Below are 56,705 nucleotides of genomic sequence, written 5' to 3'. Positions count from 1 at the left end.
TCCTCTTGAGTTGCAACTTAACAAGGACGTGAAACGGCAGGCCGATCCGACAAGCTGGCCGAGATTTTCTCGATCGGCAAGATCGGGCCGGATCAGAACCGGTCCGGGATCGTTATGCGGTCTCGATCATCGGGAGAATGGCATGACCGCAGGAGATGCAACGGACACCAGGAAGCAGGCCCGCACATCGCGTCTCGGCTTTCCGGTCAAGGTCATGGCGCGCGATGACCTGAAGAGCAATGACAGCCGCCGCTCAGCCAACAATCCACATCTGAAGGTGTCGCTCGAATATGTCGACCAGATCCTCGATCATCTCGACCGGCACGACATCCGCATGTACCGCATGTCCTCCGATATCGCCCCCTACGTCACGCATCCGGACATGCCGCAGTTCCACGGAATGATCGGCGAGAGCGTCAGCGAGCTTCGCGCACTGGGCGAAAAGTCGAAGCGTCTCGACATCCGCCTGTCGTTCCACCCTTCACAATTCGTGGTGTTGAACAGCCCCGATCCCGAGCTTGTCAGGAAGAGCATCTGGGACCTCTCAACCCAGGCGGAGATGCTGGATCTGATGGAACTCGGGCCGGAGGCCGTACTCGTCATTCATGTCGGCGGCACCTATGGCGATATTCCCGCCAGCCGCGCCCGCTGGGTTGAGACCTGGAAGATGCTTCCCGAGCATGTGCGCCGCCGGCTGGTGCTCGAACACGATGATCTGCGGTTCTCGGCCGCCGACGTCCTTTGGATCCACGAGCATACCGGCGTGCGGCTGATCTTCGACTACCAGCATTTCTGGTGCCTCAACCCGGAGCGGGCGGACCTGCGCGAGACGCTGGCCGCCATTCTCGCCACCTGGCCGGAGGGACAGCAGCCGAAGATCCACTTCTCTTCGCCGCGCACGGAACTGCGCGAACAGGTGCGGGTGGACCCAAAGACGCGCAAGAAGACGACGAAATACGTCGCACCGGTCTTCACCGGCCATGCCGATTTCTGCAACCCGTTTGAGTTTGCCACCTTCATGCGCACCGCGGAAGGCCTGGATTTCGACGTGATGCTGGAGGCGAAGTCGAAGGACCTGGCGCTGTTGCGGCTGCGGCCAGATTTGTTGCGCTATGCGCCAGACGTTGCGCTGCGCTTTGGTCTGGAAGCCACCGAAGCAGAAGAGCTCGAAGAGGAAGCCGATGCGGTACTGGTGGAGGAGAAGGTCGCCGGCGGCGCCTGACCCGGATCAGTCCGGGAAGCCCCGCGCCCGCCACTGACTGCGTGGCACAGCAGCGCCAACGTCGAATGCGAACGAAACGACTCTCATCGCATCCTCGTCCACCTCGCACCGGAACCTGATGTTATACCACTTGGCGCTGGCGCGAAACGCCGCCTGCCTGACCTCGAGTACCGTGCCGGAAGGCAGCTTGTAGGCGGGCAGGATGTCCGGCCGGTAGGCTGCCGGCGCATGACGCAACTGCTCGCGCAGCTCCGTGGCGCAAAGCTGCCCGGCGCGAATCTCGCGCGGGATCTCGCCCATGGCCGTCATTGCCACGTCGCTTTCGGTGACGCTGCGGGAAAACAGCTTGGTCGCCTTCGTCAGGTTGCTGGGCGAGTCCTTGGCGGGGGCCTCGGTCGGTTTTGGTGTCGGCGCAGGCACGACCTGCGGGACAAGCGCTGTCATCTCGTCGGCAGGTGCGGCACCGGTCTCCGGTCCTTCGACATGCGAACTCGCCGCCGCATCGACCTCCGGCACGTTGACATCATCGGGCACGGCACTTGCGGGTGGCGCATCTTCTGCGGCTTCCGTCTCCCCGGTCGGTCCGGCTGTTTCCTCCGTCTCTGTTGGAGCGGTTTCCGGCTCTCTGCCTGCCGGCTCTTCCGGCGCGTCGCCGTCTTCGCTCACGCGCGGGCCTTCATCCTTCTCGCCAAATTGCTGGACAGGCCGCAGGACCGGCATGGGTTGCCCTGCCCGCTCCTCGCCCTTCGGCGGTTCGGGTGCGGGTGGAGGTGGCGGCGAAGGTTCAGGCGGCGGAGGCGGTTCTTCCTGTTTCGCTTCCTCTTGCGGCGGCGGTGGCGGTGGGGGCGGAGGCGGTGGCTCATCCTGTTTGGCCTCTTCCTCCTGCTCCGGCGGAGGTGGGTCTTCGGCCTCCTCGGCCTCTTCTTCCGGCTCTTCAGGTGAGGGAACCAGTTCCACCGTCACGCTCTCTTCCTTGGGCGGCTCCGGAAACTCCAGGGGGAAGTGGAAAAAGAAGGCGAAGGCCAGGACGACATGCAGCAACACGGAGGCAGCGATGCCGCCTCCGAGCGCTCTGGTCCGTTTCGGACGATGATCCTGCCTGGTTTCCCGGGCGTCCTCGGCTTCGATGCCTTCCATGGCTGCGATGTAAGATGGAATGCAGGCCGGATCGAGTCCCGGTGGATCAAAACCTGCGCCGGCAACATCTTTGTGGCTTGAGAAGAAACCGACCGCGTGGTATGTTTCCCCATGTCCCAGGCCCATAGACGCGAAAAACAGCCCGAGCAGGTGCGGCGTTCCATCCTTGACCAAGCGGCACGGTCTGCCGCAGAGGCTGGCCTGTCGGCTATCACCTTGCAATCAGTCGCAGCTTCGGCCGCCGTGACCAAGGGCGGGCTGCTACATCATTTTTCCAGCAAGCAAGCGCTGGTCGAGGCGGTGTTCGCCGATCTCCTGGCAAAGCTCGATGACGAGATCGACCGGTTGATTGAGAACGACACCGCCACCCCTGGTCGCTTCACGCGCGCTTATATCGACGCCTTCTTCCAGGTGACGCGCGAAGGTGCCGGAAGCCCCTGGGCAGCGCTGTCGGTCTCCTGCATGAACGACCCGAAGCTGCGCGCACTCTGGTCGGACTGGATGCGCGACCGGCTCGAACGCCATGCAGACACGGACAATCACCCGGTGCTGCAGATTGCGCGCTACGCCGCCGACGGCATCTGGCTTGCCAATCTCATGGAAAACAATGGTGTCGAGCCGCAAGATCTCGAGCGCCTCAGGATAGACCTCAGGAAGATGACGGAAATCGAGGCGTACAGATGAACACGGCTCTGGTGACATATGTTTCGCTTGGCACTGCGATCGCGCTCGAAGTGATCGGGACGACCTTCCTGCAGCAAAGCCAGCAGTTCACGCGTTTGGTGCCGACCATGCTGATGGCGCTGTGTTACGGCGCGGCCTTCTATCTCTTGTCGATCGCGCTCCGCGTCATGCCGATGGGCATCGTCTACGCCATCTGGAGCGGGCTTGGCATCGTGCTGATCTCGGGCGTTGGTCTCGTGGTGTTCCGGCAGAAGCTCGACCTTGCCGCCATGATTGGCCTTGGCCTGATCATCGCCGGCGTCGTGGTGGTCAACGTGTTCTCGAAAACCGTCGGGCATTGAAGAAGCCCAACGACCAAAAGAAAAAAGCCCGGCTCGCATTGCGAACCGGGCCTATTGACAGAGTTGTCGACCGAAGCTTAGCTGTCCAGGAAGCTGCGCAGCTTGCGGCTGCGGCTCGGGTGTTTCAGCTTGCGAAGCGCCTTCGCCTCGATCTGGCGGATACGTTCGCGCGTCACCGAGAACTGCTGGCCGACTTCTTCCAGCGTATGGTCGGTGTTCATGCCAATTCCGAAGCGCATGCGAAGAACGCGTTCTTCGCGCGGCGTCAGCGACGCCAGTACGCGGGTCGTCGTTTCGCGCAGGTTCGCCTGGATAGCCGCATCGATCGGCAGAAGCGCGTTCTTGTCTTCGATGAAGTCGCCGAGGTGGCTGTCTTCCTCGTCACCTACCGGGGTTTCGAGAGAAATCGGCTCCTTGGCGATCTTCAGGACCTTGCGGACCTTTTCGAGCGGCATGGCGAGCTTTTCAGCGAGTTCTTCCGGCGTCGGCTCGCGCCCGATCTCGTGCAGCATCTGGCGCGACGTACGAACGATCTTGTTGATCGTTTCGATCATGTGCACGGGAATGCGGATCGTGCGGGCCTGGTCGGCGATCGAACGCGTGATTGCCTGCCGGATCCACCACGTCGCATAGGTCGAGAACTTGTAACCGCGACGGTATTCGAACTTGTCGACCGCCTTCATCAGGCCGATATTGCCTTCCTGGATAAGGTCGAGGAACTGCAGGCCGCGGTTCGTGTACTTCTTGGCGATGGAAATCACGAGGCGAAGGTTCGCCTCTACCATTTCCTTCTTGGCGATGCGCGCTTCGCGTTCGCCCTTCTGGACCATCGACACGATGCGACGGAATTCGGCGATCGAGATGCCGGTTTCGGTCGCGAGATTCTGGATCTCCTGGCGGATATCGCGGATCGTCGTGTTCTCGGCGCGCGCAAACTCCTTCCAGCCACGGGCGGAAAGGTTGGCGATCGACTTCATCCAGTTCGGATCAAGTTCGGCGCCCTGGTACTGTTCGAGGAAGGACTCGCGCTTGACGCCGTAGGATTCGGCGAGGCGCAGCAGGCGTCCCTCGTTCTGCATCAGGCGCTTGGAAATGTCGTAGAGCTGCTCGACAAGAGAGTCGACGCGGTTCTGGTTGAGCGACAGGGACTTGACCGCCGTCACCAGTTCGTCCTTGAGCTCCTTGTAGCGGCGCTCTTGAGCAGACGACAGCGTGCCCGTTGCGGAAAGGCGCTGCTCAACCTGCTGATCCTGAAGCTTGCGCAGCTTCTTGTAGGTGTCAGCGATGAGGTCGAGGGTTTCCATGACCTGCGGACGCAGTTCCGCTTCCATGGCGGCGAGCGAAAGGCTCGACTCGTCGTCGTCCTCTTCTTCTTCCTCAAGCGGAAGGCCTTCGCCACCAACGGCCGTGATGTCGTCGTCATTGGCAGCAGAGAAGCGCGCCTTGCGGCTCTTTTCCTTCTCTTCGGCCGCCTTGCGGTCAGCCTCGATCTTTTCCGGGCTCTGGAACTGCGGCGCAGCTTTTGCCTCAGGACCCGAATAGGTCGTTTCGAGGTCGATGATTTCACGAAGCAGCGTCGTGCCTTCGTTCAGCTCGTCGCGCCAGATGATGAGTGCCTGGAAGGTCAGCGGGCTCTCGCAGAGGCCACCGATCATCGTCTCGCGGCCGGCCTCGATGCGCTTGGCAATCGCAATTTCGCCTTCACGCGACAGAAGCTCGACGGAACCCATTTCGCGCAGATACATGCGCACCGGGTCGTCGGTACGGTCGGTCGGCTCTTTCTTCTTGGCGGTCGCGAGCGCAGTGCCGGTCGTGGTGGCAATTTCGCCGCCTTCGCTCTCGCTCTCCTCGCCATCACCGTCGCTGTCGTCTTCACGCGCGGACGCGTCGTCGGCATCCTCGTCTTCCACGACATTGATGCCCATGTCGGACAGCATGGACATGGTGTCTTCAATCTGCTCGGAGGTGACTTCCTCCGACGGCAGGACCGAATTCAACTCGTCCATGGTCACGTAGCCGCGCTTCTTGGCGGCCTTGATCATCTTTTTGACCGCGTCGTCAGAGAGGTCGAGAAGCGGACCGTCGTGCGAGCCTTCGCGTTCGTTCTCTGCTTCTTCGTTTTCTTTGACTTTTGTTGCCATTTATTTCGTCGCTTTCCCTGAACGCCACTTCCGCCGCGCTGTCGCAATCGGCTGAAGACTATCGCCGCCGCCTTCGCCGCGAATCACTTGTCCAACACGTAACGGATTGACCTTTAATTCCCGATTACCATTCGGCGGCCGCATCAACGCAAGGCCGTCCCGTGAGAGGATCATCGGTCATGTTCGGTGCTATTGACCCACTCCGCCTATTCTGCCTTGAGATGGTGATTCCCATAAATTAACGTTCCGTCAAGCTTTTCCCGACCTCAGTCCCCGGAAAAGTCGAAAACTGCCTGCAGCAGCTTCAACAGGGTACGCTCACCAAATTTAACCGCTATGTAGGCACGGCACCCGGAAAGACAAGCCTTTTGACCCAGATATCGCCACCCGGTGACAATTTCTTCCGTATAAAGTGAGTGCTAATTAGGGCGAAATGGCCGCCTCTTCGCCTGGCCCACAAAAACCATGCTCGAATCAGCCATGGCTGACCGCCGCACCCTTGATCCGGCCCGACAAAACCCCGAAGCCATCGATGATCGCTTCCTGGTTCTCCATCCGCACGATCTCAAGCTGGACCTCTGACAGGGCGCGCAAAAGCAGCTCGATCTCCTCGGAGTTATCAGCTTCGGTCGCCTCCGCAATGGCGCGCTCCAACTCCATCTTCTGGATGCGCAGCGCCTTGGTGCGCTTGTGGAGCGACAGCGCCTGTCGGTAGCCTTCGCGTGCGTCTTCCATTGCCGCCCCTTCCGTCGCGGTCCAGAGACGAGCGTTGCGCACCTGCTGGTCAAGCGACTTTAAAAGCACCTCGAACCCGTCGGCGGTGAGCCGCTGCATCAGGTATTCGCGCGAAAGATTAGTGCCCGCTGTGGCTGCCGCCGGCAGCATGGAGGACCAGAAGCGCTGCAGGTCGCGGTTCTCGAAGTCGATCGCGGCGATTTCGTCGTATTCCTCGAGCAGCAATTCCGGATGATTGACGATCGTCAGCGCAAGAACGCTTTCGCGCAGCGCCGGCAGGTCGCGATAGCCGCTGACGAGCCCCGACCGCGTCAGCCGGTCTGATACGGTAACCGGGCCCGCTGCCACGCCGCGCTGGTTCTGGAAGCCGCCACCCTGCCCCGGCCGACCGCCGCCGCGCTGGAAAGGCGGGCGATTGCCACTGCCGCGCCGGGTCATCGGCGAAAAGAAGCTGTTCAGCCGGTCGCGGATTTCCTGCTGGTAATGCCGGCGCACGCTTTCGTCGCCGATCACGGAGACGATGTGCTTCAGCCGCGCTTCGAGCTCGGCCCGCTGTTCCGGCGTTGTATATTGTCCGGCGGCAGCCTCCCGCTGCCAGATCATGTCGACCAGAGGCTTGGCTTCGGACAAAACCTTATCGAAGGGTGCGCGCCCTTCCTGCTTGACGAGGTCGTCCGGGTCCTTGCCCTCCGGCAGGAGCGCGAACTGCACCGATTTACCGGGTTTCAGGAACGGAAGTGCAAGGTCAGCCGCCCGGCTTGCGGCGCGAAGGCCGGCACCGTCGCCATCAAAACACAGCACAGGCTGCGGCGACATCTTCCAGAGCAAGTCGAGCTGGTTTTCCGTCAGCGCCGTGCCGAGCGGCGCCACCGCATTCTCGATCCCCGCCTGATGCAGCGCGATCACGTCCATATAACCTTCGACGGCAATGACCGTACCCGGTTCGCTGCGGTTCGCCTGCGACGCGCGACGGGCGCGGGCAAAATTGTAAAGCACCTGCCCCTTGTGGAAGAGCTCGGTGTCGGGCGAGTTCATGTATTTCGCAAGCGCGTCCTGCGCCATTGCACGGCCGCCAAACCCGATCACCTTTTCCCGCGACGACAGGATCGGAAACATGATGCGATCGCGGAAATAGTCATAGGAGACGGCGATGCCCTCGCCGTGGCGCACCAGCCCGCAGGCCTCGATCTGCTCCTTCGGGACGCCCTTGCTGGCCAGGAACTCCTTCAGCGCATTCCGGCTCTCCGGAGCATAACCCAGCCGGAAAGTCTCGATGGTCCGGGCGCTGAGGCCGCGATCGCGCAGATAAGCGCGCGCCTTCACGCCGGTGGCGCTCTGCAACTGGTCCTGGAAGAACCGGGTCGCCAGTTCCATGACATCGATAAGGGAGGTGCGCTCCTTTTCCCGCTTTTCCGCCTGTGGATCCATTTGCGGCATCGGAACGCCGGCCATGTCGGCGACGGTCTGGACAGCTTCGGGAAAACTCTGTCCTTCAAGCTCGGTGAGGAAACGGAAATGATCCCCGGAAACGCCGCAGCCAAAGCAGTGGTAGCGGCCCTTGCGATCTTCGCAATGGAAGCTCGGGCTCTTTTCGGCATGGAACGGGCAGCAGGCCCAGTAGTCTCCACGCGAGACATTGGTCTTCTTGCGATCCCAGGTTACGCGCCGGCCAACCACGGCCGATATCGCCACTCGGTCGCGAATTTCGTCCAGGAAACTGTTGGAGAAGCGCATGTCAACCTCTTGGCCAATTCCCATATAAGCACGCCGGCCAGGGAAAGCCACTGCGGGACGAAAACATGCCCGCTATTCACACCTCGCTGCCGCATGCAGCGAAAACAAAAAGGCTGGAAGCCGAAACGGCTACCAGCCTCCTGCTTTTATCGGCTTTCAAGAAATCTTACTTCAGCAGTTCCTTGACCACGCCGGACGCCTTGGCGAAATCCATCTGCCCCGGATACTTTTCCTTCAGGATGGCCATCACCTTGCCCATGTCGCGAAGGCCCTGCGCGCCGGACTCGGCAACGGCAGCCTTGATAAGCTCAGCCGCCTGCTCGTCCGAGATCTGCTCGGGCATGAAGGTCTTGATGACGGTGACTTCCTCGCGCTCCTGCGCGGCAAGCTCGCCACGGCCGGCATCCTCATAGATCTTCGCCGATTCCTCGCGCTGCTTTACCATCTTCTGCAGGATCTGCAGGATGTCGTCGTCGCTGACCGGATCCTTGCCGGCGCCGCGATTGGCGATATCACGATCCTTGATGGCCGTTTGCACCAGCCGGACCGTGGAAAGCCGCCGGGTATCCTTGGCCTTCATTGCTTCCTTGAGCGCCTCGGAAAGCTTGTCGCGCATCATATTATGTACTCCTTGGGAAGGCCCGCCGCCGGGCGGCAATTATGGCTTTTCCTTGTCTTGGTGGCGCTGTCATAGACGAGGCCCGGTGCAGTATCAATTGGCTGGCTGCCGCTCTTGCGCCAGACGACCGAAATACCCAATGTTTATTGAGTTCGTGAGATTGACCGTGCTGCCTGCTTTGTCTATTTTCCCGCACCTGCACGAGATATAGATGTATGGGCTTTCGCCGGCACTGCCTGCGCGCCCGTTTCTGCGACCATAGATGGCCTTCGCACCCTGCCTCTTCAAGAGACGGGACGGCAAGGCAGAAGGATAGAGATGACCGCCACTGCCCCCTGGACAACGAAAAAACCAACCGCTGTGCTCGTCCTGGCAGACGGCACGGTGATCGAAGGAACCGGGATCGGGGCGACGGGCAAGGTACCGGCCGAGGTGGTCTTCAACACGGCGCTCACCGGTTACCAGGAAATCCTGACCGACCCGTCCTATATCGGCCAGATCGTCACCTTCACCTTCCCCCATATCGGCAACGTCGGAACCAACGAAGAAGATATCGAATACCTGACGCCGGCTGCACGCCGCGGCGCGGTCGGCACGATCTTCAAGGCCGACATCACCGATCCTTCCAATTATCGCGCTGCCAAGGATCTCGACGGCTGGCTGAAGTCGCGCGGGATCATCGGCCTGTCCGGCATCGACACCCGTGCGCTGACCGCCTGGATCCGCAGCAACGGCGCCCCGAATGCCGTCATCGCGCATGATCCGAACGGCGTTTTCGACATCGAGGCCCTGAAGGCTGAAGCCAAGGGATGGAGCGGTCTGGAAGGTCTCGACCTCGCCAAGGAAGCCACGTCTGGCCAGTCGTCGCAGTGGACGCAGAAGCCCTGGGTCTGGAACGAGGGCTTCGATGACCTCAATCCGGAAGACGCCAAGTACCACATCGTTTGCGTCGACTACGGCGTAAAGCGCAACATCCTGCGCCTCTTCACCGGCCTCGATTGCAAGGTGACCGTCGTTCCGGCACAGACCTCGGCCGAAGACATCCTGGCGCTGAAGCCGGATGGCATCTTCCTGTCGAACGGCCCGGGGGACCCGGCGGCAACTGGCGAATATGCTGTTCCGGTGATCCAGAACCTCATCAAGACCGACATCCCGACCTTCGGCATCTGCCTCGGCCACCAGATCCTCGGCCTGGCGCTCGGCGCCAAGACGGAGAAGATGCACCAGGGTCACCACGGTGCAAACCACCCGGTGAAGGACCACACCACCGGCAAGGTGGAGATCGTCTCCATGAACCACGGCTTCGCGATCAACTCGAGCACTTTGCCGGAAGGCGTTGAAGAGACTCACATCTCGCTCTTCGACAACACCAATTGCGGCCTGAGACTGGCGGGCAAGCCGGTGTTCTCCGTCCAGCACCATCCGGAAGCTTCGCCCGGGCCGCAGGACAGCCACTATCTGTTCCGCCGCTTCATCAACATGGTGCGCGAGAAGAAGGGCGAACCGGCACTGTCCGAACGCTGAGAAATCTCAAGAGAAGCTTGAAAAGCCCGCCATTTTGGCGGGCTTTTTTTGTTTAGCGGCGAACCAGCATCCAGAACCGGCCGCAAAGCAGCGCCGCCGCAGCAGCGAGCCCCATCACGAAGCCGAACCAGACCCCCTCGCCCTTGAAGCCGAGCGGGAAGGCAAAGATCCAGGCAAACACGAAGCCGATCGGCCAATAGGCAATCAGCGCCAGGAGCATCGGCACTTTGGTATCCTTCAAGCCGCGCAGCAGACCAGCCGCCACCGCCTGCAAACCATCCACGAGTTGGAAGGCACCGGCGATGATGATCAGCGGTATGGCAAGCGCCAGCACCTCGGCTGCATCCGGCTGGCGCGTATCCAGGAAAAGGCCGCCGAAGAAGGCAGGCGCCACCGCATAAAGCACGCCGCCAACCGCGGTGAACAGGATGCTGATCGCAAGCACTGCAACACCCGCACGACGCACGCCAACCATGTCATCTCGACCGTTCGCCAAGCCGACGCGCACCGTCGCCACCTGTGCGAGCCCGAGCGGGATCATGAAGGCGATGGACGCCAGTTGCAGGGCAATGCCGTGCGCCGCAAGCTGCAGCTTGCCGATCATTCCCATGAGCAGTGACGCAGCCGAAAACAGGCTCGTCTCCGCCAGGATCGTGAAGCTGATCGGCAGGCCCAGCATGAAGATCTCCCAAAGCATCGACCAGTCCGGCCGCCAAAACCGGACGAAGATCTCGAAGCTGCGCATCCGCGGCTGGCTCTCCACATAAAGGAGCGCGATAAGAAAGCCGGTGAGGTTTGCCGAAACGGCCGCGATTGCCGCACCGTGCAGTCCAAGCGCCGGTGCGCCGAAATGGCCAAAGATCAGCGTGTAGGCGACAAGCAGGTTCATGAAGAACATGCCGATCGTCACGTAAAGCACGATGCCGCCCTTCTCGAGCCCGGTGACGAAGCTTCTGAGCGCCATCAGTCCGAGCGCCGGGAACAGGCCCCAAAGCGCAATGCGCAGGTAGCTTTGTGCGTTTGCGGCGACATCCGACTCCTGGCCGAGACGCAGCAGGATCGGTTCGGCGAACCACAACAGCGGCGCGGTGAGCACGCCGTAAGCGAGCACGATCCATAGCCCCATGCGCACTGAACGCCGCACGCCAACCGGATCATTATGGCCGATTGCCTGGGCAACCAGCGGCACCACGGCGCTGGTGAAACCGGTGCCGAAGATGAAGACCAGGAAGAACATCTGTGTTGCAAGCACGACAGACGCGAGTTCCGTGGTGCCGAGCCAGCCGACCAGGATGACGTCCGTTGTGTGGATGGCCATCTGCGCCAGTTGCGCCCCCACCAGCGGCACGCCGAGCGCAACCGTTGCGCGGGCATGCGTGGACCACGAATTGTTATGGCTCCGGTCAACGATGGCTGACTGGGTCGACATGGCACTCTCCAAAGACGAAAACGCCGCAACCCATTTGGGTAGCGGCGGCTGCCAATGCCTATAGATCAGGCACCCGAAGGCAGCAACCTTGGCGGTTCATCCAACAGAATTTGTGGACGTCACTTCACGGAACTTGATGTGAAAGTTCCGGCTGCGCGGCCACCGCCGCCTCATCCTTGCGCGAGATGCGCAAGAGGAAGACAGTGATGGCCAACGCCATGAAGATGGCCGCCATGAAATAAGGCGCACCGGCAAATTCCACTGCGGCCCCCTCGCCCGTAAACGCGCTGAAGAGCTGGGTGAAGATCGCCGGGCCGATGATGGTCGTCAGACTGGTCAGGCTGGTGATCGCGCCCTGCAACTCACCTTGCGCCGACGCTGGCACCTTGGCCGAAGCGATGCTTCGCAGCGCCGGATCTCCGACATTCTCGATCGTCGTCAGCAGAATGACAGCGTAGACGACCCAACCCTGCCAGGCAAAGGCATAGCCCAAGAGCCCGAGGCACGAGAAGCTCAAGCCGAGAACCGCAGTGCGCCATTCGCCCAGAACCGGCACCAGTTTCGGCAGCACGAAGCCCATGACGATCGCCGCGCAGATGCCAAACATTCCGAGCGACAGCCCGATCTGCCCTTCGCTCCAGTTATAGCGATAGGCGGACACGAAGGACCAGACGGACGGATAAACGGCATGCGCCAGCCAATACAGGAACATCACCAGCATGACCCAGCCGATTCCCGGGTAATGACGCATCTGCTTCAACGCCCCGAATGGGTTGGCGCGCTTCAATTCAAAGGTCCGGCGGTTCGCCTTCTCCAGCGTTTCCGGCAGCAGGAACCAGGCCGCGACGAAGTTCGCGAGCGACAACAGGCCCGCCGCCAGGAACGGCGCACGCGGCCCAAGTTCGCCGAGCAGTCCGCCGATCACCGGCCCGACCGTGAAGCCGACGCCGAAGGCGATGCCGATCAGGCCGAAGTTCTTGGCACGCGTCTCGTCGGTGCTGATGTCGGCGATATAGGCGGAACAGGTCGCAAAGCTTCCACCGGAGATACCAGCCAGCGTGCGGCCGACGAACAGCATCCAGAAACTTGTCGCGGCAGCGCAGATCAGGTTGTCGACCGCAAAGGTCAGCACCGAAGCGAGCAGGATCGGCCGGCGGCCGAAACGGTCCGAGAGGTTGCCGAGCAGCGGCGCAAACAGGAACTGCATCGCCGAATAGATCAGCAGCAGCCAGCCGCCATCGACGGCAGCGCCGCTCACATCGTCGCCGGTCAGTTCACGCAGGAATGTCGGCAGCACCGGCATGATGATAGCGATCCCGATGATATCGAGAAACAGGATCATAAAGACCAGGAACAGGCCGCGACGCACGAATTTCGGGTCAAGCATTGGGAGGTCACTCCAGCAAAAACATGTTCTGGAAGTGCGACCTAGTCGCCGACGCTACTTAGCGGCGAACGTCCACGTAAACAATACGTGAACATTTCAAAAGTTTTGATGATATTCATCAACGGCGAAAGACGCCGGGTGCTCAACACCCGGCGTCTTTAGAAGTCAGCGTTGTTCAGACAGCGCCGGAAAAGGTGTCGCATGCCCGCATGTCGCCGCTGTCGAAGCCGCGCTTGAACCAGGTCATGCGCTGCGCGGACGTGCCATGGTTGAAGCTTTCCGGCACCACGTAACCCTGGCTGCGCTTCTGCAGCGTGTCGTCACCAATCTGCTGGGCCGCATTCAGCGCCTCCTCCAGATCGCCTTCGCTCAGGACGCCCTTCTGGTCGGTGAACTTGCCCCAGACACCTGCATAGCAATCGGCCTGGAGCTCGACGCGGATCGACATCTGGTTTGCTTCAACCTCGCTCATCCGCTGGCGTGCCTGGTTGAATTTCGGCAGGACGCCGGTGAGGTTCTGCACATGGTGCCCGACTTCGTGGGCGATGACATAGGCTTGGGCAAAGTCGCCGGCAGCTTCGAAACGCTGCTCAAGCTCGCGGAAGAAGTCGGTGTCGAGGTAAAGCTTCTTGTCGACGGGGCAGTAGAACGGACCGGTCGCGGACGATGCGAAGCCGCATGCTGAGTTGACCTGACCGGAAAACAGCACCAGCGTCGGCTCCTCGTAGCGTGCGCCGCCCGCTTCGAAGATGCCCTTCCAGGTGTCTTCCGTCTCTGCGAGCACAGTACGGACGAACTGCGTCGTCTCGTCGTTGGCCGTCTGGCCCGGTGCCGACTGCTGGTAACCCGAGCCCCCCATATCGATATCACCGCCGGAAAGCAGCGTCAGCGGGTTGATGCCGGTGATCCAGCAGATGATCAGGATCATCACGATCCCGCCGATGCTGAGCCCTCCGCCGCCACGCCGGCCGCCGACCGGGATGCGAAAACCGCCTCGTCCCAGGGGACTGCCCATGGAGGCGCCACGGCGATCCTCAACGTTGTTCGACTGACGACGACCTCTCCATTCCATCTCTCGGACTCCTCTCGGGCAAAGCGCGGCCTTGCGCGGCATAACGCTGGCGGACGGAAAGTGATCCGTCCAGCGTGATTTGCGGGAGCCTGCGACTCACGCGACGCGCAAATCCTTCTTGCCCGGCAGGAACACTGTCAGCAAGCCGAGTGCCGGGAGGAAGGCACAGACATTATAGACGAAGACGATGCCGTAGTGGTCGGCAAACAGGCCAAGCGCCGCCGCGGCAATGCCGCCGATGCCAAAGGCAATGCCGAAGAAAATGCCGGCGACCATGCCGACGCGGCCCGGGACAAGCTCCTGCGCCATGACGACAATGGCCGGGAAGGACGAGGCCATGATGAAGCCGATGATCGCCGACAGCGCGATCGTCACCGGCAGGTTGGCAAACGGCATCGCCAGCGTGAACGGAAGCACGCCCAGGATGGAGAACCAGATCACCACCTTCGAGCCGAACTTGTCGCCGATCAGTCCTCCAATCACCGTGCCGAGCGCCACCGCGCCGAGGAAGATGAAGAGCATGATCTGCGACTGCTGCACGGTTACCTGGAAACGCTCGATGACAAAGAACGTGTAGTAGCTGTTGATCGACGCCATGTAGGCGTTCTTCGAGAAGGTCAGGATGGTGAGCACGACGAGCGAGATCACCACCGTTCGCCTCGACAGATTGTGCGTGTTCACGGCACGCTTGCGGCCCTTGTTGGCCGCCATGTGCCCTTTGTACCAGCGCGCGACGCGAGACAGGATGATGATACCGAGGAGCGCGCCAACGGAGAACCAGATGACGCTCTTCTGCCCATTCGGCACGATGATGAAGGCTGCAAGCAGCGGTCCGATCGACTGGCCGAAATTGCCGCCAACCTGGAATACGGATTGCGCAAAGCCGAAGCGTCCGCCGGATGCAAGGCGCGCGACGCGCGACGATTCGGGATGGAAGACCGCCGATCCAATGCCGATCAGCGACGCGGCGACAACCAGCATGGCGTAGGAATGCGCCGTCGCCAGCATGACGAGACCGATCAGCGTCGAGGTCATCCCGACCGGCAGCGAATATGGGAACGGCTTCTTGTCGGTGACGATGCCGATCACCGGCTGCAGCAGCGAGGCGGTGCACTGAAAGGCAAGCGTCAGCATGCCGATCTGCCAGAAGTCCAGCGCATAGTCGGTCTTCAGCATCGGATAGATCGACGAGATCATCGACTGCATGATGTCGTTGATCATGTGACAGAAGCTGACCGCCAGGATCACCGGAAGCACCGTCACCTCCATGGACACGGCGGGCTTGACGTCGCCGACCGGGATGGAAACGGGTTTCGAGGTTGCGTCTGCCATCTGATCTCCTCCGCGCAAGCGGTCTTCGTCTGGGATGGCCGTTGCTGCAATGCTGTGACAGCGATTACTTATTCTTCTCGCAACCTACTGTCCATGTCGGCTTTGCCACTTCCGGTACGGTTGATGATGCTTGCAGCGCGTGCGCTGTCGATTCCTGTCGATTTGCGGATTTATGGGGTTCCGCTGCGGGCAACATTTGCCTATAAGCCGCGTCTAGCCTGAAAAGAACAGACGCGCCCGCCCGACCGGTGAACCCATCACCGTGCCGGCTTTTCGCGCAGGAAAAAAGCGGAAGAAGACCATGCCCAAGCGCCAAGACATTAAATCGATCCTCATCATCGGCGCGGGTCCGATTGTCATCGGGCAGGCATGTGAATTCGACTATTCGGGAACCCAGGCCTGCAAGGCGCTGCGCGAAGAGGGGTACCGGGTCATCCTGGTCAACTCCAACCCGGCCACGATCATGACTGATCCGGGCCTCGCCGATGCGACCTATGTCGAGCCGATCACCCCGGAAGTGGTGGCCAAGATCATCGCCAAGGAGCGGCCTGACGCACTCCTGCCGACCATGGGTGGCCAGACGGCGCTCAACACCGCGCTTTCGCTCAAGCGCATGGGCGTGCTCGATCGCTACAATGTCGAGATGATCGGCGCCAAGCCTGCCGCAATCGACAAGGCCGAGGACCGCGCGCTGTTCCGCGAAGCCATGGCCAAGATCGGCCTTGAGACGCCGAAGTCGATGCTGGCCAATGCCACCGACATCAAGGATGCCGACCGCAAGACCCATGAAGCCGAGCGCGCGAAGCTGCGCGAAAGCCTCTCAGGCGCTGAGCTCGACAAGGCGCTTGATGAGCTGGAAAACCAGTGGAACCTCGGCGAAAGCGACCGCAAGCAGCGGTACATGAGCCATGCCATGGCGATCGCCGCCCAGGCGATCGATGTCGTCGGTCTGCCTGCGATCATCCGTCCGTCGTTCACGCTCGGCGGCACCGGCGGCGGCATTGCCTACAACCGCTCTGAGTTCTTCGAGATCGTCAGTTCCGGCCTTGATGCCTCCCCCACCACCGAAGTCCTGATCGAAGAATCGGTACTCGGCTGGAAGGAGTATGAGATGGAGGTGATCCGCGACAAGGCGGACAACTGCATCATCATCTGCTCGATCGAAAACATCGACCCGATGGGCGTCCATACCGGTGATTCCATCACCGTCGCACCGGCGCTGACGCTGACCGACAAAGAATACCAGATCATGCGTAACGCCTCGATTGCGGTGCTGCGCGAGATCGGCGTCGAAACCGGCGGCTCGAACGTCCAGTTCGCTGTCAACCCGAAGGACGGACGCCTCGTCGTCATCGAGATGAACCCGCGCGTGTCGCGCTCCTCGGCGCTGGCTTCCAAGGCAACCGGCTTCCCGATTGCCAAGGTCGCCGCCAAGCTTGCAGTGGGCTATACGCTCGACGAACTGGAAAACGATATCACCGGTGGCGCAACGCCCGCTTCGTTCGAACCATCGATCGACTATGTCGTCACCAAGATCCCGCGTTTCGCCTTCGAAAAATTCCCGGGCGCCGAGCCGATCCTCACCACGGCCATGAAGTCGGTCGGTGAAGTCATGGCGATTGGCCGCACCTTTGCAGAGTCGCTGCAGAAGGCACTCCGCGGCCTCGAAACCGGCCTCACCGGTCTCGACGAGATTGAGATCCCGGGCCTGGACGACGGCGACAACAGCAAGAACGCCATCCGCGCCGCGATTGGCACGCCGACCCCGAACCGCCTTCGCATGGTCGCCCAGGCACTGCGCCTCGGCATGTCCGAGGCTGAGGTCCACGAAGGCTGCAAGATTGATCCGTGGTTCATCGCCCAGTTGAAGGCGATCGTGGACATGGAAGCCCGCATCCGCGAGCACGGCCTGCCGACGGACGCCGAAAACCTGCGCATGCTGAAGGCGATGGGCTTCTCCGACGCCCGCCTCGCCTCGCTTACCGGCAAGCGTCCGAAGGAAGTGGCGGAACTGCGCAACTCGCTCAACGTCCGCCCGGTCTTCAAGCGCATCGACACCTGCGCTGCCGAATTCGCGTCGCCGACGGCCTACATGTACTCAACCTACGAGACGCCGTTTGTCGGCGCCCTTCGTTCGGAAGCCGAAGTGTCGACCGCCAAGAAGGTCGTGATCCTCGGCGGCGGCCCGAACCGCATCGGCCAGGGCATCGAGTTCGATTATTGCTGCTGCCACGCCGCCTTCGCGCTGAAGGACGCCGGCTATGAAGCGATCATGATCAACTGTAACCCAGAAACCGTGTCGACCGACTACGACACCTCCGACCGCCTGTATTTCGAGCCGCTCACGGCAGAAGACGTGATCGAGATCCTGCGCGCGGAACAGGAAAAGGGTGAAGTCGTCGGCGTGATCGTCCAGTTCGGTGGCCAGACCCCGCTGAAGCTCGCCGAAGCGCTGGAAAAGAACGGCATCCCGATCCTCGGCACCGCGCCGGACATGATCGACCTCGCCGAAGACCGCGACCGGTTCCAGAAGCTTCTCATGAAGCTCGACCTCAACCAGCCGAACAACGGCATTGCCTATTCCGTTGAACAGGCGCGCCTTGTTGCTTCCGAAATCGGCTTCCCGCTCGTCGTGCGCCCGTCTTACGTTCTCGGCGGCCGCGCAATGCAGATCATCCATTCGGAGTCGATGCTGCAGACCTACCTGCTCGACACGGTCCCGGGCCTTGTGCCGGAAGACATCAAGCAGCGTTACCCGAACGACAAGACGGGCCAGATCAACACGCTGCTCGGCAAGAACCCACTTCTGTTCGACAGCTACCTGACCAACGCGATCGAAGTAGACGTGGATGCCCTGAGCGACGGTACCGATGTCTATGTCGCGGGCATCATGGAGCATATTGAGGAAGCCGGCATCCATTCCGGTGACTCTGCCTGCTCGCTGCCGCCGCGCACGCTGTCCAAGGACACGATCGACGAACTGGAGCGCCAGGCAACCGCCATGGCCAAGGCGCTCAACGTCGGCGGCCTGATGAACGTCCAGTTCGCCATCAAGGACGGCGTAATCTACGTGCTCGAAGTCAATCCGCGCGCGTCGCGTACCGTGCCGTTCGTAGCCAAGACGATCGGCGCTCCGATCGCCAAGATCGCGGCCCGCATCATGGCCGGCGAGAAGCTCGATGCCACCTTTGCCGCCTACGGCAAGAAGCCTGATCCGCGCAACCTGAAGCACATCGCGGTCAAGGAAGCCGTCTTCCCGTTCGCCAAGTTCCCCGGCGTCGATACGCTGCTTGGCCCGGAAATGCGCTCCACCGGTGAGGTCATCGGCCTCGACACGGACTTTGCACTGGCATTCGCCAAGTCGCAGCTGGGGGCCGGAGTCGAGCTGCCGCGCAATGGCACCGTCTTCGTGTCGGTTCGCGACGAGGACAAGGTCCGCGTCCTGCCGGCAATCCGCATCCTGGTTGAAATCGGCTTCAAGGTGATGGCATCCGGCGGCACGGCACGCTTCCTCGGCGAAAATGGCATCGAAGCCACCAAGATCAACAAGGTGCTCGAAGGTCGTCCGCATATCGAGGACGCTATCCGCAACCGTCAGGTCCAGCTCGTCATCAACACGACGGACGGTAACAAGGCGATCTCGGATTCGAAATCGCTGCGCCGCGCGACCCTGATGCAGAAGGTGCCCTACTACACCACCATGGCAGGCGCCGAAGCCGCAGCCTTGGCGATCAAGGCTCTCAAGGCCGGCAACCTCGAAGTTCGCCCGCTGCAGAGCTACTTCTAAGCCGACAACCTTCAGCCGGTCAGGAAGACTTGACCGGCTTTTTCTTCGATGTTATTTAGCCATTAAGTTAAATAACCGAATGGCTAACTTATGCAGGTTGATCCACTCTCCAGCACGCTCTCTGCCCTTGCCGATCCCACACGGCGCGCCATCCTCGCGCGGCTTGCAAGCGGGGAAGCGACCGTGAACGAGCTTGCCCAGCCTTTCGACATGAGCCTGCCGGCGATCTCCAAGCATCTGAAGGTTCTTGAGAGGGCGAAGCTCATCTCGCGCGGACGCAACGCGCAATGGCGCCCTTGCCGCCTGGAGCCCGAGCCGCTGAAGGCGCTCGACAACTGGCTGGAGGAATACCGGCAGCTTTGGGACCGGCGCCTTGATCGGCTCGAAGATTACCTGGCGACCCTGCAGGCGAAGGACGAAACCAAGGAGGACGAGTGATGACCGACAAGATGGAGATCCTCAACGAACGGCTCTTCGCCGTCGACGCGCACACACTCTTCGGCGCCTTCTCCAATCCGGATCATCTGGAGCAATGGTGGGGGCCGCATGGCTTTACCAACAGGATCCATGAGTTCGATTTCCGCCCCGGCGGCACCTGGCGCATCACCATGACCGCCTCGAACGGCACGGACTTCGACAACCGGCTGACCTTCCGGGAGATCATCCCCGGCGAGCGCCTCGCCTTCCTCCATCATGAGCCGATGCATGTCTACACGATGGAGATCCGCTTCGTGCCTGAGACCGACGGTACGCGGATGCACTGGCGGATGCTGTTTGAGGCAACGGAAGAAAACCTGCAGCTCAAGAAATTCATTGCCGCCGCCAATGAACAGAATTTCGACCGCCTTGAAGACCTTCTCCAACAGCTGAACAAAGGACGCTGACATGACGACAGTAGACCACAGCGACAGGATGATCCAAGTCGACCGCCTGATTGCCGCCCCGCGCGATCTTGTCTTCAAGATGCTGACAGAGGCGAGGCACCTTGATCAATGGTGGGGTCCGGATGGCTTCATCACCGAAACGCACGAGATGGACTTCTCTGTCGGCGGCCTCTGGCGCTACACAATGCACGGGCCGGAGAAGGACTGGCCGAACTGGATCCGCTACACGGAAATCTCGCCGCCCGAGCGGATCGCTTATGACCACGGCGCCGAGATCGGCGAACCCGCCTGGTTTGAAGGCTCGATCACGCTAAAGACCGAAGGCACGGGCACCCGGATCACCATCACGCTTGTTTTCCCCACACCGGAAGCCAAGGAAGGATCGCTGAAGTACGGCGCGGTCGACGGTGGCAAGCAGACGCTGGCGCGCCTCGACGCCTATGTCACGTCATCGTTGCAGAGCGCTAAACCGGCGTCATCGAGCAGGATCATGCCGCCAGCCGGCTGATCTTCCTCATGTCTTCCCTGAAGCGGATCAGTTCCTCCGCCTTTCGTTCCTCATCAGGGATGCGCAGCAGATATGACGGGTGCACAGTGACAAACAGCACCCGTCCATCCTCCATGGAGATTGGTTCCCCGCGCACATCCTCCAGCCGCTGCCGCATGTCGGTGAGCGCAAACAGCGCCGTGGCGCCCATGGCGACGACGAGCTTCGGCTTCACAAGTTCCAGTTCCTGCGTTAGCCACCAGCGACACTGGCGCACCTCGCCCATGTTCGGCTTCTGATGGATGCGCCGCTTGCCGCGCGGCTCGTATTTGAAGTGCTTGACGGCGTTGGTGATATAAAGCGATTGCCGGTCTATTCCGACCAGAGCGAGGGTGTCGTTGAAGAGCTTGCCCGCCGGACCGACGAAGGGCTTGCCTGCCAGATCCTCCTGGTCGCCCGGCTGCTCGCCGACGAACATCACCTTGGCATCCGGCGGTCCTTCCCCGAAGACGGTTTGCGTCGCGCGGCAATAGATGTCGCAGCGCGTGCAACTGCGCGCCTCTTCCTTCAGGGCCGGAAGTGTTCCCGCGGCCGGCTTTGGCGCCACCGGTGCATTCGCCGCCGTCTCCTGCAGCCGGTGATGGAAGGGAAGTGGTTCGCTGGCCGCCTTGCGCGCCATCTCCGTCACGCTCGCCTCCGCATTGGCGATCAGGCTCGGGATCAGTTCCGCCTCGGGCAGGTTCTTCCAGTATTTCTTGGGCATCTCCTTCGTCATCATCTTCACCTTCAGCCGCGCAGGATTGAAGATGGAGGCGTAGTAGGTGCGCCAAAGCTCGTCAGTCTCGTCGCGCAGATCCGGCTTCTCCGCCGGATCGTCGCTGGTGCGCAGCGTCTCGCCATCCCACGACGCGGATCCCTTCGGCGTCATGATCAGCCAGTCCATGTCGGTTAATCGGCGCTGAAAAAACGGCGCCACCCGATCGACAATGAAGTGGTCCGGTTCGAACCAGGAAATGAAGCGCCGACGCCCTGCGACGCCCTCCGGCAGCGGCATCTCCTTGAAGCGAACGAAGGCTGTCATCTTGTGGTAGTCGCGCCCGACAGATTTCGCCATCCGCTGCGCCATCACCACATCAGCATCAGACGACATCTGCAAAAGCCGCCGGTCATGCGCCAGCCGAAACAGCATGCGATACAACAGCGCGAACCGGCTTGGGTCCGAATGGCAAATCGCGGCACCCGCGAGTTTGATGAAGGCGGGCGGCACATGGAGCGGCGGCTGGTTGGGCAAGGGGTCCGGCAGTCGGTTGTCGTCAAAGCCGAACAGGCCGTCAGCATCATCCATGCTACGCCAGTCGATCATCTCCGGCGGGATGCCGGCACTCAGGTAAGCGCGGGCGGCGTCACGCCACTCCGTCAGGTCCCCCCTGCCCCTCAGCGCATAGCGATAGATCATAGCAGTGAAAGCTGCTCCGGCTTCGGCTCGAACATGGCGCGAAGGTCCGGCCGGTCGACGAGCCGGTGTGGCGTCCAGCCTTCGGCCGTGACGAAGGGCTGTATCTTGCGCAGAGATACCCCAAGTCGCTTCAGGTCATCGAGCCGCAGACGCCGGAAGCGGCGCGCGGACAGGATGCTCTTCACGGTCTTCGTGCCAAGCCCCGGAACGCGCAGCAGCTTCTCCTTGTCGGCGCGGTTGACGTCCACCGGAAACTGTTCGCGATGCGCGAGTGCCCAGGCGAGCTTCGGGTCGAGATCGAGATCCAGCATGCCGTCCGCCCGCGTCGAAGTGATCTCGCCGATGTCGAAGCCGTAGAAGCGGTACAGCCAGTCCGCCTGGTAAAGCCGGTGCTCACGCATCAAAGGCGGCTTGATCAGCGGCAGGTTCTTCGACGAATCAGGAATGGGGCTGAAGGCCGAATAATAAACGCGTTTCAGGCCATAGCTGCCATAGAGCCGCGCGCTGGTGCCGAGGATGGTCGCATCATTGGCGCCATCGGCCCCTACGATCATCTGCGTGCTCTGGCCCGCCGGCGCGAACTTCTTGCGCCGCTTCGTCTGTAGCGTCGGCTCGGCCATCTCCTCCATCTTCAGCCGCAGGTTGCCCATCGACTGACGGATGTTGTCCGGCCGCTTTTCGGGCGCGAACTTGCCGATGCCTGCATCCGTTGGCAGCTCGATGTTGATCGACAGGCGGTCGGCATAAAGCCCCGCCTCCTCGATCAGGTGCGCGGAGGCTTCGGGAATCGTCTTCAGGTGGATGTAGCCGCGGAAGTTATGAACCGTGCGCAGTTCCCGCGCGATTCTCACCATCTCCTCCATGGTGTGGTCGGAGGAGCGGATGATGCCGGAGGAAAGGAAAAGACCTTCGATATAGTTGCGCCGATAGAATTCGAGCGTCAGCCAAATCACCTCTTCAGGCGTAAACCGGGCGCGCTCCACGTTGCTGGACGAGCGATTGATGCAATAGGCGCAGTCATAGATGCAGAAGTTGGTGAGCAGGATCTTCAGCAGCGAGATGCACCGCCCATCCGGCGCATAGGCATGGCAGATGCCCGAACCTTCCGTCGACCCAAGCCCGCCAGAGCCGAGGGAATCGCGTTTCGACGTCCCGCTCGATGCGCAGGAAGCATCATATTTGGCGGCATCGGAGAGAATTGCCAGACGTTCTTTCAGCGACTTCTTCATTAGCCCGTTCTCTAAATGTTCTCATCGTGAACGTCAAGACATTGACAAATGCAGCGGCATGGATTCTGATTGAGAAGGTTAGGGATTGGGCTCGGCAGTCGCGCAAAAATTCTGGCGATGATTGTCGAATTTCTGTTATAGTGCCCTAAATTCTGGGTTTGCGAATGGTTCCGAAGTTTTACTCCGGAACCTGTTTCTTTTTGTGTCCGCCGCAGCCGCGGGCACCGCCTGAAGGACAAGGAAATGGTTGATAAGGTACCGATGACGCAGAATGGCTTTGCACAGCTTCAGGAGGAGTTGCGCTGGCGCCAGCAGGAAGAGCGTCCCCGTATCATTGAGGCTATTGCGGAAGCGCGCGCTCATGGCGACCTTTCGGAAAATGCTGAATACCATGCCGCGAAGGAAGCTCAGAGCCACAACGAAGGCCGCATCACCGAACTGGAAGATCTGACCGCCCGTGCCGAGGTGATCGATCTGTCCAAGATGTCGGGCTCTAAGATCAAGTTCGGTGCGACGGTGAAGCTCGTCGACGAAGATACCGAAGAAGAAAAGGTTTATCAGATTGTCGGCGACCAGGAAGCTGACGTGAAGGCTGGCCGCATTTCCATCTCCTCGCCCATCGCCCGTGCGATGATCGGCAAGGAAAAGGGGGATTCCATCGAAGTCGTCGCACCGGGCGGCTCCAAGGCCTACGAGATCCTTTCCGTATCCTGGGGCTGATTCCGTGCCTTCCAGCGGGGCAAGAAACGACAATCCCGCCATTGTCGGTATCCGTGACGCCGAAATCATCGCGCCGAATTTCAAGAAGCGGCTTTCCGGCGTCACCTCGACGATCATCCAACTGATACCGATCCAGCGCGCGCTCGGCCAGAAGGTCGCGGCACTCGGTCCCGGCTTGCCGGACACCCTGCCCCATGTCCGTTTTCGTGATCTGCCGGCGCTGTGGAAGCCACCGCGCGGCAAGCGCTTCCGGATCTGGCATGCCCGCCGCAATATCGAGATGTTGCCGGCAATCCTCATGCGTGATGTCCTGCGCATGCCGTTGAAAGTCGTCTTCACCTCGGCCTCGCAGCGCAAGCATACCGGCTGGACCAAGTGGCTGATCTCCCGCATGGATGGCGTGATCGCCGTCTGCGGCAAGACTTCCGCCTATCTCGAGGTGCCCAACACCGTCATACTGCACGGCATCGACACCGAGCGCTTTTCGCCACCGGCGGACAAGGCGGAAGCCAAGCGCCAGTGCGGACTTGATCCGAAGGCCAATATCATCGGCTGCTTTGGCCGCGTGCGCCACCAGAAGGGCACCGACCTTTTCGTGGACGCGATGATCCGCCTCCTGCCGTCGCGGCCAAACTGGACGGCGGTGGTTGCCGGGCGCGCGACAAGCAAGCATGTCGCGTTTGAGGATGAACTGAAGGCACGGGTGAATGCTGCCGGTCTTGCAGAGCGCATCCGCTTTGTCGGTGAGCACACCAACATCAACGACTGGTATCGCGCGCTCGACCTCTTCATCGCCCCGCAGCGCTGGGAAGGGTTTGGGCTGACGCCGCTTGAGGCCATGTCGACCGGTGTGCCCGTTATCGCGACCAATGTCGGCGCCTTCCCGGAACTCATCGCAACCGGCGTCGAAGAAACCGGCGTCATCATTGCGCGTGACGACCTGGACGCCATGGTCATTGCCGCAGCCACCTGGATGGACGACGCGACACGCCGCGCTGTCGCCGCAAAACGCGCCCGCGTCCACGCCACGGAAAACTTTGCGATCGAAGGTGAAGCGAAGCGGATTGGCAACTTCTACGCCGGCATCCGCTAGCGCTCGAAACCTACCGCTGCGGCTTGCGCTTGAAGAGGTCGATATAAGCGTCGCCGACGGCGTCTTCCGAGAACTGCCCCACGAGCGTCGCCCGACCGCCCTCACCCAGACTCTTTGCCAGCGCCTTGTCGGCAATCAGCTGGTTGATGGCGCGGCTGAAGCCGGCAACATCATCAATATCGACCAGCAGGCCGTTCTCGCCGTCGCGCATGAACCAGGATGGACCTTCGGAGCGGGAAGAAACGACCGGCTTGCCCTGCGCCCAGGCCTCGAAGATGACATTGCCCAGCGGCTCGTGGCTGGACGGCATGATGAACATGTCGGCCGCGGCAACATAGGGCCGCGCATCCTTCTGCCAGCCGAGGAAGCGCACGCGCTCCTCAAGCTTGTGTTCCTTCACCACCGCATGCAGCGCGTCGTTCTCCTCGCCCTCGCCGGCGATCCAGAGATAGGCGTCCGGCACTGCAGCCATAGCCTCGATTAGCAGGTGGATGCGCTTGCGCTTGACGAAACGGGCCATCGTCATCACCAGCGGCACGCCATCGGGTGTATTGGCGACAGAGCGGGAAATCGGCGCAACGATGCTGGTGTCGGTGAAGTTCGAGATCACCTCGACGCCGCGATCCCAGCCAAGGTTGTTGCGCACGTGATCAGCAATACCAGGGGTATTGCAGACGAGGATGTCCGAGTTCTTAAAGTAGCCGAGATGCGTGGGGTAGTCACCAAGACGCGAGAGCTTGATGCCACCCTTGTAGTCCGGCATCAGCCGCGCCCCGCGCGTCGACCACGAGATGATGGCGTCGGCCTTGTCCTTCTTGGCAAGCTGCAGCACCTTGATCGGCAACAAGATGCGGTCGACGGACAGATTTCGGAAGTTGCTTTCGATGACACGCGAATGTTCCTCGACATCGGGCTTCCAGCGACGGTTCCAGCGCATCACCGTCGTCTGCTCCACGCCCCTGCGGTGAAGCGCGCCGACCAGGTGCACGAAGAATTTTTCCGCACCGCCGTCCTTACCGAAAATGTACTGATGTACCCGAAACGTCATGTCTGCCCCTCGTCTCTGCCATGCTGCTTGACCGTCAGCGGCCATTCGGGCAGCGCCGCCTATATCTTATGGTTGGCCAAGCTCTGCAAGAGCAAAGCGCTGAAGCGCCAAAAGATCAGGCACAGAACGCGGCAAGGCTCTTCCATCGGCGAGCCAAAGAAACTATCGCAATGACAACAGCCGCGCACTAGATGCGCAGACAAACATGGCCCTGCCGGAAGATTTCATGTCCTTGCTCAAAACCTATGTGATCAACCTGGACGGAAGCACTGACCGCCTTGCCGCGATCAACGAGCGGCTTGCCGGCTTCGGCATCGACTTCGAGCGCGTGGCGGCCGTCGATGGACGGAAGATGGACCTCTCGACGCTGCCCGAATACGATGCTGAGCGCGCCGAACGGTACATGGGCCGCAGCCTCGTTGGCGGCGAAATTGGCTGCTACCTGAGCCATCTCAAGGTTGCCGAGGCTTTCCTCCAGTCAGATGCCCCTTACGCGCTTGTTCTTGAAGACGACGCGCTGCCGCTCTGCAATCCGGTCGAGCTGCTCGTCCAGGCGTTGCCGGATTTGAACAGCATCGACCCCGATTGGCTGCTCATCAATATCGGCAACAACAAGCTGAAGATCGCCACACCGCTGAAGCGCTACACGATCGGCACCCACCAATGCGAGCTGGTCGCGGCCCACTATTTCCCGATGACGACGAGCGCGATCGTCTGGTCACGCGAAGGTGCACGTCGCTTTGTAGAGGAACATGCGAAGATCTTCGCCCCGGTCGACAACTACTTTCGCTACTGGCTGACCCGCACGGGCCACGGTTATTCCTTCTGGCCGGCTCCCGTGACGACGACCGAAGCCGCAAGCCAGATTCTGTCCGGCGCAGGCACGGCCCGCAAGACGAACAAGCGGAAATGGTACTACGGCGTGGCGAAACAGTTCCGGCTGTTTCAGGATAAGTGGATTGCCGCGCGGAAGAAGCGGGTGTTCAAGTCAAAGCTCGATGCCTTGGGCGGCTGAATCAAATCTCCACCAGCCCCAGTTGCTTGACCTGGCGGATGGTCAACATGGTGCGGACGGTGTCGACGTGTTCGTCGGCGGTCAAAACCTCGATCACGAAGTCCTGGAAGACGGTGAGGTTTTGGGCGGCGCAGCGAAGCAGGAAGTCGCTGTCGCCGTTCACCATCCAGGCTTCCCGCACCAGCGGCCACTGCTGCACCTTGGAGGCGAAGCTCTTGAGATCCGCGTCCGACTGGCGCTTGAGGCCGACCATACAGAAGGCAACAAGATCGAAGCCGAGCTTCGGCCCGTTGAGGAGCGCGTGGTAGCCTTCGATGATGCCGGCTTCCTCGAGCTTGCGCACCCGGCGCAGGCATGGTGGCGCCGAGATACCGACTCGCTCGGCGAGGTCCACATTGGTCATGCGACCGTCGCGCTGCAACTCCCTCAAGATTTTGATGTCGATGGCATCCAGATCAGCGCGAAACACATCTTTCCCCTTGGCTCGCACGAGCTTTTAGACGAAACAGCAACTAACGCAAGAAGATGCTTTTTCATGCCAACTGTCCTGTTGTTAACGCAAGGCTGCCCTTGCAAAGCTGCATGGATCGCCCTTAGATGACGCTTTAAAGCGGCAGACCGAATGGCGGCTTCCTATATGGGAGGTGGAAAAAGCTGCGATCGGTTTTTGAAAGGAATCACAACATGTCCGCCCGTCACACCGAGGTCCTGATCATCGGTTCTGGCCCTGCCGGTTATACCGCTGCCATCTATGCTGCTCGCGCAATGCTGAAGCCTGTGCTGATTGCCGGCATGGAACAGGGCGGCCAGCTGATGATCACCACGGACGTGGAGAACTATCCCGGCTTCGGCGACCCGATCCGGGGCCCGTGGCTGATGGAGCAGATGCTGAAGCAGGCGACCCATGTCGGTGCGGAAATCGTCAACGACCTCGTGACCAACGTCGACATGAGCCGCCGCCCGTTCACCGTCTCGACCGACTCGGGACAGGTCTGGACGGCCGATACGCTGATCATCGCCACCGGCGCCAAGGCCAAGTGGCTTGGGCTGGAAAGCGAAGCGCAGTTCCAGGGCTTCGGCGTCTCCGCATGCGCCACCTGCGACGGTTTCTTCTACCGCAACAAGGACGTCATCGTGGTTGGCGGCGGCAACTCCGCCGTCGAGGAAGCGCTTTATCTGTCGAACATCGCCAAATCGGTTACGGTCGTGCATCGGCGCGACAGCTTCCGCTCGGAGAAGATCCTTGCCGAGCGTCTTTTCCAGCGCCCGAACGTGAACGTGCTCTGGAACACCGAGATTGCCGAAATCACAGGCAAGCCAGCCAAGGCGCCGCTGCCGCCGTCGGTGGAAGGTGTCAAGCTGCGCAACACGCAGACCGGCGAGATCACCGACTTCCCGATCCACGGCGTGTTCGTGGCGATCGGCCATGCGCCGGCGACCGAGCTCTTCAAGGGCAAGCTGAAGATGAAGCCGAACGGCTACCTCTGGACGGCGCCCGATTCCACCGCGACGGACGTTCCGGGCGTCTTTGCCGCCGGTGACGTCACCGACGATACCTTCCGGCAGGCGATCACGGCCGCAGGCATGGGCTGCATGGCAGCACTCGAAGCCGAACGTTATCTTGCAGGCATCCAGCCGACGGTCGCGAGCCAGCTCGCCGACACGATGGCTGACGCCGTTCAAGCCGCAGAATAAGGATCTTTGGGGGATGGGTGTTCCGCTCGACTGGGATAAACTGCGCATTTTTCATGCAGCTGCGGAGGCGGGCTCCTTTACCCACGCTGCGGATAAGCTGCACCTTTCCCAGTCGGCAATCAGCCGCCAGGTCAGCGCCCTGGAGCAGGATGTCGGGGTCAAGCTTTTCCACCGGCATGCGCGTGGCCTGATCCTCACCGAACAGGGCGAGCTTCTGTACCGCACGGCACATGACGTGCTGCTGAAGCTCGAGACCGTCAAGGTCCAGCTGACGGAGACCACGGAAAAGCCGTCCGGAAAGCTGCGTGTCACGACCACCGTCGGACTTGGCCAGGGCTGGCTGACGGACAAGGTGCAGGAGTTCCTGCAGCTTTATCCGGAAATGTCGATCCAGCTCATCCTCGACAACGAGGAACTGGACGTCAACATGCGCCACGCCGACTGCGCGATCCGGCTTCGCCAGCCCCAGCAGTCGGACCTCATCCAGCGCAAGCTGTTTACCGTGCACATGCACGTCTATGCCGCACCATCTTACATCAACCGTTATGGTGAGCCTCAGTCGATCGAGGATCTCGACAACCATCGGATCATCACATTCGGTGAGCCGGCTCCGAACTACCTGCTCGACGTCAATTGGCTGGAATATGCCGGTCGATCGTCGGACAACATCCGCGTGCCGCATCTGCAGATCAACAGCCAGACGTCGATCAAGCGCGCCTGCCTCCTCGGCATCGGCATCGCCTGCCTGCCCGACTACATCGTCGGTCGCGACCCGGGCCTCATCCAGCTTGCCATCAATGCTGACATCCCCTCCTTCGACACTTATTTCTGCTATCCGGACGAGATGAAGAATGCGGCAAAGCTGAAGGTCTTCCGCGATTTCATCGTCGGCAAGGCACGTAACTGGAATTTCTAGTGGTCCGCTGAGCCGCCACATGCCGCATATGACGCATTAGCGATAAGCAATGCAGGCGATGCATGGCAGTCCTGCATAAAAAAAGGTTGTCGACTGCGCATAAAGTCACCATATCGCATGCAGCTGATGCACATGGCGGCTTTCCTCCCAGTTCCGCCGCAGCAGCTGTTCCCCTCTGGAGGTTAAATTCGACCTTCATACCTATAAAGGGCCCTGGAGCGATCCGGCGGCCCTCTTTTTTTGCCCGGATTTTGTGGGTGCACTTTAGCGGCTTCAGGTGTGCATTCTCGGCTTTTGAACCCTTGTCTGCACCAAAGGCACGCCCCATATGCAGGTTAGCTGACGCACCGGACGACCTCCTGTCGTCGCGCCAGCTGTTCCCCTCTGGAGGTTCATTGACCTTCCAACTGTAAGGGCCGCGGAGCGATCCGGCGGCCCATTTTTTTGCCCAACACCTTTAAATCGGGATTGGGCGATCTACATATCGGTCAGAAACGATTTGGCTGACGTCATGGATAGAATGGAAGTACTGAAGGCGCTCGCGCATCCAGTCCGGGTGGAATTCCTGGAGTGGATGAAGGAGCCTGAGCGCCACTTCGCAGACCAGGCCCATCCGCTCTCGATGGGCGTCTGCGCCAACCAGTTCGAGAAGCGCTGCGGTCTCTCGCAGTCCACGGTCTCGGCGCATCTTGCAACGCTCGAAAAGGCAGGCCTGGTCAGGATCAACCGCGTCGGCCAATGGGCGTTCTACCACCGCGATGAAGACAAGATTACCGCCTTCCTCGAAGAACTCCGGTCAACGCTTTGACGAAATCCCCTCCCCAACCGAAGGATGATATTTGATGCCCAAGCTTTTTGAGCCCACCAAATTTGGAGATATCGAACTTGCCAACCGCGTCGTGATGGCGCCGCTGACGCGCAACCGCTCGCCGAAGGCAATTCCGAACGATCTCAATGTAACTTATTACGAGCAGCGCGCCAGCGCCGGCCTCCTCATCACCGAAGGCACACCGGTCACCCAGCAGGGCCAGGGTTACGCCGATGTACCGGGCCTTTACCTGCCGCAGGCGGTTGAAGGCTGGAAGAAGGTCACCGACGCCGTCCACAGCAAGGGCGGCAAGATTGTCACGCAGATCTGGCACGTGGGCCGGGTATCGCACACCTCCCTGCAGCCAAATGGCGCGGCACCGGTTGGCCCTTCGGATCTTCCTGCCAACAGCAAGACCTACATCATCAACGATGACGGAAGCGGCGCCTTTGCCGACACCTCCGCGCCACGTGCGCTTGAGCTTTCCGAAATTCCCGGCGTTGTTGCAGATTTTGCCAAGGGTGCACGCGCCGCGATCGACGCAGGCTTCGACGGTGTGGAAATCCACGGTGCCAACGGCTATCTAATCGACCAGTTCCTGAAAAGCGGCGCCAACAACCGCACCGACGCATACGGCGGCTCGATCGAAAACCGCGCGCGTTTCCTGTTGGAGGTCGTTGATGCGGTCGCCGCCGAGATCGGCGCCGGCAAGGTCGGCATCCGCCTCTCGCCCGTCACGCCGGCAAACGGCATCAAGGAAGAAGACCCGCAGCCGCTCTTCAACTATGTCGTCGAGCAGCTTGGCTCTCGTGGCCTTTCCTTCATCCACGTCATCGAAGGCGCTACCGGCGGCGACCGCAACTTCAAGCAGGGCGAAAAGCTGTTCGACTACCACGAACTGAAGAACATCTACCGCAAGGCTGGCGGCACCGGCGGCTGGCTGGTCAACAACGGCTACGATCGTGAGAGCGCGTCGGAAGCAGTCGGAAGCGGTTATGCCGATGCTGTCGCATTCGGCCGTCTCTTTATCGCCAACCCGGACCTCGTGGAGCGGTTCAAGGACAATGCGCCGCTGAACCAGCCGGACAAGAACACCTTCTACGGTGGCGGCGCCAAGGGCTACACCGACTATCCGGTGCTTGAGGCTGTTGCCTGAGGATACAGGAGGGGCTGCCGTGGCAGCCCCTTTTTTCACGGCAACGGATTTCGCCTGGGCATGAGAACTGGAACAGGCGAGAGCGTGCGACCGCCGCTTTCCAGCGATCCGAGATCCAAGAGGGTCGCCCGCACCGCCTCGTCGACGGAGGTAGACGGCTCCTCGCCGAGGAATGCCACCAGCCGATGGTTGCGCATCCGCACCGGCTGCTTCCAGAGATACTGCATCTCCATCAATTCCCGGAATAACGGGACGAACGGGGACGCGAGCCGCAGCAGCCACCATGGGAAGGCTTTTCTCTTTACCTTCTGTCCAACCACCCGCTCGATAGCATCCGCCATCTGGCTTCCGTCGGAATCCCAAAAGCCATTCATGTGGAAGCGGGCAAAGGTTGGCAGTTCGTCCTGCCGATCAATGAGCCTGAGCATAGTTTCGGCCACGTCCGGCAGATACGCCCATTGGTGCCCGACACCCCGGCGGTTCGGGATGGTGACCGACCTCACCGGCTTGCCCGGCTTCACAAGCCCCTGACTGAACCAGCTGTTGGCGGCGCGCGGACCAAAGAAGTCCCCGGCCCGCACGATCAGCACCGGCACGCCCTCACCTGCAGCGAGCTCCAGTTTCCGCTCCAGCTCCACCCTGATCTTGCCCTTGCGGGTCACCGGGTTTTGCGGACTATCTTCATCCAGTTCCGGGAATGCATCCGGGCCGAAGTTGTAGACCGTACCCGGTAGAAGAATGCGCGCGCCGGTCGCGCGGGCCGCTGCAATGGTGTTGTCCAGCATCGGCAGAACCAGCTTTTCCCAGCCCTTGTAACCTGGTGGGTTCACCGCATGAACAATGAGCGAAACGCCTTCCGCGGCGCGCGCCACGTCCGCGGCAGACATCGCGTCGCCCTGTATCCACTCAAAGCGCGGCTCCCGCCTCGCCGCATCCTCGGCCTTCCGGTTGAGGGCGCGAACCTTCCATCCGCGGGAGATCAGTCCCGCCGCTACATGTCCGCCGATACCGCCTGTGGCGCCCAACACCAGGGCGAGCTGTCTTTCCGCTTGATAAGCCATCGCGATTTCCTTCCATCCTGATTGGATGGATGGATAATGGGGTGACGCCGCGCTATACAAAATTGCCGAAACTCGTTTAGCCTCCATACAAAAATGAACAACATCGATTGGGACATCTACCGTTCATTCCTGGCCGTGCTGAACCTCGGTTCGCTGTCTGCTGCCGCGCGCGAACTGGGCCTGACGCAGCCAACGGTCGGCCGGCATGTCGACACCCTGGAGAAGGCGGTCGGCTACCAGCTGTTCACACGATCGCAACAGGGGCTGCTGCCGACCGAGCCGGCACTGGCGATGAAACCCTACGCCGAGACGATGGCCGCAACGGCAGCGGCCATGCAGCGTGTCGCATCCGGTGAAACGGACGCCGTCCATGGCACGGTGCGGATCAGCGCCAGTGAGGTGATCGGGGTCGAGGTGCTTCCGGTCATCCTCGGAAGATTGCAGGATGCTTATCCGGATCTTGAGGTCGAGGTTTCGCTCTCCGACTCGCTTGAAGATCTCCTGAAGCGGGAGGCCGATATCGCGGTGCGGATGACGACGCCGTCACAGGACGCCCTCCTGGTCCGACGGATTGGCAACATCCCGCTTGGCCTTTTCGCCCACCGGCGTTACCTCGAGCGGCACGGCACGCCGGCAAAACCACAGGACCTGACCGAACACCGGTTCATCGGTTATGGCAGGCCCACTGCCTTTGTCCGGCAGGCACTGGAAGAAATCCGGAAAAGCGCACCAACCTTCCCGATCGAAGGCATCCGCTGGAAGCATCGCGCCGACAGCAACTTGGCGCAGCTCGCGGCAATCCGCGCCGGCGTGGGGATCGGCATCTGCCAGGTGGCGATCGCGCGGCGCGATCCCGACCTCGTCCAGCTTTTCCGCCAGGACTTCGACCTACCGCTGCCGACCTGGGTCGCGATGCACGAGAACCTGAAGACCGCGCGGCGCTGGCGCGTCACCTTCGATGCGCTTGTGGAAGGCCTGACGGAATACGTCCGCTCGACCTAGCTCACTCGGCAGCGACGCCTTCTTCTCCGTCTTCCACGTCAGCTTCCGGCCGGTCACCGCCATCGCTGTATTCGGTGTGCCAGATGCCCTTGTCATCTTGCCAGCTGATCTCTTCCGGTTCGCCGCCCACCTGCTGTTCGGCAGCCACGATGCGCGCCGCCTGAAGCGCGTCGGCGCGGGTCGGAAAGGTTTCGGAATAGACGTCGCCAAGGCGATAGGCCCAGCCACCGTCATGTGGGACAACTTTATAGACGACCTTTGTCAATGCTTCCTCCTAAGCCGCTGGAAGCCGTCGAGGCTCTTCATGGAGCTCCGTTCACGCAGCGGCGTCAGGACTAGAAGGTAAAACAGGCGCCGCCCGCTTCCAGTTCAACGCCCATGAGTATGCCATCAATGCCAAGGCGCCGCAAATTCGGGCGCTGTGGCCGTGCCCGGCTTGATGCGTGGGTCACCTGCCATAGATGCGGCAGGAACGGCGACAGCATCCGCAGTTGGCGCCAGGGTGAAAGGAAGCCGTGAACATGCTGCGTCTGCTGAAACAGGAACGACTTCTGGTTCTGGCGCTTGCCGTCTGCCTTGTTGCCTACGTGACCGAACACGCGGTGCTCGAAGCTGGCCAGCTTGTTTCTGCAATCGCAGCCGCGGCGTTAGTGGTCGTCATCATCTTCGCCTCGACGCGCGTCGCCTACCATGCGGAGGTGCTCGCCCACAAAGTCGGAGATCCTTACGGCACGATGATCCTGACATTGTCGGCAGTCGCGGTGGAAGTGCTGATCCTGGCGATCATGATGAGCAGCACATCTTCACCGACGCTTGTGAGGGACACGATCTACTCGGCCGTGATGCTCGACATCAACGGCATCCTTGGCCTTGCTGCGCTTCTCGGCGGTCTCCGGCACGGCGAGCAGGACTACAACGACGATTCCAGCCGCACCTACAGCGTGATGATCCTGACCGCCATGGGCATCTCGATGCTCGTGCCGGAATTCATCCCGGCGGCAAAGTGGCACTATTATTCCGCCTTCACCATCTGCGCCATGATCGCGCTCTACGCCGTCTTCCTGAAGATGCAGGTCGGGCCGCACAGCTACTTCTTCAGCTACACCTATCCCCGAACACGGCCAGCCGTCGGCGGTGGCCCTCCGCCTGAAAAGGAAGCCGAGCAGGAGCCGGCAGCGGTCTCGATCGGTGTCATCCTCGTCGGCGTGCTGATCATCGGTTTCCTTGCCGAATTCATGTCCGCCTTCCTCAACACGGGGCTCAAAGGCACCGGTGCGCCGCCCGCACTGATGGCCGTCGTTGTGGCCGCGATATCCGCCGCACCCGAGATCATGACCGCGCTACGGGCTGCGCTTCGCAACCGCATGCAGTCGGTCGTCAACATCGCGATGGGTGCGTCCCTTTCCACTGTCATCCTGACCGTGCCGATCATGGAGGCGATCGCGCTCTACAGCGGCCAGCCGTTCATGATGGCCATGAGCCCGGTGCAGACAGTGATGGTGGGGATCACCCTGGTCGTGGCTGCAATCAACCTCAATGACGGCCAGACGAACGCGATCGAGGGCATGACGCACTTCGTTCTCTTCGCCACCTTCGTGATGCTGACGATGCTTGGCCTCTGACGCTTTGCGATTCACGATTAAGCACTTACTGCGCGGAACGGAATCAAAAAGAGAAGACGTTGAATCATCACCTGAACTGTGCATGTTACCGCCAGGCTTGAGGTTGCCTTGCGAACACTGCAACCTCCCCCGAATCGCCGAATGGAAAGAATGGAGGAACCAGTGTCCACACCCCCCTACAGAGCCGATCACGTTGGATCGCTGTTGCGCCCTGCTGCGGTCAAGGAAGCACGCAAGAAGTTCTACGAGGAAAAGAGCATCTCGGCGGACGAGCTGAAGGTCGTTGAAGACGAAGGCATCCGCGAACTCGTTAAGCTGCAGGAAAGCGTTGGCCTGAAGGTCGTCACCGACGGCGAAGCCCGCCGCCACTTCTGGCACTACGACTTCCTCGGCCTGCTGGACGGCATGGAATTCGTGACCCGCGAAGCCCACAAGGGCGTTACCTTCCATGGCGTCAAGCTGCCGCCGACCTTCCCGACCATCAACGGCAAGCTCGACTTCCCGGACGACCATCCGCATCTGGAGCACTTCAAGTTCCTGGCAGCGAACACCAACGTCACCCCGAAAATCTCGATCCCCGGCCCGAGCGTTGCGCATTACCGCACCGCCAAGGAGGACATCCACGTTCCGGAATACCAGGACGTCGAGGTGCTGTTTGCCGATCTGGCCAAGACCTACGCCAAGGCTGTCCAGAAGTTCTACGAAGCCGGCTGCCGCTACCTGCAGATGGACGACATTTATTTCGCCTATCTCGGCGACGAAAAGCAGCGCGCGATGAAGCGTGAGGAAGGTTTTGATCCGGACTGGCTGATCCAGGAATATGCCTGGATGATGCACGAAGCGATCAAGGACCGCCCGAAGGACATGCTGATCGGCATGCATATGTGCCGCGGCAACTTCCGCTCCACCTGGGCAGCAGAAGGCGGTTACGACGCAGCTGCAGACGCGATCTTCAACCACACCGGCGTCGACATGTTCTTCATGGAATACGACACCGAACGCGCCGGTGGCCTGCAGCCGCTCAGCCTGCTCCAGAAAGGCTCCAAGCAGCGCGTCTACCCCGGCTTCATCACCACCAAGACCGGTGAACTCGAAAGCCTGGATTCGCTGCGCCGTCACTTTGATGAAGCATCGAAGTATGTCGATCTCGACCAGCTCGGCATCGCGCCGCAGTGCGGTTTTGCCTCCACCGAGGAAGGCAACTCGATCACCGAAGACGACCAGAAGCGCAAGCTTGAGCTCGTCGTGAAGACCGCCGAAGCCATCTGGGGTTCGGTCTGATCCATACCCTGCCGCCGGTTTCGCACCGGCGGCAGCCTCCCTCTCCCATCCTGACTTATTGTTGATCGGCACGTGTGCTGCAGTCGGGACGGATCGCACTAGATGACGATCATCGCCTGCTCCCCTTCCCCTTTGGGCGAGCACCGGGTCATCCAAGGGAGGATCACGATGAAACGCCTCAACAGACTTTTCACCGGCTCTGCCATCTCCGCTGTACTCTTCGCGACAGCCGTTTTCGCGCAAACGCAGGCCATTGCACCCGCGGCGGGGGCGCAAACCTCCCAGGCAGGCAAACCCGCCGAAACGAAACAGCCGAACGCGCGCAACCAGAAACCGGCCTTTGCCGGCCAGACGCGTGCGCCGCAGCCGCCGGACATGGTGAAGATCAGCCATGAGGTCGTGGCCGACAACCTGCCGCATCTGTGGTCGATGGAATTCCTGCCTGACGGGCGCATGCTGGTGACCGCCAAGGCGGGGGCCATGCATATCATCGGAAAGGACGGCAAGGCCGGTCCGCTGATCGGAGGTGTCCCGAAGGTTCTGGCGCGAGGCCAGGGTGGCCTTCTCGACGTCGCGCTTGCTCCAGATTTCGAAACCAGCGGGATGATCTTCTTTTCCTTCTCGGAGGATCGGGAAGACGGCAACGGCACCTCGGTGGCGTCCGCCAAGCTCGTGCCAGACGAGGCTGGCGGCGGCAAATTGGAGGATGTGAAGGTCATCTTCCGGCAGATGCCGAGTTATGACGGCAACAACCATTTTGGCTCCCGCCTCGTCTTCGGTCCGCAGAACGAGCTTTACGTGACGGTCGGCGAGCGGTCGGACCCTGAGCCGCGTGTCCAGGCGCAGGATCTTTCAAGCGGGCTCGGCAAGGTCTTCCGCATCGACATGGATGGCAAGGCATTGCCCGACAATCCGTTCGTTGGTCAGAACGACGCGCTGCCAGAAATCTGGTCGCTCGGCCATCGCAACATGCAGGCCGCGACGCTTGATGGCCAGGGACGGCTGTGGACGGTGGAGCACGGCCCTCGCGGCGGTGACGAACTGAACCGCCCTGAGCCGGGCAAGAACTATGGCTGGCCGGAAGTCACCTATGGTCTGGAGTATAGCGGCAAGGCGGTCGGAGAGGGCATCACCCAGAACGCGCAGACCGAGCAGCCGGTCTATTACTGGGATCCGGTCATCGCACCGTCGGGCATGGCCTATTATGATGCCGACGCCATTCCCGAATGGAAGGGCGCCTTCCTTGTTGGCGGCCTCGTCAGTCAGGGTGTGGTGGTGATCCACATGGATGGCGACAAGGTGAAATACGAGGAGCGCGTGCCGCTCGAGGCGCGCATACGGGACGTGAAGGTTGGTCCGGATGGTGCAGTCTATGCCGTTACCGAACAGCGCGGCGGCGGCAAATCCACCATCCTGCGCCTGACGAAGGCGTCGTAGTTTCAAACGCAAAAGCCCGCCGGTCGGCGGGCTTTTGTCTTATTGATGCAGTGTGGCGGTTACTTGCAGTTGGCGCAGAAGCGCTGGATGCGCTTGCAGGCCTCTTCAAGCAGATCCTCCGAGGTGGCGTAGGAGATGCGGAAGTTCGGGCCAAGGCCGAACGCCGATCCATGCACCACGGCGACCCCTTCGGTTTCGAGCAGTTCGGATACGAAGTCCTCGTCGGTCTCGATAACCTTGCCCGACGGCGCGGTCTTGCCGATCAGGCCTGCGCAGGACGGGTAGACGTAGAAGGCACCTTCCGGCGACGGGCAGACAAGGCCCTTTGCCTGGTTCAGCATCGACACGACAAGGTCGCGGCGACCTTCGAAGATCTTCTTGTTTTCCGGAATGAAGTCCTGCGGACCATTCAGCGCCTCGACGGCAGCCCACTGGGCAATCGAGGTAGCACCAGAGGTCTGCTGGCCCTGGATCATGTCCATGGCCTTGATCAGCGGCAGAGGGCCAGCCGCGTAACCGATACGCCAGCCGGTCATCGCGTAAGCCTTGGAAACGCCGTTCATCGTGAGCGTGCGGTCGTAGAGCTTCGGTTCGACTTCGACTGGTGTCACGAACTTGAAGTCACCATAGGTCAGGTGCTCGTACATGTCGTCGGTCAGCACCCAGACATGCTCGTGCTTCAGGAGCACGTCGGTCAGCGCCTTCAGTTCGGCATGGCTGTAGGCAGCACCAGAGGGGTTGGACGGCGAGTTGAAGATGAACCACTTGGTCTTCGGCGTGATCGCCTTTTCAAGATCGGCAGCCTGGAGCTTGAAGTTGTTCTCCTGCGTTGCCGACACGAAAACCGGGGTACCGCCGCAAAGCGAAACCATCTCCGGGTAGGACACCCAGTACGGTGCTGGAATGACGACTTCGTCGCCCGGGTTCAGCGTCGCCATGAAGGCGTTGAACAGGATCTGCTTGCCGCCGGTGCCAACGATCGTCTGCTCCGGCTTGTAGTCCAGGCCGTTCTCGCGCCTGAACTTGTCGGCGATCGCCCTGCGCAACTCAGGAATGCCGGCAACCGGCGTGTATTTCGTTTCGCCACGATTGATGGCGTCGATGGCAGCCTTCTTGATGTTCTCGGGAGTATCGAAATCCGGCTCGCCAGCGCCAAGACCGATCACATCGCGTCCCTTTGCTTTAAGCTCACGGGCTTTCTGAGAAACTGCGATGGTGGCGGATGGCTTTACGCGGGAAAGAGCATCGGCAAGAAAGGCCATAATCTTCGTCCTGAAGAGCTGTTGAACAAGGCTACATCGCGGGCGCGACACTGCCGGTAAGCTCTATGTCTAAACTGGCCATGGGATTCAAGCACAAAGCTTGAATGGCTGCCATCAATCGGCCTGATGTGATGAGCAGCGAGCGCTGGAGACCGTGGCTTTCAGGCCCCCGTGTATCCTGCGACTGGGGCGGGAAGCACCCTGGCCGGACGCTTTCGCGGATCGGCGTCCGGATCATCATGGTCTTAACAGAGCGTTACCAGACACGCCTGCTGTGCCGGAAAGGCACAACCAGAGGGGCAGATTGCGCCTCTCCTGCCCTTGTAAGCATTAGATTTTCCGCGCCCAACTGGCGTCAGAAAACTTTTTCTTGCCAATTTTTAATAAACACAGCACTCTGTGCAAGTTCGGGCAATTTACGAGCATGGGAAGACCTATAATGACGCGCTCCGAAGGCGCCAAGACTTCGGGCGGGAAACCGGGGGGCGGAGATTTCCAAGCAGTCCTACGGGTGACCGCGGTAAAGACAGGGACCCTTTCTTAAAGCTGCCTGCCGCCGCCCCTAGGGGCACACTGTGATGCTGTCCGCCGCTGAACACGGACAGAGAGAAAAGGACCTGCTGCATGGCCGAAACTGGCACTGTAAAATTCTTCAATACCGACAAGGGCTTTGGCTTCATCAAGCCTGATAACGGTGGCGCCGATATCTTCGTTCACATCTCTGCCGTACAGGCTTCCGGTCTGTCCGGTCTGTCTGAAAACCAGAAAGTGAGCTTCGACACGGAACCGGATCGTCGTGGCAAAGGCCCCAAGGCCGTAAACCTGCAGATCGCTGGTTAAGCCCACCAAGGCTTTCTATTCGAGTTGAAGCCCGGCAGCGATGCCGGGTTTTTTTCGTTCAGGTGGTAAGTTCAGAGCCCGCGAAGGAACGGGTTCTCACGGCGCTCATCGCCGATCCGGCTCCCTGGCCCGTGGCCACAGATGAAGCCGACGTCGTCGCCGAGTGGCAGGACCTTGTCGCGGATCGACGCCAACAATGTCTGGTGATCGCCGCCCGGAAGATCCGTTCGGCCAATCGAGCGATTGAACAGCACGTCGCCAAGGTGGGCGAAGTTCTGCGCGCGGTTAAAGAAGATGACATGCCCGGGTGCATGGCCGGGGCAATGGAAGACTTCGAACTCGTGCTCGCCAAAGGAAACCTTGTCTCCCTCGTTCAGCCACCGATCCGGCACGAGGTTCCGGACGCTCATGCTGACGCCGAACTTCTCGGCCTGCGTTTCCAGCCGCTCCAGCAAAGGCAGGTCTGCTTCGTGCGGGCCGATAACCGTGAGACCTAGCACCTCCCGCAGTTCGTCTGCTCCCCCCGCGTGATCGATATGACCATGGGTCAGCCATATCTCCTTCAGGATGATCCCGTTCTGCCGCACCGTTTCCACGATCGTAGGCACATCTCCGCCTGGATCAATGACAACACCTTCCTTGGTCTCGTCATCGAACAGGATCGTGCAGTTCTGTTGGAATGGCGTTACGGGAATGATTCCGGCTTGGAGCTTGCCCATGATACCTCGGTTAACTGAAGGACTGTCCGAGGGTATAACGCTAAACAGCGGGCGTTACAGCCGAAATAATCAGTCGACGATGGCAGCGGTCATGTAGCTTGCTTCGGCATTCACCGGCGGCGCCAGCGAGACGGTCGCGAGCAGGAATGCGGCAACTGCAATCTTTACGGTGAACACGGTAATCAGGACACCCTTCAAAGGATGAGCCGCGTTCGCCTTTTCAGCACCGATCGGGGGCATGGCAGCGAAGGTCGGGCCGTTCATCGTTGAGGTGGTCATTGTCATTCTCCAGTGTCGTTCGGCTGGATTAATGGCCGGACAGGCCAAAGGTTCCGCATTCCATCTTGTTCTTTGGTAGCGGCTTCTGCTTCCGGTTCTTGTGCGATTCCAAAATGATGTTGATTGTTCTTGTCGTTCGGGTTTTATGGCGGACGACGGGTTCGGCATGCGAGAACCCGGCACAATGAACCTCGGCTCTTGGTCGGGGCGGACAGTCGAAAGGGAATGCGAGTGGCGCGCGCAACGGCGGTCAAACCCGTCAGGAAGGTCCTGCCGCCAATGCCGGTGGTTGACGAGGCACGCATCGACTTCGAGACGATCGAGCTTCTGTTTTTCGCCTACCGGGATTTCGTTTCCGATCCGGATGCGATCCTGTCGAGGATCGGCATGGGCCGCGCCCATCACCGCGTCGTGTATTTCGTCTGCCGCCAGCCGGGTATGATGGTGACGGATCTTCTGGATATACTGCAGATTACCAAGCAGAGCCTTGCACGCGTGCTGAAGCAGTTGATCGAGCTGGGCTACATCCGGCAGATGGCTGGTGCCAAGGATCGACGGCAACGCCGGCTCTATCCCACGCTTGCAGGCCGCGAACTGGCACTTGCCCTTTCGGAACCGCAATCGCGGCGTATAGCCAATGCGATGGAATCAATGACCCCGGAAGGTGTTGCTGCGGTCAAGGAATTCCTGAGACGCATGCGCGGACGCGACGAGGCTCTGGGACCCATCGACGCTGATATGGATTGATACGTTGGAGTCGGGATCATGACGAAAGCACCACCCTCCGATGACGCCCCCCATCTTCTGATCGTTGATGACGATACCCGCATTCGCGACCTGTTGAACCGCTACCTGATGGAACAGGGTTTTCGTGTGACGGTCGCCGGTGACGCGGCGGAAGCACGACGCAAGCTTGCGGGCCTCAACTTCGACCTCCTGATCCTCGACGTGATGATGCCCGGTGAATCCGGCCTGTCGCTCACTCAGTCACTGTACCAGGACAAGACGGTGCCGGTCATCCTGCTCACCGCCCGCGCCGAGGCCGACTCGCGCATCGCAGGACTGGAAGCAGGTGCCGATGACTACCTGTCGAAACCCTTCGACCCGAGAGAACTGGTACTGCGCATCAACAACATCCTGCGTCGTAGCGCGTCCGCCGATGCGCCGAAGATCGAGCAGGTCATGTTCGGTCCCTTCACCTTCTCCATTCCGCGCAAGGAACTGCGCAAGGCAGCCGAAACGATCCGGCTCACCGACCGCGAGCAGGAGATCATGCTGCTCTTTGCGCTGCGTGCGGGCGACACGATCCCGCGCCACGAACTGATTGGTGACGATGCCGAAGTCGGAGAGCGCACCATCGACGTGCAGATCAATCGTCTGCGCCGCAAGATCGAGGAGGATCCGGCCAACCCGCTCTACCTCCAGACGGTACGCGGCATCGGTTATCGCCTGAGCATAGATTGATCGGGCTCAGCATGAGAGAGCGACTTCCACGATGGCATTGTTCGACGGACTGAAGCGAGACATGGAGCGCCTGACGCTTCCCGGCTGGCGCCCGTTCATCCGCTGGCTCCGTCACTATCTGCCGACTGGTCTCTACACCCGCTCGCTGCTCATCGTCATCCTTCCAATGTTGCTGCTGCAGGCGGTCGTCGCCGCCGTCTTCATGGAGCGGCACTGGCGTATTGTCACAGAGCGCCTGTCGGAAGGCACAGTCCGCGATATCGCCGCGATCATCGACATCATCCGCGACTACCCGCAGGATGCCAACTACAGCACCATCCGGCGCATCGCCAACCAGTCGCTGAACCTGTCGCTCATGGTGGAGCCACAGGGTGAACTGCCGCAGCCACGACCCCGCCCCTATTTCTCCATCCTCGATGACATCCTCGCTGAACAGATCAGGCGCCAGATCAAGCTGCCGTTCTGGATCGACACGGTCGGCGACATCCGCCTCGTGGAGATCCGCATCAAGCTCGACGAGCGGGTGCTGCGCGTCTTTGTCCGGCGCGGTTCCACCTATGCCTCGAACACGCATATATTCCTTGTTTGGATGGTGGGCGCGGCTTGCGTCCTTGCTGCCATCTCCGTGCTTTTCCTGCGCGGCCAGATCCGCCCGATCCTTTCCCTGGCGCGTGCCGCCGAAAGCTTCGGCAAGGGCCAGAAGACGGAAGGTTTCTCGCCGCGTGGCGCCGTCGAAATCCGGCGCGCCGGCCTTGCCTTCATCCTGATGCGCGAGCGCATAGAGCGGCAGATGGAGCAGCGCACGGCGATGCTTGCCGGCATCAGCCATGACCTGAGGACCGTGCTCACGCGCCTCAAGCTGCAACTCGCCCTCGCCGGCGACAAGCCGGAGCTTTCCGGCATGGCGCAGGATGTCGACGACATGCAGTCGATGCTGGAAGGTTACCTTGCGTTCGCCAAGGGCGAGTCGGAAGAGGATGTCGGCCAACTGCGCCTGAGCGAGCTTCTCGCCAAGCTGCAGTCGGATTTCGCAATCCACGGCAAGGTCATGACCTATGATATCGAAGGCGAGGACGAGATCGCCGTGCGGCCGAACGCCTTTACCCGCCTGGTCTCCAACCTCGTCACGAATGCCGAACGTTATGCCCAGACCTTGCACGTCGATGCCAAGCACAGCGCACGCTGGCTAACCCTGACACTGGACGATGACGGCCCGGGCATCCCGCCTGAATCGCGCGAGGACGTATTCAAGCCGTTCCACCGGCTGGACGAGGCACGCAACCTCAATGCATCAGGAACGGGGTTAGGCTTGTCGATCGCACGCGATATTGCGGCAGCACATGGGGGCAATGTGACGCTTGCCACGAGCCCCAAGGGCGGGCTGCGGGCAGCGATCCGCGTCCCGGCCTGATCGGCGGCTACATCAGCTTCTTGCCGTTCGGCACCGGCCGTTCGACGGCCGCAAGCACGATGGCGCCCTGCTCATCCTCGAAGCCGAGCGTCAGCACTTCGGAGCGCACGGGGCCGATCTGTCGGGGCGGAAAATTCACCACCGCCAGTACCTGCCGGCCAACAAGCGTCTCCGGCGTATAGTGCACGGTGATCTGCGCTGAAGACTTCTTAATGCCGATCTCGGCGCCGAAGTCGATCTTCAGCTTGTAGGCAGGCTTGCGCGCTTCCGGGAAGGTTCGGCCTCGATGATCGTCCCGACGCGGATGTCGACCTTCTCGAAGTCGGCATAGGCAATCTCTTCAGACATGGAGCGGCTCAGCTTCCAAGCTCTTCGGCACGCTTGCGCGCGGCTTCGATCGCCCTGTCGAACAGCGGCTGCATGCCGTCGTCGGCCATCAGCACGCCAAGTGCGGCAGCGGTCGTGCCGTTCGGCGACGTCACGTTCTGGCGAAGCTTGGACGCTTCCTCCGGCGACTGGTGAAGAAGTTCACCAGCGCCCGCAACTGTCTCGCGTGCAAGGCGCATGGCAAGGTCTGCAGGCAGGCCGGCCTTGCGGCCCGCTTCCGCCATGCATTCGACGAGGTAGAACACATAGGCCGGGCCGCTGCCCGACACTGCGGTGACCGCATCGATATCGGTTTCGCGCGCCACCCATTCGACCGGTCCGCTGACCTTCAGGAGCGACTGGACCGCTTCCCGTTGCGCATCAGTGACCTTGGGGTTCGCATAAGCGCCGGTCACGCCGCGACCGATCATCGCCGGGGTATTCGGCATGGCGCGGACCATGGCCGCCTCGCCCAGATGCGTCTGGAGGTAACCGAGCGTCTTGCCCGCAGCGACCGATACGACAACCGTATTCTGCCCAACTACCCGCTTCAGCGGCGGCAGCACGGCGTCCATCAGTTGCGGCTTGACCGCCAGGAACAGGATGTCTGCCTGAATATCATCCGGCAGCGCTTCGAAGTGGCGAGCACCAGCGTCGGCAATCACCTGCTGCATCGCGTCGGAAGGCTTCGGGTCGATGACGGTAACGGATGCACCCGGCACGCCCTTCTTCAGCCAGCCCGACAACATCGCGCCGCCCATATTGCCTGCGCCAATGAGAACGATAGATCCAAGCTTCGAGAGAGCCATCAGCACTCGCCCACGGTTTCGAACAGCACGGCTTCCATGGCGGCCTTCGCCTCCATGCCCGACCATACGACGAACTGGAATGCCTGGTAATAGGCTTCGCAGGCTTCAAGCGCGCTTGAAAGCAGCACCTCGACCTGCTGGTTGTTGGGCTCGGCCCCGCCCGCAAGCAGGAGCGACTGGCGGAAGATCACCACGTCTTCCTGACGCCACAGGTCGAAATGGCCCATCAGCACCTGTCCATTGACATGCGACAGGAGGCGGATGACCTCGTTGACGCGCGTGTCGGGCACCTTGATGTCGAAGGCGCAGGCGAGATGCAGTGCTTCGAACTCTTCCATCCAGGAAAACGACACATGGTAGTCCGTCCAGCGGCCTTCCACGGTCATGGCGATCTCGTCTTCTCCCGACCGTTCGAAAGTCCAGTCGTTGGAGGCTGCAACGAACTCGATCATATCGACCGGGTTCGACTGACGTCCGATTTCCAATTCCATTAGGCTCATGCGGCACCTTCTTAACCGGAATGAAAGCGAATTCGTGCTAACGCCAAAACACGCGAACAATGACCGGGAACAAATACTTCAGACGATTCCGACGCCTCCCAGATAACGCAGCCACGCTGTCTGGAGCTTACGAGGTCGTTTCGAATCATCCTTTAAAATCAGTGTACCTAGACAGAGTCCGGCTGCCAGCCCCTCACCTGTCATTTTGCCAAATGAGCTTTGGATAGAGCTTGCGGCAGCAGATCAGAACGGAGTCATAACTGACTCTGCGGGCTTGCTTTTTCGCACCTTTCCACAGGGCCGAAATAATCGCGCGGCGCACTCCGACCGGAAGCCGCGAAGACCGCAGCGGGGTGTCTCGGCTTCAGGCGGAAGCGGAAGCTGGATCGTTCTGAGACATTCCGGTTCATTTCAGCGGCACAGATGCCAGCAGCCAGAAACAGATCGACCCGCGGCACGATGCACCACGGGTCGATTCCAAACGTAGACTTGGAGGGCTGGCGCTCAGGTCCTCAGAGCGCGCCGCTTCCGGCCTGTGCCGATAGCTTGGCCTCAAGCGCTTCGACGCGCGCCCTCAGCGCCTCGTTTTCATCACGGGCGCGGGCGGCCATCTCGCGCACGGCCTCAAACTCCTCGCGCTTGACGACATCCATGTTGTTCAAAAACCGCTCGGCCTGAGCATGGAAAGCCGTCTCGACCTCCTTGCGAACACCCTGGGCTGCCCCAGCGGCATCGGTCATCAGTCGTGCGAAATCGTCCAGAATGCGGTTGGTACCGGTTGCCATGGTTCAAACTCCCGTTTCTCTTCCGCTTCCGTAGCGGCAAACTTTGTCCATGAATCTCAAGTAGGGCCTGCCAAAGTCGCTTGCAAGCGCCATCCACTGTCAGGTTAAGACGACAAGGAGAATCGCCTTGACCGCCGGTGGCCTCAACGCCATGTTCCGCAATAACACAGTTTATGAAGAGCCAGTAACGTGTATCAAGCGCTCCATCATGTCGCCCTGCTGCCGTTCCCGAACATCGATCCCGTGGCGTTTTCCCTGGGACCGCTGTCTGTCCATTGGTACGGCCTTGCTTATGTGGCCGGCATCCTGGTCGGCTGGCTCTATGCCCGCAAGCTGATCGGCAACGGCGAGCTGTGGCAGAACGGCGTTTCCCCGATCACTCGCCCGCAGTTGGACGATTTCCTTGTCTGGGTCGCCGTCGGCATCGTGCTTGGCGGGCGCATCGGCTACATCCTTTTTTATGACTTCCCTGCAGTCGCGGCCAATCCGCTGCGCGCGATCGAGATCTGGAATGGCGGCATGTCCTTCCATGGCGGCTTCCTCGGCGCGACGATCGCGATGATCCTGTTTTCCCGCAAGAACGGCATCCCGACCTGGAGCCTGTTCGACATGGTGGCGGCGGTGGTGCCGATCGGCCTCTTCTTCGGCCGCCTTGCAAACTTCATCAACGGCGAATTGTGGGGGCGGCTGAGTTCGATGCCCTGGGCAGTCGTCTTCCCGACCGGTGGCCCGTTCGCTCGCCATCCGAGCCAGCTTTACGAGGCCGGACTGGAAGGCATCGTGCTTCTCCTGGTGCTCGCCCTTCTCGTCTACCGGTTCAAGGTGCTGAAGCGCCCGGGCGTGCTCGCCGGCAGCTTCGTGATCGGATATGCCCTGAGCCGCATCTTCGTCGAATTCTTCCGCGAGCCGGATGCGCAGCTTGGCTACCTGCTCGGCACGGGTTGGCTTACCATGGGCATGGTTCTCTCGCTTCCGATGGTCGCCGTCGGCATCTGGGCAATCGTCCGCGCAAGAGCGGCAACCGCCGCCTCGGCGGCTCGATAAGGGCAGCGCCATGACAACGACGTCCAACGCCCCCTCCAGCACCCCGCTTGCAGAAAAGATAAAGGCGATCATCCGCGCCAGCGGCCCGATCAGCGTCACCGACTACTTCGCCCTTTGCCTCGCCGATCCGGAATACGGCTATTACAAGACGCGCGAGCCCTTCGGGCGGCACGGCGACTTCATCACGGCACCCGAGATCAGCCAGCTTTTCGGCGAGATGATCGGCGTCTTCATGGTGCACGCCTGGCAAAGGCACGGCATGCCGGACGGGGTGCGGCTGGTGGAAATCGGCCCAGGCCGCGGCACGATGATGGCCGACATGCTTCGCGTCATCAAACGCATCGCGCCGCAGCTGTTCGACAGCATGAACGTGCACCTGGTGGAAACCAGCGAGCGGCTGCGTGGCGTCCAGCGCGTCACACTCGAGGCTTATTCTACCAAGATCTCCTGGCATGACAGCTTTGACGAAGTGCCCGACGGTTTTATGCTGATTGCCGCCAACGAGCTCTTCGATGCGATCCCGATCCGCCAGTTCATCAAGACCCCGACCGGTTTCCGCGAGCGTCTGATCGGCCTCGATGCCGAGGATCAACTCGCGTTTGCAGCGGGCGTTGCAACGCTTGATCCGGAGCTCCTGCCCTCGCCGCAGGCCTCCATTCCAGAAGGCACGATCTTCGAGCTCGCCCCTGCCCGGCAGGCCGTGATGCAGACGCTATGCGAGCGGCTGAAGCGTTCGAACGGCACGGTGCTGATCATCGACTACGGCAGCCTTGTCACCGGCTTCGGCGACACGCTCCAGGCCGTGCGCAACCATGATTTCGACCCGCCGCTGGCCAATCCCGGCGAGGCGGATCTGACGAGCCATGTCGATTTCGAGGACCTTGCCAAGGTCGCGGTCGCAACCGGCGTCCATCTCAACGGCGGCAAGCACCAGGGCGACTTCCTCTACGGGCTGGGTCTCGCCGAACGCGCCAAGGCCTTAGCCAAGGACAAGGACCCAGCCGAACAGCGATTGATTGCGGCAGCCGTCGATCGGTTGGCGGGCGCCGGCGCCGGCAAGATGGGCGAGCTTTTCAAGGTAATCGCGGTTTCAAGCCCAGCGCTGAACCTGATGCCGTTCCGGGCGGTGGATTGACATCCACCCTACGCTTGCGCCACTCTTGCCGCCGATCGAAGCAGCGGACGCCCGTTTCACGCTTGCATAAAACCTCATGAAATCAGCAGGATACTGAACGCCGATGCAGGACAGACCCTTGCCGACGCCGATCGAGAGCCCCGTGTTGAACGACGCGGCTGGCCACCGCATCCGGCATGGTTTCTTCACCCGCCAGGGCGGCGTGTCCGAGGGCATCTATGCCGGGCTGAATGTGGGCGTCGGCTCGAACGACGAGCCCGAAAAGGTGGCAGAGAACCGAGCGCGCGTCGCGCAGTGGTTCGGCCAACCGGTCGAGAAACTCGCAACCGTTCATCAGGTCCACTCGCCGGATGTTGTCGTGGTCGATGGCAGCTACGACGGCGAACGCCCGAAGGTCGATGCCATGGTGACGACGGTTCCGGGCGTCATCCTCGGCGTACTGTCCGCCGACTGTGGCCCGATCCTGTTTGCAGACGGAACGGCGGGCGTCATCGGTGCCGCCCATGCCGGATGGAAAGGTGCGCTGACAGGCGTGCTCGAAAATACGATAGAAGCCATGGTCTCGCTCGGCGCCGCACGGGAAAACATCACTGCAGTGCTCGGTCCTTCGATCGGTCCAGCGAGCTATGAGGTGGGGCCGGAATTCATCGAACGCTTCCTGGGCTTCGATGCGGCCTACAAGGCCTTCTTCAAACCGTCGAACAAGCCGGGCCACGCGATGTTCGACCTGCCATCGCTGACCATCAAACGATTGAAGGACGCCGGCGTAAAGGCGCACAGCCTCGACCTCGACACCTATCCGGATGCTGAACGGTTCTTTTCCTACCGCCGAACGACCCATGCCGGAGAGCCGGATTATGGTCGCCAGATTTCAGCCATTTCCATAACAGAATAAGGGAGGACGCCCATGGCCCTGCATTTCGAGAGGAGCGAATACGCCGATCGTCTCGCACGCCTGACGGAGAAGATGAAGGCGGAAAAGGTGGATGCCTTGCTGCTGTTTGCGCAGGAAAGCATGTACTGGCTGACCGGCTACGACACCTTCGGCTACTGCTTCTTCCAGACGCTGGTGGTGAAGGTGGATGGCTCCATGACGCTGCTGACCCGTTCGGCCGATCTGCGCCAGGCGCGCCAGACCTCCACCATCGAGAACATCGTCATCTGGGTCGATCGCCTCAATGCTGATCCGACGATGGACCTCAAGAACCTGCTGAGCGACATGGACCTGCTCGGCGCCAAGATCGGCGTTGAATACGATACGCATGGAATGACCGGCCGCGTTGGGCGACTCCTGGACAACCAACTGTCGAGCTTCGGCCAGATCGTTGATGCCTCCTACCTGATCAGCCGGCTTCGGCTGATCAAGAGCCCGGCGGAGATTGCGCATGCCAAGCGCGCGGCTGAACTCGCCGACGAGGCGCTGGATGCTGCCCTGCCGCTAATCAGGGCCGGTGGCGACGAGGCGGAGATCCTGGCTGCCATGCAGGGCGCGGTCTTCCTCGGCGGCGGCGACTACCCCGCCAACGAATTCATCATCGGCTCGGGCGAAGATGCCCTGCTCTGCCGCTACAAGGCTGGCCGGCGCAAGCTCGACGCAAATGACCAGTTGACGCTGGAATGGGCAGGCGCCTCGGCGCACTACCATGCGGCGATGATGCGCACGATCGTGATCGGCGAGACGACGCCGCGGCACCGCGAACTCTACAAGGCGTGCCTTGAAACGATCCAGGCGATCGAGGAAGTCTTGCGTCCAGGGCACACATTTGGCGACGTCTTCGACACCCACGCCCGTATCCTCGACGAGCGCGGCCTGTCCCGTCACCGGTTGAACGCCTGCGGCTATTCGCTCGGCGCCCGCTTCTCCCCATCCTGGATGGAGCACCAGATGTTCCACTTCGGTAATACCCAGGAGATCCTGCCCGACATGACGCTCTTCGTGCACATGATCATCATGGACTCCGAAAGCGGCATCGCGATGACGCTCGGCCACACCTACCTGACCACGGATGGTGATCCGCAGCCGATGTCGCGCCATGGACTGGACCTCATCCAGCGCTGAGGGTGTAAAACCTGCAATTGACAGGCCGAGCAGGCCAAACTTAAGGTCATCGCGACGAGTTTGGCGCAGGAGGCGGGCATGAGGCAGATCGGAAGATGGTTATCAGCACCTCTTCTGGCTCTCTCGCTCGCCGCCTGCAACACGACCGAGGTGATGACCCCGCAGGCCGATATTGGCGGCTCCGGAGGAAGAAGCTCGGCGCCCGTCACGCAGGCCGACACCGAGCGCATGGCCCGCTCGTCGCAACCGACCGGCGCGCAGACGCCGCGCGATGGCTACCGCACCAACCCCCAGAACACGCTCGAGGCGCAGGCCCGCGCGCTCGAAAGCGGCAACAGTTCGCCCGCCTCGTCCGGACCGGCCCCGCAGTGGCAAGGACAGGCGGAGCCGGCACAGGAAGCTCCTCAATCAACTGCGGCAGCACCCCCTGCCGCCGGCGGTCAAGCAGGTGGCCAGGCGAGCGCCCAGACAAGCAGCGGCTCGATCCGCTTCCTGCCGATCATCGGCGCGCCGGTGCAGGCGGTGACGCCACTTTCCCGCCAGCTCGGCGCCCAGGCGCGCGCCAAGGGGCTCACCATCCGCCCATCGAGCGACGGCAGCACCGAGCACATCCTGAAAGGTTATTTCTCCGCCTTCGTTGATGGCGGCAATGTCACCATCATCTATGTCTGGGACATCCTTGACGGCGCCGGCTCGCGCCTGCACCGCATGCAGGGCCAGGAGAAGGTTCCGGCCAACGGATCGGACCCCTGGGCCGCCGTGCCAGCCGCGACAATGGAGACCATTGCCGGCAAAACCATCCAGGATTATGTGCAGTGGCGGCAATCCCGAGCGGGATGAGCCGGAGTGACACTTGAAAGACACTGGTGACCGTTTCTTCATAAAAAACCGTGGCCAGCCATGAAACAGACTTGCAATCGAGGCCTGCGGCGGTAAAAGGCCCGCATCCAGCTTCAATACAGGCGGACCGCAATGAAGGTTTTCGCAGGCAATTCGAACCGGCATCTTGCCGACGCGATCTGCAGCTATCTCAATGTACCAGTCGGAAAAGCCAGCGTAAGGCGATTTGCAGACCAGGAAATCTTCGTTGAAATCCAGGAAAATGTGCGCGGCGAGGATGTCTTCATCATCCAGTCCACGTCTTTCCCGACCAACGACCACCTGATGGAACTGCTGATCATGATCGACGCTTTCCGCCGGTCGTCGGCCAAGCGCATCACGGCAGTCATTCCCTATTTCGGCTACGCCCGCCAGGACCGCAAGGCCGGCCCGCGCACCCCGATTTCGGCAAAGCTCGTCGCCAACCTCATCACCGAGGCCGGCGCGGACCGTGTCCTGACGCTCGACCTGCATGCAGGCCAGATCCAGGGTTTCTTCGACATTCCGACGGACAACCTGTTTGCGGTTCCGATCCTCGCCCGCGACGTGAAGGAACACTATGACCTGAACAACGTCATGGTCGTTTCTCCCGACGTTGGTGGCGTGGTGCGCGCTCGGGCGCTCGCAAAGCGCATCAACTCGCAGCTCGCCATCGTCGACAAGCGTCGCGAACGCGCCGGCGAGTCCGAAGTGATGAACGTCATTGGTGAGGTGGACGGCAAGGACTGCCTGCTGATCGACGACATCGTCGACTCCGGGGGCACGCTCTGCAACGCTGCCGAAGCGCTCCTGAACAAGGGCGCCACCAGCGTCACTGCCTACATCACCCACGGTGTTCTGTCCGGTGGTGCGGTCACCCGTATCGGCGCGTCCAAGCTGCGCGAGCTGGTGATCACCGACTCCATCCAGCCGACCACGGCTGTGCAGTCGGCCCACAACATCCGCGTCATCACCACCGCGAACCTCCTTGGCGAAGCGATCAACCGCACGGCGATGGAATCTTCCGTCTCCAGCCTGTTCGACTGATCCTGCCTTTCTGACCACAACATTCCGACGCCGGGCTTCATGTCCCGGCGTTTTGCATTCTATGAGTTCGTCGCCTATCTAGGCTCGACACCAAGGAGTCTTGCATGGCAGCCCGCGACCGATATTCCCGCAAGCTTGAATGTTCCCAGTGCGGCAACACAGGTTTTGCGGAGGTATCCGAAACAGACGACAAGCGCGCACCGAGCCGCGATTTCCGCATCGACGAGATGCCGCGCGGCTTCTTCACCGAGTTCGCATCCACCGATCCGAAGAAGTACATGATGCGCTGTGGCCAGTGCAGCCACAAGTTCCGCTTCGAGCAGAAGTCGGTCTACGCCCCGGGCGGCGAGCCGAGGCGCTAGACCTTGCGTCGGCTCGCCTCAGGCGGCGAGCCCGACCGATTTCTCAACCGTTGGCCCGGGACGCCCGAGAAGATAACCCTGGGCCTCGTGGCATCCTTCCGAGCGCAGGATGTCGAGCTGCTCGCTGGTTTCCACGCCTTCTGCCAGTACCGGGATGCGCAAGCCCTGCCCCAGCGCAAGGATCGCCCGCACCATCGCTTTCGCCTCGTCGCTCTCGTTGAGCTCGGTCATGAAGCTGCGGTCCAGCTTGATCTTGTCGAACGGGAAGGAACGTAGCGTCTCCAGCGACGAATAGCCCGTGCCGAAGTCGTCGATGGCGATGGAGACACCAAGAGCCTTGATTGCCTGAAGTGCCGCCATGGCGCGGTTCTTGTCGACGATGATCGAGCTTTCGGTGATTTCCAGTTCCAGCCGGCTCGGATCGAGTTTGGTTTCCTGCAACACCTGGTCAACCAGCGCGCCGATGTCGGCGTGCGCGATCTGGACCGGCGACAGGTTGACCGCCACCTTCAGGTGCGGCTCCCAGGTTGCAGCCTCGCGGCAGGCTTCACGGAGCACCCATTCGCCGATCGGCAGGATCGCGCCACACTCTTCCGCCACCTCAATGAAGTCGACCGGCGGGACATTGCCTCGCTCCGGATGCACCCAGCGCAACAGCACCTCGTAACCCGTCGTCTCGCTGGTCGCGATCGACTTCTGTACCTGGTAGTTCAGCTTGAACTGCCCTTCCTCGATCGCCTGCCAAAGATCCTTGGCCATGCGCGCGCGGTCGCGGGCAACATCATCCATCTCGCCGTCGTAGAAGCAGACGTTCTGGCTGATGGACTGCTTTGCGCGGTACATCGCAAGGTCAGCGTTGGCGAGCAGCGCCTGCGGCGTCTTTCCGTCCTTCGGATAAACCGAGATGCCGATGCTGGCGCCGCAGCTCAGCTTATGGTCACGGATTTCCACCGTCGAGTTCAGCGCGTCGGACAGACGCGTGACGAAGTCATTAAGTTCGCTGACATCGTTATAGCGCTTCAGCGCTGCGAATTCGTCGCCACCAAAGCGCGCGACGATTTCGCCGGAGCCCAACACCGCAGACATGCGGCTTGCCAGTTCGACCAACACCTGGTCGCCCACGGCATGGCCCATCTGGTCATTGACCAGCTTGAACTTGTTGAGGTCGATGCCGAGCACCGCCATGCGGCCCGACGTGTGGTCGGCAAAAGCGACTTCATGCGCAAGGAAATCCGTGAAGGCCGATCGGTTCGGCAGCTTCGTCAGCCCGTCGTGCTTGGCCAGGAAGGCGATCTGTTCCTCGCTGCGCGTGCGGTCGGTGATGTCCTCGAATGTCGCAACCCATCCACCCTCGGAAAGGGTGCTGAAGTTCGCCAGAATGGTGCGATCTTCGCTGATCTTGTGGATGAGGCTCTTCTGTCCCGACCGCACCGCGCTGATCTGGCGGTCGTAGTGGGCCCGGGCTCGCTGAAGCGCCTCCTCCGGATCGGCAAGAGCCAGTTCATAACCGCGCTTGACGATCTCCCAATAGGTGATGCCAGGCTCAAGGAAGCCATCGGTCAAGCGGAAGATGTCGCGGTACCGCTGGTTGGAAAGTACCAGGCGCTCGTCCTTGTCGAACAGGCAGATGCCCTGGATCATGTTCTCGAGCGCAAGGTCGAGGTTGCGCGAGACTTCCTGGATGCGGTCAGCCGCCGCCTTCTGCTCGGAGATGTCGCGGGTGATCTTCGCAAAGCCGACATGCTCACCAGCCTCGCCATAAACGGGCTGGATGACGATGTTGGCGAAAAAGGTGCTGCCGTCCTTGCGGTACCGCCAGCCATTGGCTTCAAAGCGTCCTTCGTTCTTTGCCTGTTGAAGGGCGGCCAGCGGCACGCCCGCCGCCTGGTCTTCCTTCGACATGAACCGTGAGAAATGCTTGCCAATAACTTCGCTCGCCGAATAGCCCTTGAAGCGCTCGGCACCCGTGTTCCAGCTGCTGATATTGCCCTGCGGGTCGAGCATATAGATGGCGTAGTCGGTGACGCCGTTCACCAGCAGCTCGAAGTTCTCGTTCGCCTTGCGGGTCGAGCGTTCTGCGCGGGCGGTTACGGCCACCGCGATCAGGCCGGAGAGGATCATCGAGACGGCTGCAACGAGGATGGTCGTCACCATCCATGGCTTCGAAAGGTGTGGCGTGTCGGAAACGACCGTTGCATCCGGGATAAGCTCTGCAGCGCCCATGGCGGTGAAGTGCATGCCGACGATGCCGGCAGCAAGAAGCCCGGCGCCCATCCACAGTCCTACCCGGGTCGAACCCGATGCCTTCCAGAAGCCGAAGGGCGACACGAGCGCGCACAACAGGATGGCGGTGATGACGAGATCGCTACGCCACTGAATATGGCCGCCGAATTCCACGGCCGACATGCCGATGAAGTGCATGCTGGACACGCCGACACCGAAGACGAGGCCGGCCGCGATGGCTGCCTCGACACCGCGCATCTTGATGGTCGCGATGCCTGCAACCGTGGTGGCAACGACCGCCACGGCGAGCGAGAACAGCGTCGGACCGAGCTGGTAGGTCACCGGCAGGCCGGCATCATAGGCCAGCATCGCGATGAAATGCGTCGCCCATATGCCGAAGCCACCCGTGACGGCAGCAAAAGCACACCAGCTCCACCGCGCGGCAGGCTTGGACAGGCCCCTGGCGCGGGCCAGGAAGACAACAGTGCCGAGATTGGTCAGATAACATAAGATGCCGGCCACAGCGACCAGAGCAAGGTCATGTTCGAATGCCAGACACGTAAGTACGTTATACATTTCAGCCCCTAAAAATCGTGGGGGCATCTAGCGCCAGATTGGATTAAAGAATTTGCTTAATCAGGCCGCTTGGCGGAGCGGCCCTAATGCTTTCATCTCGGTTTGCTTAATGAACGGCTAAAGGTGGCTGGACGGCGCGGCGCCACCCGAAATTGGCACATGCGCCGCCCAGCCATTTTTACTGCAGCACCTGGCCGTTGACGGTGAGCGACTTGCCATCGGCGGACCGCACATCCCACCTGAGACGGCCATCCGGCTCGGTCTTGGCAATACCCTTCGCCATCATCATCAAAAGCGAGGTCTGGTTGAGGTCCGGGTCGTCTTTAGCCATCTCCTGGACGTGCTTGATCAGCTTGTCGAAATCGCCCGCGAGGATCGTCGCCTCCAGCGAATAGCGATCCTTCTGGTCCGGGTAGCCCTTGACCTTGCCTGAGGCTTCGACATCGTAGATCGAAGACTTGGCGAGGATCTTCGGGAAGTCGATCGTGAGTTGCCCGTCGTTGAGGACGGCCTGCGTCAGCTCGTCGTCCTTGGGGTCCTTGGCATTGGCGGGACGCGGGGCATCTTGCTCCATCAAAACATCGATGAAACGCGAGATGTTGAGGTCGGCAAGACCAATCTCAATTTCGGCCAGATCGGGAACGAGCTGCTCGTAGGCTTCCGGGAGGATGCCGGACGGCGCCGAGACGTTCTCGATGCGAGCACCAATGCCGATGCGGGTCGACGCGTTCGGCTCCGTCATCGTCAGCATGTAATCAAGCTTGCCGAGACCGAAGTCACCAAACGGGCTCACAACCTTGAACTCATTGAAAGTAAGCTTTTCGGACAGAGACGTGAAGAACGGCATCGCATCCCGGAAGAGTTCCTTGAGACGAGCGATCTCCTCGGGCGAAGGCTTGTCCTTCTTGATGA

General features: G+C 61.1%; 52 protein-coding genes and 1 pseudogene (1 of these 53 running past the window's edge). 30 read left to right on the top strand and 23 right to left on the bottom strand.

Features of this window, described 5'->3' with window-relative positions; translation table 11 throughout:
- Positions 1-142: 142 nt before the first annotated feature.
- Positions 143-1,222 carry a UV DNA damage repair endonuclease UvsE gene (gene uvsE / locus M0654_RS00815; RefSeq protein ID WP_248681413.1) on the top strand — a complete coding sequence of 360 codons (1,080 nt, stop codon included), beginning with the start codon at positions 143-145 and terminating at the stop codon, positions 1,220-1,222.
- A gap of 6 nt (positions 1,223-1,228) precedes the next feature.
- Here the strand turns inward: uvsE and M0654_RS00810 are convergent, their stop codons facing one another.
- Positions 1,229-2,533, bottom strand: coding sequence for a DUF930 domain-containing protein (locus M0654_RS00810; protein WP_248681412.1), 1,305 nt, complete (start codon positions 2,531-2,533; stop codon positions 1,229-1,231).
- 42 nt (positions 2,534-2,575) lie between these two features.
- Here M0654_RS00810 and M0654_RS00805 point away from each other — a divergent pair, with 42 nt between their 5' ends.
- Both M0654_RS00805 and M0654_RS00800 read left to right on the top strand, forming a co-directional pair.
- Entirely contained in the window at positions 2,576-3,043 is a 468-nt protein-coding gene (locus tag M0654_RS00805; RefSeq protein ID WP_248681411.1) for a TetR/AcrR family transcriptional regulator, read from the top strand.
- An 8-nt stretch (positions 3,044-3,051) separates the two neighbouring features.
- A complete protein-coding gene (locus M0654_RS00800; RefSeq protein ID WP_390919429.1) occupies positions 3,052-3,384 on the top strand; it encodes a DMT family transporter in 333 nt (110 codons plus the stop codon).
- A gap of 77 nt (positions 3,385-3,461) precedes the next feature.
- Here M0654_RS00800 and rpoD read toward each other — a convergent pair whose 3' ends face one another.
- The 3 genes from rpoD to M0654_RS00785 form a co-directional block, all read right to left on the bottom strand.
- Entirely contained in the window at positions 3,462-5,525 is a 2,064-nt protein-coding gene (gene rpoD, locus M0654_RS00795; protein WP_118850083.1) for an RNA polymerase sigma factor RpoD, read from the bottom strand.
- Between the two features lie 474 nt (positions 5,526-5,999).
- Complete coding sequence (dnaG, locus tag M0654_RS00790) at positions 6,000-7,994, bottom strand: DNA primase (protein WP_248681409.1); 1,995 nt, start codon at positions 7,992-7,994, stop codon at positions 6,000-6,002.
- A 166-nt stretch (positions 7,995-8,160) separates the two neighbouring features.
- The gene (locus M0654_RS00785) at positions 8,161-8,613 is read right to left on the bottom strand and encodes a GatB/YqeY domain-containing protein (RefSeq protein ID WP_390919357.1); all 453 of its coding nucleotides are present in this window, start codon (positions 8,611-8,613) and stop codon (positions 8,161-8,163) included.
- Between the two features lie 318 nt (positions 8,614-8,931).
- Here M0654_RS00785 and carA point away from each other — a divergent pair, with 318 nt between their 5' ends.
- The gene (gene carA, locus M0654_RS00780; protein ID WP_248681408.1) at positions 8,932-10,137 is read left to right on the top strand and encodes a glutamine-hydrolyzing carbamoyl-phosphate synthase small subunit; all 1,206 of its coding nucleotides are present in this window, start codon (positions 8,932-8,934) and stop codon (positions 10,135-10,137) included.
- Between the two features lie 52 nt (positions 10,138-10,189).
- Here carA and M0654_RS00775 read toward each other — a convergent pair whose 3' ends face one another.
- The 4 genes from M0654_RS00775 to M0654_RS00760 all read right to left on the bottom strand — a co-directional run bounded on the left by M0654_RS00775 (position 10,190) and on the right by M0654_RS00760 (position 15,357).
- Positions 10,190-11,566, bottom strand: a complete 1,377-nt coding sequence (locus M0654_RS00775) for an MATE family efflux transporter (protein WP_248681407.1) — start codon at positions 11,564-11,566, stop codon at positions 10,190-10,192.
- A gap of 124 nt (positions 11,567-11,690) precedes the next feature.
- Positions 11,691-12,953 carry a TCR/Tet family MFS transporter gene (locus tag M0654_RS00770; protein ID WP_248681406.1) on the bottom strand — a complete coding sequence of 421 codons (1,263 nt, stop codon included), beginning with the start codon at positions 12,951-12,953 and terminating at the stop codon, positions 11,691-11,693.
- A 175-nt stretch (positions 12,954-13,128) separates the two neighbouring features.
- A complete protein-coding gene (gene ypfJ, locus M0654_RS00765) occupies positions 13,129-14,025 on the bottom strand; it encodes a KPN_02809 family neutral zinc metallopeptidase (protein ID WP_248681405.1) in 897 nt (298 codons plus the stop codon).
- A gap of 96 nt (positions 14,026-14,121) precedes the next feature.
- Positions 14,122-15,357: an MFS transporter gene (locus M0654_RS00760; RefSeq protein ID WP_248681404.1), complete on the bottom strand. Its 1,236-nt coding sequence runs from the start codon at positions 15,355-15,357 to the stop codon at positions 14,122-14,124.
- Between the two features lie 301 nt (positions 15,358-15,658).
- On the opposite strand from M0654_RS00760, the gene carB reads away from it, so the two are divergent.
- From carB to M0654_RS00740, 4 genes are all read left to right on the top strand, one after another.
- Positions 15,659-19,144, top strand: coding sequence for a carbamoyl-phosphate synthase large subunit (gene carB, locus M0654_RS00755; RefSeq protein ID WP_248681403.1), 3,486 nt, complete (start codon positions 15,659-15,661; stop codon positions 19,142-19,144).
- Positions 19,145-19,234: 90 nt separating this feature from the next.
- The gene (locus M0654_RS00750; RefSeq protein WP_248681402.1) at positions 19,235-19,582 is read left to right on the top strand and encodes an ArsR/SmtB family transcription factor; all 348 of its coding nucleotides are present in this window, start codon (positions 19,235-19,237) and stop codon (positions 19,580-19,582) included.
- Positions 19,582-20,028 carry an SRPBCC domain-containing protein gene (locus M0654_RS00745; protein ID WP_248681401.1) on the top strand — a complete coding sequence of 149 codons (447 nt, stop codon included), beginning with the start codon at positions 19,582-19,584 and terminating at the stop codon, positions 20,026-20,028. The genes M0654_RS00750 and M0654_RS00745 overlap by 1 nt, the downstream gene beginning before the upstream one ends.
- 1 nt (position 20,029) lies before the next feature.
- Positions 20,030-20,536, top strand: a complete 507-nt coding sequence (locus M0654_RS00740) for an SRPBCC family protein (protein ID WP_248681400.1) — start codon at positions 20,030-20,032, stop codon at positions 20,534-20,536.
- Here M0654_RS00740 and M0654_RS00735 read toward each other — a convergent pair.
- Together M0654_RS00735 and M0654_RS00730 are read right to left on the bottom strand one after the other, a co-directional pair.
- Positions 20,517-21,971 (bottom strand): UdgX family uracil-DNA binding protein, encoded by a 1,455-nt coding sequence (locus M0654_RS00735; RefSeq protein WP_248681399.1) that lies wholly within the window; start codon positions 21,969-21,971, stop codon positions 20,517-20,519. The genes M0654_RS00740 and M0654_RS00735 overlap by 20 nt on opposite strands.
- Positions 21,968-23,200 carry a putative DNA modification/repair radical SAM protein gene (locus M0654_RS00730; RefSeq protein ID WP_248681398.1) on the bottom strand — a complete coding sequence of 411 codons (1,233 nt, stop codon included), beginning with the start codon at positions 23,198-23,200 and terminating at the stop codon, positions 21,968-21,970. The genes M0654_RS00735 and M0654_RS00730 overlap by 4 nt, the downstream gene beginning before the upstream one ends.
- Before the next feature lie 243 nt (positions 23,201-23,443).
- Here M0654_RS00730 and greA point away from each other — a divergent pair, with 243 nt between their 5' ends.
- On the top strand, positions 23,444-23,920 hold the full coding sequence (gene greA, locus M0654_RS00725; RefSeq protein ID WP_118850096.1) for a transcription elongation factor GreA: 477 nt from the start codon (positions 23,444-23,446) through the stop codon (positions 23,918-23,920).
- Between the two features lie 40 nt (positions 23,921-23,960).
- Entirely contained in the window at positions 23,961-25,013 is a 1,053-nt protein-coding gene (locus M0654_RS00720; RefSeq protein WP_248681615.1) for a glycosyltransferase family 4 protein, read from the top strand.
- A 10-nt stretch (positions 25,014-25,023) separates the two neighbouring features.
- Here M0654_RS00720 and M0654_RS00715 read toward each other — a convergent pair whose 3' ends face one another.
- Positions 25,024-26,061, bottom strand: a complete 1,038-nt coding sequence (locus M0654_RS00715) for a glycosyltransferase (RefSeq protein ID WP_248681397.1) — start codon at positions 26,059-26,061, stop codon at positions 25,024-25,026.
- Positions 26,062-26,287: 226 nt separating this feature from the next.
- Here M0654_RS00715 and M0654_RS00710 point away from each other — a divergent pair, with 226 nt between their 5' ends.
- Positions 26,288-27,076 carry a glycosyltransferase family 25 protein gene (locus M0654_RS00710; protein ID WP_248681396.1) on the top strand — a complete coding sequence of 263 codons (789 nt, stop codon included), beginning with the start codon at positions 26,288-26,290 and terminating at the stop codon, positions 27,074-27,076.
- A 1-nt stretch (position 27,077) separates the two neighbouring features.
- Here the strand turns inward: M0654_RS00710 and M0654_RS00705 are convergent, their stop codons facing one another.
- On the bottom strand, positions 27,078-27,545 hold the full coding sequence (locus M0654_RS00705) for an Lrp/AsnC family transcriptional regulator (RefSeq protein ID WP_118850099.1): 468 nt from the start codon (positions 27,543-27,545) through the stop codon (positions 27,078-27,080).
- Positions 27,546-27,760: 215 nt separating this feature from the next.
- On the opposite strand from M0654_RS00705, the gene trxB reads away from it, so the two are divergent.
- The 4 genes from trxB (at position 27,761) to M0654_RS00685 (ending at position 31,651) form a co-directional block, all read left to right on the top strand.
- The gene (trxB, locus tag M0654_RS00700; protein WP_248681395.1) at positions 27,761-28,771 is read left to right on the top strand and encodes a thioredoxin-disulfide reductase; all 1,011 of its coding nucleotides are present in this window, start codon (positions 27,761-27,763) and stop codon (positions 28,769-28,771) included.
- 13 nt (positions 28,772-28,784) lie between these two features.
- On the top strand, positions 28,785-29,687 hold the full coding sequence (locus M0654_RS00695; RefSeq protein ID WP_118850101.1) for a LysR family transcriptional regulator VtlR: 903 nt from the start codon (positions 28,785-28,787) through the stop codon (positions 29,685-29,687).
- A 511-nt stretch (positions 29,688-30,198) separates the two neighbouring features.
- The gene (locus M0654_RS00690; RefSeq protein ID WP_118851570.1) at positions 30,199-30,495 is read left to right on the top strand and encodes an ArsR/SmtB family transcription factor; all 297 of its coding nucleotides are present in this window, start codon (positions 30,199-30,201) and stop codon (positions 30,493-30,495) included.
- 34 nt (positions 30,496-30,529) lie between these two features.
- Positions 30,530-31,651, top strand: coding sequence for an alkene reductase (locus tag M0654_RS00685; RefSeq protein ID WP_248681394.1), 1,122 nt, complete (start codon positions 30,530-30,532; stop codon positions 31,649-31,651).
- 35 nt (positions 31,652-31,686) lie between these two features.
- On the opposite strand, the gene M0654_RS00680 is transcribed toward M0654_RS00685, so the two are convergent.
- Complete coding sequence (locus M0654_RS00680; protein WP_248681393.1) at positions 31,687-32,712, bottom strand: NAD(P)H-binding protein; 1,026 nt, start codon at positions 32,710-32,712, stop codon at positions 31,687-31,689.
- 93 nt (positions 32,713-32,805) lie between these two features.
- On the opposite strand from M0654_RS00680, the gene M0654_RS00675 reads away from it, so the two are divergent.
- The gene (locus M0654_RS00675) at positions 32,806-33,714 is read left to right on the top strand and encodes a LysR family transcriptional regulator (RefSeq protein WP_248681392.1); all 909 of its coding nucleotides are present in this window, start codon (positions 32,806-32,808) and stop codon (positions 33,712-33,714) included.
- A gap of 1 nt (position 33,715) precedes the next feature.
- Here M0654_RS00675 and M0654_RS00670 read toward each other — a convergent pair whose 3' ends face one another.
- The gene (locus M0654_RS00670; protein ID WP_118850105.1) at positions 33,716-33,979 is read right to left on the bottom strand and encodes a DUF2188 domain-containing protein; all 264 of its coding nucleotides are present in this window, start codon (positions 33,977-33,979) and stop codon (positions 33,716-33,718) included.
- Positions 33,980-34,235: 256 nt separating this feature from the next.
- On the opposite strand from M0654_RS00670, the gene M0654_RS00665 reads away from it, so the two are divergent.
- The 3 genes from M0654_RS00665 to M0654_RS00655 all read left to right on the top strand — a co-directional run bounded on the left by M0654_RS00665 (position 34,236) and on the right by M0654_RS00655 (position 38,054).
- Complete coding sequence (locus M0654_RS00665; protein WP_248681391.1) at positions 34,236-35,336, top strand: calcium:proton antiporter; 1,101 nt, start codon at positions 34,236-34,238, stop codon at positions 35,334-35,336.
- Positions 35,337-35,498: 162 nt separating this feature from the next.
- A complete protein-coding gene (locus M0654_RS00660; protein WP_390919349.1) occupies positions 35,499-36,617 on the top strand; it encodes a 5-methyltetrahydropteroyltriglutamate--homocysteine S-methyltransferase in 1,119 nt (372 codons plus the stop codon).
- A gap of 168 nt (positions 36,618-36,785) precedes the next feature.
- Positions 36,786-38,054 (top strand): PQQ-dependent sugar dehydrogenase, encoded by a 1,269-nt coding sequence (locus M0654_RS00655; RefSeq protein WP_248681389.1) that lies wholly within the window; start codon positions 36,786-36,788, stop codon positions 38,052-38,054.
- A gap of 59 nt (positions 38,055-38,113) precedes the next feature.
- Here M0654_RS00655 and M0654_RS00650 read toward each other — a convergent pair whose 3' ends face one another.
- Positions 38,114-39,316, bottom strand: coding sequence for a pyridoxal phosphate-dependent aminotransferase (locus M0654_RS00650; RefSeq protein ID WP_248681388.1), 1,203 nt, complete (start codon positions 39,314-39,316; stop codon positions 38,114-38,116).
- 624 nt (positions 39,317-39,940) lie between these two features.
- Here M0654_RS00650 and M0654_RS00645 point away from each other — a divergent pair.
- The gene (locus tag M0654_RS00645; protein ID WP_003494703.1) at positions 39,941-40,156 is read left to right on the top strand and encodes a cold-shock protein; all 216 of its coding nucleotides are present in this window, start codon (positions 39,941-39,943) and stop codon (positions 40,154-40,156) included.
- Between the two features lie 71 nt (positions 40,157-40,227).
- On the opposite strand, the gene M0654_RS00640 is transcribed toward M0654_RS00645, so the two are convergent.
- Positions 40,228-40,875 carry an MBL fold metallo-hydrolase gene (locus M0654_RS00640; RefSeq protein ID WP_248681387.1) on the bottom strand — a complete coding sequence of 216 codons (648 nt, stop codon included), beginning with the start codon at positions 40,873-40,875 and terminating at the stop codon, positions 40,228-40,230.
- 69 nt (positions 40,876-40,944) lie between these two features.
- On the bottom strand, positions 40,945-41,154 hold the full coding sequence (locus tag M0654_RS00635) for a hypothetical protein (protein WP_118850111.1): 210 nt from the start codon (positions 41,152-41,154) through the stop codon (positions 40,945-40,947).
- Positions 41,155-41,379: 225 nt separating this feature from the next.
- Between M0654_RS00635 and M0654_RS00630 the strand changes: the two genes are divergently transcribed.
- From M0654_RS00630 to M0654_RS00620, 3 genes are read left to right on the top strand one after another with little or no spacing between them, the layout of a single operon-like run.
- Complete coding sequence (locus tag M0654_RS00630) at positions 41,380-41,901, top strand: MarR family winged helix-turn-helix transcriptional regulator (protein WP_248681386.1); 522 nt, start codon at positions 41,380-41,382, stop codon at positions 41,899-41,901.
- Between the two features lie 18 nt (positions 41,902-41,919).
- Positions 41,920-42,618, top strand: coding sequence for a response regulator (locus tag M0654_RS00625; protein WP_118850113.1), 699 nt, complete (start codon positions 41,920-41,922; stop codon positions 42,616-42,618).
- Between the two features lie 31 nt (positions 42,619-42,649).
- Complete coding sequence (locus M0654_RS00620; RefSeq protein WP_248681385.1) at positions 42,650-44,029, top strand: ATP-binding protein; 1,380 nt, start codon at positions 42,650-42,652, stop codon at positions 44,027-44,029.
- 7 nt (positions 44,030-44,036) lie between these two features.
- Here M0654_RS00620 and M0654_RS00615 read toward each other — a convergent pair.
- The 4 genes and pseudogenes from M0654_RS00615 to M0654_RS00600 all read right to left on the bottom strand — a co-directional run bounded on the left by M0654_RS00615 (position 44,037) and on the right by M0654_RS00600 (position 46,489).
- Positions 44,037-44,377: pseudogene (locus M0654_RS00615) on the bottom strand (tRNA-binding protein).
- An 8-nt stretch (positions 44,378-44,385) separates the two neighbouring features.
- Positions 44,386-45,204, bottom strand: a complete 819-nt coding sequence (proC, locus tag M0654_RS00610; RefSeq protein WP_248681384.1) for a pyrroline-5-carboxylate reductase — start codon at positions 45,202-45,204, stop codon at positions 44,386-44,388.
- Positions 45,204-45,704, bottom strand: a complete 501-nt coding sequence (locus tag M0654_RS00605; RefSeq protein WP_118850117.1) for a type III secretion system chaperone family protein — start codon at positions 45,702-45,704, stop codon at positions 45,204-45,206. Before M0654_RS00605 ends, proC begins: the two co-directional genes overlap by 1 nt.
- Before the next feature lie 512 nt (positions 45,705-46,216).
- The gene (locus M0654_RS00600; RefSeq protein ID WP_248681383.1) at positions 46,217-46,489 is read right to left on the bottom strand and encodes an accessory factor UbiK family protein; all 273 of its coding nucleotides are present in this window, start codon (positions 46,487-46,489) and stop codon (positions 46,217-46,219) included.
- Positions 46,490-46,678: 189 nt separating this feature from the next.
- On the opposite strand from M0654_RS00600, the gene lgt reads away from it, so the two are divergent.
- The 7 genes from lgt to M0654_RS00565 all read left to right on the top strand — a co-directional run bounded on the left by lgt (position 46,679) and on the right by M0654_RS00565 (position 52,994).
- On the top strand, positions 46,679-47,533 hold the full coding sequence (gene lgt / locus M0654_RS00595) for a prolipoprotein diacylglyceryl transferase (RefSeq protein ID WP_248681382.1): 855 nt from the start codon (positions 46,679-46,681) through the stop codon (positions 47,531-47,533).
- Between the two features lie 10 nt (positions 47,534-47,543).
- Complete coding sequence (locus tag M0654_RS00590) at positions 47,544-48,668, top strand: class I SAM-dependent methyltransferase (RefSeq protein ID WP_248681381.1); 1,125 nt, start codon at positions 47,544-47,546, stop codon at positions 48,666-48,668.
- A 103-nt stretch (positions 48,669-48,771) separates the two neighbouring features.
- Positions 48,772-49,563, top strand: a complete 792-nt coding sequence (pgeF, locus tag M0654_RS00585; RefSeq protein ID WP_248681380.1) for a peptidoglycan editing factor PgeF — start codon at positions 48,772-48,774, stop codon at positions 49,561-49,563.
- 12 nt (positions 49,564-49,575) lie between these two features.
- Positions 49,576-50,727: a M24 family metallopeptidase gene (locus M0654_RS00580; protein ID WP_248681379.1), complete on the top strand. Its 1,152-nt coding sequence runs from the start codon at positions 49,576-49,578 to the stop codon at positions 50,725-50,727.
- Positions 50,728-50,805: 78 nt separating this feature from the next.
- Positions 50,806-51,567 carry a hypothetical protein gene (locus M0654_RS00575; protein ID WP_248681378.1) on the top strand — a complete coding sequence of 254 codons (762 nt, stop codon included), beginning with the start codon at positions 50,806-50,808 and terminating at the stop codon, positions 51,565-51,567.
- A 132-nt stretch (positions 51,568-51,699) separates the two neighbouring features.
- Positions 51,700-52,632: a ribose-phosphate pyrophosphokinase gene (locus M0654_RS00570; protein WP_118850123.1), complete on the top strand. Its 933-nt coding sequence runs from the start codon at positions 51,700-51,702 to the stop codon at positions 52,630-52,632.
- Positions 52,633-52,736: 104 nt separating this feature from the next.
- Positions 52,737-52,994 (top strand): hypothetical protein, encoded by a 258-nt coding sequence (locus M0654_RS00565; protein WP_118850124.1) that lies wholly within the window; start codon positions 52,737-52,739, stop codon positions 52,992-52,994.
- An 18-nt stretch (positions 52,995-53,012) separates the two neighbouring features.
- Here M0654_RS00565 and M0654_RS00560 read toward each other — a convergent pair whose 3' ends face one another.
- Positions 53,013-55,793, bottom strand: coding sequence for a bifunctional diguanylate cyclase/phosphodiesterase (locus M0654_RS00560; RefSeq protein ID WP_248681377.1), 2,781 nt, complete (start codon positions 55,791-55,793; stop codon positions 53,013-53,015).
- Between the two features lie 178 nt (positions 55,794-55,971).
- Positions 55,972-56,705, bottom strand: the 3' portion of a protein-coding gene (locus M0654_RS00555; protein ID WP_248681376.1) for a hypothetical protein. Its footprint extends 712 nt past the window's final position; 734 of the gene's 1,446 nt are visible here — the last part of the coding sequence; the start codon falls outside the window, past its right edge; it ends in the stop codon at positions 55,972-55,974.

Origin of the sequence: Neorhizobium turbinariae, from assembly GCF_023223505.1 — a bacterium.
GTDB classification, from domain to species: domain Bacteria; phylum Pseudomonadota; class Alphaproteobacteria; order Rhizobiales; family Rhizobiaceae; genus Neorhizobium; species Neorhizobium turbinariae.
The sequence above is the reverse complement of the archived record's forward strand: the minus strand, read 5'-3'. Positions and strand labels throughout refer to the sequence as shown.

Coding starts and splice junctions, on each gene's coding strand:
- trxB (WP_248681395.1), top strand. CDS start 27,761: ATGTCCGCCCGTCACACCGAGGTCCTGATCATCGGTTCTGGCCCTGCC.
- ypfJ (WP_248681405.1), bottom strand. CDS start 14,025: ATGGAATGGAGAGGTCGTCGTCAGTCGAACAACGTTGAGGATCGCCGT.
- M0654_RS00770 (WP_248681406.1), bottom strand. CDS start 12,953: ATGCTTGACCCGAAATTCGTGCGTCGCGGCCTGTTCCTGGTCTTTATG.
- M0654_RS00575 (WP_248681378.1), top strand. CDS start 50,806: ATGAGGCAGATCGGAAGATGGTTATCAGCACCTCTTCTGGCTCTCTCG.
- M0654_RS00625 (WP_118850113.1), top strand. CDS start 41,920: ATGACGAAAGCACCACCCTCCGATGACGCCCCCCATCTTCTGATCGTT.
- M0654_RS00740 (WP_248681400.1), top strand. CDS start 20,030: ATGACGACAGTAGACCACAGCGACAGGATGATCCAAGTCGACCGCCTG.
- proC (WP_248681384.1), bottom strand. CDS start 45,204: ATGGCTCTCTCGAAGCTTGGATCTATCGTTCTCATTGGCGCAGGCAAT.
- M0654_RS00605 (WP_118850117.1), bottom strand. CDS start 45,704: ATGAGCCTAATGGAATTGGAAATCGGACGTCAGTCGAACCCGGTCGAT.
- M0654_RS00760 (WP_248681404.1), bottom strand. CDS start 15,357: ATGGCAGACGCAACCTCGAAACCCGTTTCCATCCCGGTCGGCGACGTC.
- M0654_RS00675 (WP_248681392.1), top strand. CDS start 32,806: ATGAACAACATCGATTGGGACATCTACCGTTCATTCCTGGCCGTGCTG.
- M0654_RS00715 (WP_248681397.1), bottom strand. CDS start 26,061: ATGACGTTTCGGGTACATCAGTACATTTTCGGTAAGGACGGCGGTGCG.
- M0654_RS00645 (WP_003494703.1), top strand. CDS start 39,941: ATGGCCGAAACTGGCACTGTAAAATTCTTCAATACCGACAAGGGCTTT.
- M0654_RS00570 (WP_118850123.1), top strand. CDS start 51,700: ATGAAGGTTTTCGCAGGCAATTCGAACCGGCATCTTGCCGACGCGATC.
- M0654_RS00630 (WP_248681386.1), top strand. CDS start 41,380: ATGCGAGTGGCGCGCGCAACGGCGGTCAAACCCGTCAGGAAGGTCCTG.
- M0654_RS00640 (WP_248681387.1), bottom strand. CDS start 40,875: ATGGGCAAGCTCCAAGCCGGAATCATTCCCGTAACGCCATTCCAACAG.
- M0654_RS00745 (WP_248681401.1), top strand. CDS start 19,582: ATGACCGACAAGATGGAGATCCTCAACGAACGGCTCTTCGCCGTCGAC.
- M0654_RS00685 (WP_248681394.1), top strand. CDS start 30,530: ATGCCCAAGCTTTTTGAGCCCACCAAATTTGGAGATATCGAACTTGCC.
- M0654_RS00650 (WP_248681388.1), bottom strand. CDS start 39,316: ATGGCCTTTCTTGCCGATGCTCTTTCCCGCGTAAAGCCATCCGCCACC.
- carB (WP_248681403.1), top strand. CDS start 15,659: ATGCCCAAGCGCCAAGACATTAAATCGATCCTCATCATCGGCGCGGGT.
- M0654_RS00590 (WP_248681381.1), top strand. CDS start 47,544: ATGACAACGACGTCCAACGCCCCCTCCAGCACCCCGCTTGCAGAAAAG.
- M0654_RS00680 (WP_248681393.1), bottom strand. CDS start 32,712: ATGGCTTATCAAGCGGAAAGACAGCTCGCCCTGGTGTTGGGCGCCACA.
- M0654_RS00785 (WP_390919357.1), bottom strand. CDS start 8,613: ATGATGCGCGACAAGCTTTCCGAGGCGCTCAAGGAAGCAATGAAGGCC.
- M0654_RS00560 (WP_248681377.1), bottom strand. CDS start 55,793: ATGTATAACGTACTTACGTGTCTGGCATTCGAACATGACCTTGCTCTG.
- M0654_RS00620 (WP_248681385.1), top strand. CDS start 42,650: ATGGCATTGTTCGACGGACTGAAGCGAGACATGGAGCGCCTGACGCTT.
- M0654_RS00635 (WP_118850111.1), bottom strand. CDS start 41,154: ATGACCACCTCAACGATGAACGGCCCGACCTTCGCTGCCATGCCCCCG.
- greA (WP_118850096.1), top strand. CDS start 23,444: ATGGTTGATAAGGTACCGATGACGCAGAATGGCTTTGCACAGCTTCAG.
- M0654_RS00565 (WP_118850124.1), top strand. CDS start 52,737: ATGGCAGCCCGCGACCGATATTCCCGCAAGCTTGAATGTTCCCAGTGC.
- M0654_RS00775 (WP_248681407.1), bottom strand. CDS start 11,566: ATGTCGACCCAGTCAGCCATCGTTGACCGGAGCCATAACAATTCGTGG.
- M0654_RS00735 (WP_248681399.1), bottom strand. CDS start 21,971: ATGATCTATCGCTATGCGCTGAGGGGCAGGGGGGACCTGACGGAGTGG.
- uvsE (WP_248681413.1), top strand. CDS start 143: ATGACCGCAGGAGATGCAACGGACACCAGGAAGCAGGCCCGCACATCG.
- M0654_RS00600 (WP_248681383.1), bottom strand. CDS start 46,489: ATGGCAACCGGTACCAACCGCATTCTGGACGATTTCGCACGACTGATG.
- dnaG (WP_248681409.1), bottom strand. CDS start 7,994: ATGCGCTTCTCCAACAGTTTCCTGGACGAAATTCGCGACCGAGTGGCG.
- M0654_RS00710 (WP_248681396.1), top strand. CDS start 26,288: ATGTCCTTGCTCAAAACCTATGTGATCAACCTGGACGGAAGCACTGAC.
- M0654_RS00580 (WP_248681379.1), top strand. CDS start 49,576: ATGGCCCTGCATTTCGAGAGGAGCGAATACGCCGATCGTCTCGCACGC.
- carA (WP_248681408.1), top strand. CDS start 8,932: ATGACCGCCACTGCCCCCTGGACAACGAAAAAACCAACCGCTGTGCTC.
- rpoD (WP_118850083.1), bottom strand. CDS start 5,525: ATGGCAACAAAAGTCAAAGAAAACGAAGAAGCAGAGAACGAACGCGAA.
- M0654_RS00695 (WP_118850101.1), top strand. CDS start 28,785: ATGGGTGTTCCGCTCGACTGGGATAAACTGCGCATTTTTCATGCAGCT.
- M0654_RS00690 (WP_118851570.1), top strand. CDS start 30,199: ATGGATAGAATGGAAGTACTGAAGGCGCTCGCGCATCCAGTCCGGGTG.
- M0654_RS00730 (WP_248681398.1), bottom strand. CDS start 23,200: ATGAAGAAGTCGCTGAAAGAACGTCTGGCAATTCTCTCCGATGCCGCC.
- M0654_RS00750 (WP_248681402.1), top strand. CDS start 19,235: ATGCAGGTTGATCCACTCTCCAGCACGCTCTCTGCCCTTGCCGATCCC.
- M0654_RS00655 (WP_248681389.1), top strand. CDS start 36,786: ATGAAACGCCTCAACAGACTTTTCACCGGCTCTGCCATCTCCGCTGTA.
- M0654_RS00665 (WP_248681391.1), top strand. CDS start 34,236: ATGCTGCGTCTGCTGAAACAGGAACGACTTCTGGTTCTGGCGCTTGCC.
- pgeF (WP_248681380.1), top strand. CDS start 48,772: ATGCAGGACAGACCCTTGCCGACGCCGATCGAGAGCCCCGTGTTGAAC.